The 54,390-nt window shown below is 64.0% G+C and carries 57 protein-coding genes, 1 tRNA gene and 1 pseudogene; 29 read left to right on the forward strand and 30 right to left on the reverse strand.

The genetic code is table 11. The annotated features are described in order from the left end of the window. Both AKN83_RS36930 and AKN83_RS36935 read right to left on the reverse strand, forming a co-directional pair. The coding region (locus tag AKN83_RS36930) for an acetyl-CoA carboxylase biotin carboxylase subunit (protein ID WP_157113759.1) at nucleotides 1–1,011 on the reverse strand (1,011 nt) is incomplete at its 3' end. Nucleotides 1,012–1,013: 2 nt separating this feature from the next. Then, the gene (locus tag AKN83_RS36935) at nucleotides 1,014–2,543 is read right to left on the reverse strand and encodes an acyl-CoA carboxylase subunit beta (protein ID WP_430641600.1); all 1,530 of its coding nucleotides are present in this window, start codon (nucleotides 2,541–2,543) and stop codon (nucleotides 1,014–1,016) included. A gap of 133 nt (nucleotides 2,544–2,676) precedes the next feature. Between AKN83_RS36935 and AKN83_RS36940 the strand changes: the two genes are divergently transcribed. Beyond that, nucleotides 2,677–4,083: a helix-turn-helix domain-containing protein gene (locus AKN83_RS36940; protein ID WP_050406842.1), complete on the forward strand. Its 1,407-nt coding sequence runs from the start codon at nucleotides 2,677–2,679 to the stop codon at nucleotides 4,081–4,083. Nucleotides 4,084–4,396: 313 nt separating this feature from the next. Continuing rightward, the gene (locus tag AKN83_RS36945; RefSeq protein WP_050406841.1) at nucleotides 4,397–5,035 is read left to right on the forward strand and encodes an Lrp/AsnC family transcriptional regulator; all 639 of its coding nucleotides are present in this window, start codon (nucleotides 4,397–4,399) and stop codon (nucleotides 5,033–5,035) included. A 175-nt stretch (nucleotides 5,036–5,210) separates the two neighbouring features. On the opposite strand, the gene AKN83_RS36950 is transcribed toward AKN83_RS36945, so the two are convergent. Both AKN83_RS36950 and AKN83_RS41950 read right to left on the reverse strand, forming a co-directional pair. Continuing rightward, nucleotides 5,211–5,531, reverse strand: coding sequence for a DUF736 domain-containing protein (locus tag AKN83_RS36950; protein WP_050406840.1), 321 nt, complete (start codon nucleotides 5,529–5,531; stop codon nucleotides 5,211–5,213). Between the two features lie 1,282 nt (nucleotides 5,532–6,813). Continuing rightward, nucleotides 6,814–7,236 (reverse strand): hypothetical protein, encoded by a 423-nt coding sequence (locus AKN83_RS41950; RefSeq protein WP_050406839.1) that lies wholly within the window; start codon nucleotides 7,234–7,236, stop codon nucleotides 6,814–6,816. Nucleotides 7,237–7,290: 54 nt separating this feature from the next. Here AKN83_RS41950 and AKN83_RS41955 point away from each other — a divergent pair. Beyond that, nucleotides 7,291–7,722, forward strand: a pseudogene (locus AKN83_RS41955) (tyrosine-type recombinase/integrase); the annotation flags it as partial. Nucleotides 7,723–7,857: 135 nt separating this feature from the next. On the opposite strand, the gene AKN83_RS36960 reads toward AKN83_RS41955, so the two are convergent. Next, nucleotides 7,858–7,934 (reverse strand) — tRNA-Pro (locus AKN83_RS36960). 78 nt (nucleotides 7,935–8,012) lie between these two features. On the opposite strand from AKN83_RS36960, the gene AKN83_RS36965 reads away from it, so the two are divergent. The 5 genes from AKN83_RS36965 to AKN83_RS40805 all read left to right on the forward strand — a co-directional run bounded on the left by AKN83_RS36965 (nucleotide 8,013) and on the right by AKN83_RS40805 (nucleotide 12,392). Further along, nucleotides 8,013–8,999, forward strand: coding sequence for an L-threonylcarbamoyladenylate synthase (locus AKN83_RS36965; protein ID WP_050406838.1), 987 nt, complete (start codon nucleotides 8,013–8,015; stop codon nucleotides 8,997–8,999). Nucleotides 9,000–9,111: 112 nt separating this feature from the next. Continuing rightward, entirely contained in the window at nucleotides 9,112–10,539 is a 1,428-nt protein-coding gene (locus AKN83_RS36970; protein ID WP_050406837.1) for an FAD-binding oxidoreductase, read from the forward strand. A gap of 14 nt (nucleotides 10,540–10,553) precedes the next feature. Next, nucleotides 10,554–10,994 (forward strand): GNAT family acetyltransferase, encoded by a 441-nt coding sequence (locus AKN83_RS36975; RefSeq protein ID WP_050406849.1) that lies wholly within the window; start codon nucleotides 10,554–10,556, stop codon nucleotides 10,992–10,994. 19 nt (nucleotides 10,995–11,013) lie between these two features. Beyond that, nucleotides 11,014–11,595: an NUDIX hydrolase gene (locus tag AKN83_RS36980; RefSeq protein ID WP_050406836.1), complete on the forward strand. Its 582-nt coding sequence runs from the start codon at nucleotides 11,014–11,016 to the stop codon at nucleotides 11,593–11,595. A 458-nt stretch (nucleotides 11,596–12,053) separates the two neighbouring features. Beyond that, nucleotides 12,054–12,392: a hypothetical protein gene (locus AKN83_RS40805; RefSeq protein WP_244522235.1), complete on the forward strand. Its 339-nt coding sequence runs from the start codon at nucleotides 12,054–12,056 to the stop codon at nucleotides 12,390–12,392. Nucleotides 12,393–12,398: 6 nt separating this feature from the next. Here the strand turns inward: AKN83_RS40805 and AKN83_RS36990 are convergent, their stop codons facing one another. After that, on the reverse strand, nucleotides 12,399–12,815 hold the full coding sequence (locus AKN83_RS36990; RefSeq protein WP_347336854.1) for a TspO/MBR family protein: 417 nt from the start codon (nucleotides 12,813–12,815) through the stop codon (nucleotides 12,399–12,401). A gap of 305 nt (nucleotides 12,816–13,120) precedes the next feature. Between AKN83_RS36990 and AKN83_RS36995 the strand changes: the two genes are divergently transcribed. Next, nucleotides 13,121–13,669: a fasciclin domain-containing protein gene (locus AKN83_RS36995; protein ID WP_050406834.1), complete on the forward strand. Its 549-nt coding sequence runs from the start codon at nucleotides 13,121–13,123 to the stop codon at nucleotides 13,667–13,669. Nucleotides 13,670–14,684: 1,015 nt separating this feature from the next. Here AKN83_RS36995 and AKN83_RS37000 read toward each other — a convergent pair. Continuing rightward, nucleotides 14,685–15,125: a lipid-binding SYLF domain-containing protein gene (locus AKN83_RS37000; RefSeq protein WP_050406833.1), complete on the reverse strand. Its 441-nt coding sequence runs from the start codon at nucleotides 15,123–15,125 to the stop codon at nucleotides 14,685–14,687. 265 nt (nucleotides 15,126–15,390) lie between these two features. Between AKN83_RS37000 and AKN83_RS37005 the strand changes: the two genes are divergently transcribed. Further along, nucleotides 15,391–15,645, forward strand: a complete 255-nt coding sequence (locus tag AKN83_RS37005) for a hypothetical protein (protein WP_050406832.1) — start codon at nucleotides 15,391–15,393, stop codon at nucleotides 15,643–15,645. A gap of 84 nt (nucleotides 15,646–15,729) precedes the next feature. Here AKN83_RS37005 and AKN83_RS37010 read toward each other — a convergent pair whose 3' ends face one another. After that, nucleotides 15,730–16,203, reverse strand: a complete 474-nt coding sequence (locus tag AKN83_RS37010) for a hypothetical protein (protein ID WP_050406831.1) — start codon at nucleotides 16,201–16,203, stop codon at nucleotides 15,730–15,732. A 124-nt stretch (nucleotides 16,204–16,327) separates the two neighbouring features. On the opposite strand from AKN83_RS37010, the gene AKN83_RS37015 reads away from it, so the two are divergent. Together AKN83_RS37015 and AKN83_RS37020 are read left to right on the forward strand one after the other, a co-directional pair. Continuing rightward, entirely contained in the window at nucleotides 16,328–17,095 is a 768-nt protein-coding gene (locus AKN83_RS37015) for an SDR family NAD(P)-dependent oxidoreductase (RefSeq protein WP_050406830.1), read from the forward strand. Nucleotides 17,096–17,265: 170 nt separating this feature from the next. Next, nucleotides 17,266–17,526, forward strand: a complete 261-nt coding sequence (locus AKN83_RS37020) for a helix-turn-helix domain-containing protein (RefSeq protein WP_021076090.1) — start codon at nucleotides 17,266–17,268, stop codon at nucleotides 17,524–17,526. A gap of 280 nt (nucleotides 17,527–17,806) precedes the next feature. Here AKN83_RS37020 and AKN83_RS37025 read toward each other — a convergent pair whose 3' ends face one another. Further along, entirely contained in the window at nucleotides 17,807–18,781 is a 975-nt protein-coding gene (locus AKN83_RS37025) for a hypothetical protein (RefSeq protein ID WP_050406847.1), read from the reverse strand. A 129-nt stretch (nucleotides 18,782–18,910) separates the two neighbouring features. Between AKN83_RS37025 and AKN83_RS37030 the strand changes: the two genes are divergently transcribed. Next, entirely contained in the window at nucleotides 18,911–19,435 is a 525-nt protein-coding gene (locus AKN83_RS37030; RefSeq protein ID WP_050406829.1) for a collagen-like protein, read from the forward strand. Nucleotides 19,436–19,491: 56 nt separating this feature from the next. On the opposite strand, the gene AKN83_RS37035 is transcribed toward AKN83_RS37030, so the two are convergent. Next, nucleotides 19,492–19,719: a hypothetical protein gene (locus AKN83_RS37035; protein ID WP_050406828.1), complete on the reverse strand. Its 228-nt coding sequence runs from the start codon at nucleotides 19,717–19,719 to the stop codon at nucleotides 19,492–19,494. 186 nt (nucleotides 19,720–19,905) lie between these two features. Continuing rightward, a complete protein-coding gene (locus AKN83_RS37040; protein WP_050406827.1) occupies nucleotides 19,906–20,172 on the reverse strand; it encodes a DUF2277 domain-containing protein in 267 nt (88 codons plus the stop codon). A 119-nt stretch (nucleotides 20,173–20,291) separates the two neighbouring features. On the opposite strand from AKN83_RS37040, the gene AKN83_RS37045 reads away from it, so the two are divergent. The 6 genes from AKN83_RS37045 to AKN83_RS37070 all read left to right on the forward strand — a co-directional run bounded on the left by AKN83_RS37045 (nucleotide 20,292) and on the right by AKN83_RS37070 (nucleotide 23,517). Then, nucleotides 20,292–20,537 carry a DUF2188 domain-containing protein gene (locus tag AKN83_RS37045; protein ID WP_016840968.1) on the forward strand — a complete coding sequence of 82 codons (246 nt, stop codon included), beginning with the start codon at nucleotides 20,292–20,294 and terminating at the stop codon, nucleotides 20,535–20,537. Nucleotides 20,538–20,621: 84 nt separating this feature from the next. After that, nucleotides 20,622–21,032: an alpha/beta hydrolase family protein gene (locus tag AKN83_RS37050; protein ID WP_050406826.1), complete on the forward strand. Its 411-nt coding sequence runs from the start codon at nucleotides 20,622–20,624 to the stop codon at nucleotides 21,030–21,032. A 126-nt stretch (nucleotides 21,033–21,158) separates the two neighbouring features. Then, a complete protein-coding gene (locus AKN83_RS37055; RefSeq protein ID WP_050406825.1) occupies nucleotides 21,159–21,755 on the forward strand; it encodes a hypothetical protein in 597 nt (198 codons plus the stop codon). Between the two features lie 9 nt (nucleotides 21,756–21,764). Then, nucleotides 21,765–22,313 carry a hypothetical protein gene (locus AKN83_RS37060; RefSeq protein WP_157113757.1) on the forward strand — a complete coding sequence of 183 codons (549 nt, stop codon included), beginning with the start codon at nucleotides 21,765–21,767 and terminating at the stop codon, nucleotides 22,311–22,313. Nucleotides 22,314–22,580: 267 nt separating this feature from the next. Beyond that, the gene (locus tag AKN83_RS37065; protein ID WP_050406823.1) at nucleotides 22,581–22,934 is read left to right on the forward strand and encodes a hypothetical protein; all 354 of its coding nucleotides are present in this window, start codon (nucleotides 22,581–22,583) and stop codon (nucleotides 22,932–22,934) included. A 178-nt stretch (nucleotides 22,935–23,112) separates the two neighbouring features. Then, nucleotides 23,113–23,517 carry a hypothetical protein gene (locus AKN83_RS37070; RefSeq protein WP_083992409.1) on the forward strand — a complete coding sequence of 135 codons (405 nt, stop codon included), beginning with the start codon at nucleotides 23,113–23,115 and terminating at the stop codon, nucleotides 23,515–23,517. A 95-nt stretch (nucleotides 23,518–23,612) separates the two neighbouring features. On the opposite strand, the gene bfr is transcribed toward AKN83_RS37070, so the two are convergent. After that, a complete protein-coding gene (gene bfr, locus AKN83_RS37075; RefSeq protein WP_050406821.1) occupies nucleotides 23,613–24,101 on the reverse strand; it encodes a bacterioferritin in 489 nt (162 codons plus the stop codon). A 201-nt stretch (nucleotides 24,102–24,302) separates the two neighbouring features. Beyond that, the gene (locus AKN83_RS37080; RefSeq protein ID WP_050406846.1) at nucleotides 24,303–24,575 is read right to left on the reverse strand and encodes a (2Fe-2S)-binding protein; all 273 of its coding nucleotides are present in this window, start codon (nucleotides 24,573–24,575) and stop codon (nucleotides 24,303–24,305) included. A 379-nt stretch (nucleotides 24,576–24,954) separates the two neighbouring features. Between AKN83_RS37080 and AKN83_RS37085 the strand changes: the two genes are divergently transcribed. Both AKN83_RS37085 and AKN83_RS37090 read left to right on the forward strand, forming a co-directional pair. After that, the gene (locus AKN83_RS37085; protein ID WP_063695720.1) at nucleotides 24,955–25,260 is read left to right on the forward strand and encodes a hypothetical protein; all 306 of its coding nucleotides are present in this window, start codon (nucleotides 24,955–24,957) and stop codon (nucleotides 25,258–25,260) included. Nucleotides 25,261–25,496: 236 nt separating this feature from the next. Beyond that, entirely contained in the window at nucleotides 25,497–25,781 is a 285-nt protein-coding gene (locus AKN83_RS37090; protein ID WP_050406820.1) for a hypothetical protein, read from the forward strand. A gap of 155 nt (nucleotides 25,782–25,936) precedes the next feature. Here the strand turns inward: AKN83_RS37090 and AKN83_RS37095 are convergent, their stop codons facing one another. Continuing rightward, nucleotides 25,937–27,184, reverse strand: a complete 1,248-nt coding sequence (locus AKN83_RS37095; RefSeq protein ID WP_050406819.1) for a lytic murein transglycosylase — start codon at nucleotides 27,182–27,184, stop codon at nucleotides 25,937–25,939. Nucleotides 27,185–27,266: 82 nt separating this feature from the next. Between AKN83_RS37095 and AKN83_RS37100 the strand changes: the two genes are divergently transcribed. Continuing rightward, entirely contained in the window at nucleotides 27,267–28,358 is a 1,092-nt protein-coding gene (locus AKN83_RS37100) for a toll/interleukin-1 receptor domain-containing protein (protein ID WP_172803674.1), read from the forward strand. A gap of 18 nt (nucleotides 28,359–28,376) precedes the next feature. On the opposite strand, the gene AKN83_RS37105 is transcribed toward AKN83_RS37100, so the two are convergent. Together AKN83_RS37105 and ettA are read right to left on the reverse strand one after the other, a co-directional pair. Further along, nucleotides 28,377–28,961, reverse strand: a complete 585-nt coding sequence (locus AKN83_RS37105; RefSeq protein ID WP_050406817.1) for a TIGR00645 family protein — start codon at nucleotides 28,959–28,961, stop codon at nucleotides 28,377–28,379. A gap of 165 nt (nucleotides 28,962–29,126) precedes the next feature. Next, a complete protein-coding gene (gene ettA / locus AKN83_RS37110) occupies nucleotides 29,127–30,776 on the reverse strand; it encodes an energy-dependent translational throttle protein EttA (protein WP_050406816.1) in 1,650 nt (549 codons plus the stop codon). Nucleotides 30,777–31,048: 272 nt separating this feature from the next. Here ettA and AKN83_RS37115 point away from each other — a divergent pair, with 272 nt between their 5' ends. Further along, the gene (locus AKN83_RS37115) at nucleotides 31,049–31,291 is read left to right on the forward strand and encodes a hypothetical protein (protein WP_050406815.1); all 243 of its coding nucleotides are present in this window, start codon (nucleotides 31,049–31,051) and stop codon (nucleotides 31,289–31,291) included. Between the two features lie 142 nt (nucleotides 31,292–31,433). Next, entirely contained in the window at nucleotides 31,434–32,396 is a 963-nt protein-coding gene (locus AKN83_RS37120) for a D-2-hydroxyacid dehydrogenase family protein (protein ID WP_050406844.1), read from the forward strand. A 9-nt stretch (nucleotides 32,397–32,405) separates the two neighbouring features. Here the strand turns inward: AKN83_RS37120 and AKN83_RS37125 are convergent, their stop codons facing one another. Both AKN83_RS37125 and AKN83_RS37130 read right to left on the reverse strand, forming a co-directional pair. Beyond that, a complete protein-coding gene (locus tag AKN83_RS37125; protein ID WP_347336853.1) occupies nucleotides 32,406–33,089 on the reverse strand; it encodes a DUF4336 domain-containing protein in 684 nt (227 codons plus the stop codon). A 161-nt stretch (nucleotides 33,090–33,250) separates the two neighbouring features. Next, nucleotides 33,251–34,486 (reverse strand): L,D-transpeptidase, encoded by a 1,236-nt coding sequence (locus tag AKN83_RS37130; RefSeq protein WP_157113758.1) that lies wholly within the window; start codon nucleotides 34,484–34,486, stop codon nucleotides 33,251–33,253. A 329-nt stretch (nucleotides 34,487–34,815) separates the two neighbouring features. Here AKN83_RS37130 and AKN83_RS37135 point away from each other — a divergent pair, with 329 nt between their 5' ends. Next, nucleotides 34,816–35,661 (forward strand): hypothetical protein, encoded by an 846-nt coding sequence (locus AKN83_RS37135; RefSeq protein WP_050406812.1) that lies wholly within the window; start codon nucleotides 34,816–34,818, stop codon nucleotides 35,659–35,661. A gap of 10 nt (nucleotides 35,662–35,671) precedes the next feature. On the opposite strand, the gene sseA is transcribed toward AKN83_RS37135, so the two are convergent. The 3 genes from sseA to AKN83_RS37150 are packed head-to-tail and all read right to left on the reverse strand — an operon-like array spanning nucleotide 35,672 to nucleotide 38,204. Beyond that, entirely contained in the window at nucleotides 35,672–36,529 is an 858-nt protein-coding gene (gene sseA / locus AKN83_RS37140) for a 3-mercaptopyruvate sulfurtransferase (protein ID WP_050406811.1), read from the reverse strand. Nucleotides 36,530–36,559: 30 nt separating this feature from the next. Beyond that, the gene (locus AKN83_RS37145) at nucleotides 36,560–36,973 is read right to left on the reverse strand and encodes a rhodanese-like domain-containing protein (RefSeq protein WP_050406810.1); all 414 of its coding nucleotides are present in this window, start codon (nucleotides 36,971–36,973) and stop codon (nucleotides 36,560–36,562) included. 55 nt (nucleotides 36,974–37,028) lie between these two features. Further along, nucleotides 37,029–38,204, reverse strand: a complete 1,176-nt coding sequence (locus tag AKN83_RS37150) for a vWA domain-containing protein (RefSeq protein WP_050406809.1) — start codon at nucleotides 38,202–38,204, stop codon at nucleotides 37,029–37,031. A gap of 284 nt (nucleotides 38,205–38,488) precedes the next feature. Here AKN83_RS37150 and AKN83_RS37155 point away from each other — a divergent pair, with 284 nt between their 5' ends. The 3 genes from AKN83_RS37155 (at nucleotide 38,489) to AKN83_RS37165 (ending at nucleotide 41,256) form a co-directional block, all read left to right on the forward strand. Next, nucleotides 38,489–38,734: a GlsB/YeaQ/YmgE family stress response membrane protein gene (locus tag AKN83_RS37155; RefSeq protein ID WP_050406808.1), complete on the forward strand. Its 246-nt coding sequence runs from the start codon at nucleotides 38,489–38,491 to the stop codon at nucleotides 38,732–38,734. Nucleotides 38,735–38,839: 105 nt separating this feature from the next. Continuing rightward, nucleotides 38,840–39,682, forward strand: coding sequence for an AAA family ATPase (locus AKN83_RS37160; protein WP_050406807.1), 843 nt, complete (start codon nucleotides 38,840–38,842; stop codon nucleotides 39,680–39,682). Between the two features lie 71 nt (nucleotides 39,683–39,753). After that, a complete protein-coding gene (locus AKN83_RS37165; RefSeq protein WP_050406806.1) occupies nucleotides 39,754–41,256 on the forward strand; it encodes a flavin-containing monooxygenase in 1,503 nt (500 codons plus the stop codon). A gap of 156 nt (nucleotides 41,257–41,412) precedes the next feature. Here the strand turns inward: AKN83_RS37165 and AKN83_RS37170 are convergent, their stop codons facing one another. The 6 genes from AKN83_RS37170 to AKN83_RS37195 form a co-directional block, all read right to left on the reverse strand. Next, nucleotides 41,413–43,056 carry a GMC family oxidoreductase gene (locus AKN83_RS37170; RefSeq protein WP_050406805.1) on the reverse strand — a complete coding sequence of 548 codons (1,644 nt, stop codon included), beginning with the start codon at nucleotides 43,054–43,056 and terminating at the stop codon, nucleotides 41,413–41,415. Between the two features lie 28 nt (nucleotides 43,057–43,084). Continuing rightward, on the reverse strand, nucleotides 43,085–43,678 hold the full coding sequence (locus tag AKN83_RS37175) for a GNAT family N-acetyltransferase (RefSeq protein ID WP_050406804.1): 594 nt from the start codon (nucleotides 43,676–43,678) through the stop codon (nucleotides 43,085–43,087). 138 nt (nucleotides 43,679–43,816) lie between these two features. Next, the gene (locus AKN83_RS37180; protein ID WP_050406803.1) at nucleotides 43,817–44,743 is read right to left on the reverse strand and encodes an SMP-30/gluconolactonase/LRE family protein; all 927 of its coding nucleotides are present in this window, start codon (nucleotides 44,741–44,743) and stop codon (nucleotides 43,817–43,819) included. A 438-nt stretch (nucleotides 44,744–45,181) separates the two neighbouring features. Then, complete coding sequence (locus AKN83_RS37185) at nucleotides 45,182–46,069, reverse strand: 4-(cytidine 5'-diphospho)-2-C-methyl-D-erythritol kinase (protein ID WP_050406802.1); 888 nt, start codon at nucleotides 46,067–46,069, stop codon at nucleotides 45,182–45,184. A gap of 305 nt (nucleotides 46,070–46,374) precedes the next feature. Continuing rightward, nucleotides 46,375–48,162 carry a tetratricopeptide repeat protein gene (locus AKN83_RS37190; RefSeq protein WP_050406801.1) on the reverse strand — a complete coding sequence of 596 codons (1,788 nt, stop codon included), beginning with the start codon at nucleotides 48,160–48,162 and terminating at the stop codon, nucleotides 46,375–46,377. A 464-nt stretch (nucleotides 48,163–48,626) separates the two neighbouring features. Beyond that, the gene (locus tag AKN83_RS37195; RefSeq protein WP_050406800.1) at nucleotides 48,627–50,285 is read right to left on the reverse strand and encodes an electron transfer flavoprotein-ubiquinone oxidoreductase; all 1,659 of its coding nucleotides are present in this window, start codon (nucleotides 50,283–50,285) and stop codon (nucleotides 48,627–48,629) included. 190 nt (nucleotides 50,286–50,475) lie between these two features. Between AKN83_RS37195 and AKN83_RS37200 the strand changes: the two genes are divergently transcribed. Then, complete coding sequence (locus tag AKN83_RS37200) at nucleotides 50,476–51,285, forward strand: uracil-DNA glycosylase (RefSeq protein ID WP_050406843.1); 810 nt, start codon at nucleotides 50,476–50,478, stop codon at nucleotides 51,283–51,285. A 112-nt stretch (nucleotides 51,286–51,397) separates the two neighbouring features. Here the strand turns inward: AKN83_RS37200 and AKN83_RS37205 are convergent, their stop codons facing one another. The 3 genes from AKN83_RS37205 to AKN83_RS37215 form a co-directional block, all read right to left on the reverse strand. Then, nucleotides 51,398–52,903 (reverse strand): glycosyltransferase family 39 protein, encoded by a 1,506-nt coding sequence (locus tag AKN83_RS37205; protein WP_050406799.1) that lies wholly within the window; start codon nucleotides 52,901–52,903, stop codon nucleotides 51,398–51,400. Between the two features lie 362 nt (nucleotides 52,904–53,265). Then, the gene (gene rnhB, locus AKN83_RS37210; protein WP_050406798.1) at nucleotides 53,266–54,042 is read right to left on the reverse strand and encodes a ribonuclease HII; all 777 of its coding nucleotides are present in this window, start codon (nucleotides 54,040–54,042) and stop codon (nucleotides 53,266–53,268) included. An 82-nt stretch (nucleotides 54,043–54,124) separates the two neighbouring features. Continuing rightward, nucleotides 54,125–54,390 (reverse strand): integrase core domain-containing protein (locus AKN83_RS37215; protein WP_157113238.1); only part of this gene is annotated, 266 nt, incomplete at its 5' end.

Below are 54,390 nucleotides of genomic sequence, written 5' to 3' on the forward strand. Positions count from 1 at the left end.
GGACTCGACCGCCCAGCCGGTCAGCGTGACGTCCTTCTGCGCGATCGCGAGCCTTTCGCCGGACGCGACGCGGATCATCTGCTCGACGAGGTCGATGCCGGTGATCAGCTCGGTGACGGGATGCTCGACCTGCAGGCGGGTGTTCATCTCCAGGAAGTAGAAGCTCTTGTCCTGGCCGGCGACGAATTCCACTGTGCCGGCCGAATCGTAGTTCACGGCCTTGGCCAGCGCGACCGCCTGCTCGCCCATTTTGCGGCGGGTCTGCTCATCGAGCAGCGGCGACGGCGCCTCCTCGATGACCTTCTGGTTGCGGCGCTGGATCGAGCACTCGCGCTCGCCGAGATAGATCACATTGCCATGCTTGTCGCCGAGCACCTGGATCTCGATGTGCCGGGGATCGACGATGAATTTCTCGATGAAGACGCGGTCGTCGCCGAACGACGACTTCGCCTCGGCCTTGGCGAGGTTGAAGCCTTCGGCCACCTCTCCCTTCGAATGCGCGATGCGCATGCCCTTGCCGCCGCCGCCGGCGGAGGCCTTGATCATCACGGGATAACCGATCTCGTCGGCGATCTGCACCGCGTGCTTGTCGTCCTCGATGACGCCGAGATGACCGGGCACGGTCGAGACTTTCGCCTTCGCAGCCGCCTTCTTGGATTCGATCTTGTCGCCCATCGCCGCGATCGCGCCGGGGTTGGGACCGATGAAGACGATGCCGGCCGCCTCCAGCGCGCGCGGAAACGCCTCGCGTTCGGACAGGAAGCCATAGCCGGGATGCACCGCCTGTGCGCCGGTCTTGCGGCAGGCCTCGACGATCTTGTCGATCAGAAGATAGCTCTCGGCCGCGGCGGGCGGGCCGATCAGCACGGCCTCGTCGGCCATCTCGACATGCAGCGCATCGCGGTCGGCCTCGGAATAGACGGCAACCGTCTCAATCCCCATACGGCGCGCAGTCTTGATGACCCGGCAGGCGATCTCGCCGCGGTTGGCGATCAGGATTTTCTTGAACATGGTCACAGAGGCAAATTGTCGTGTTTCTTCGCGGGAATCTCGACCTTCTTATCCCTGAGCATCGCCAGCGCCCGCGCGATCCGGCGCCTTGTCGAATGCGGCATGATGACGTCGTCGATGTAGCCGCGCTCCGCGGCGATGAAGGGTGACAGGAAGCGGTCTTCGTATTCCTTGGTTCGCGCGGCGATCTTGTCGGGGTCGCCGATGTCACTGCGGAAGATGATCTCCACCGCACCCTTGGCGCCCATCACGGCGATCTGCGCGGTCGGCCAGGCGTAGTTCATGTCGGCGCCGATTTCCTTCGACGCCATGACGTCGAACGCGCCGCCATAGGCCTTGCGGGTGATGATGGTGACGAGCGGCACCGTGCACTTCGAATAGGCGAACAGAAACTTGGCACCGTGCTTGATCAGGCCGCCATATTCTTGGCTCGTGCCCGGCAGGAAGCCCGGCACGTCGACGAAGGTCACGATCGGGATGTTGAAGGCATCACAAAAACGGACGAAGCGCGCGGCCTTGCGCGAGGCATCGCTGTCCAGCACGCCCGCCAGCACCATCGGCTGGTTGGCGACGAAGCCCACCGTGCGGCCCGCGATGCGACCGAAGCCGGTGACGATGTTCTTGGCGAACGTCTCCGAGATCTCGAAGAAGTCGCCCTCGTCGACGACCTTCAGGATCAGCTCCTTCATGTCGTAGGGCTTGTTCGGATTGTCGGGGATCAGCGTGTCCAGGGACATGTCGACCCGGCCGATATCGTCGAAGCTCGGCCATTCCGGCACGCCGTCGGTGTTGTTGCTGGGAAGGAAGTCGATCAGCCGGCGCATCTGCAACAGCGCATCGACGTCGTTCTCGAAGGCACCGTCGGCGATCGAGGAGCGCGTCGCGTGCACCGAGGCGCCGCCGAGCTCCTCGGCCGTCACCAACTCGTTGGTGACGGTCTTCACCACGTCGGGGCCGGTGACGAACATATAGCTGGTGTTCTTCACCATGAAGATGAAGTCGGTCATCGCAGGCGAATAGACGTCGCCGCCGGCGCAGGGGCCCATGATGACAGAGATCTGCGGGATCACGCCCGAGGCCTGCACGTTGCGGCGGAACACATAGGAATAGCCCGCGAGCGCAGCGACGCCCTCCTGGATGCGCGCGCCGCCGGCGTCATAAAGGCCGATGATCGGCGCCCTCGCCTTCATCGCCATGTCCTGAAGTTTCGTGATCTTCAGTGCATGGGTTTCCGACAGCGAGCCGCCGAACACGGTGAAGTCCTTGGCGAAGACAAAGGTCTTGCGGCCGTTGACCGTGCCCCAGCCAGTGACGACGCCGTCGCCGGGGATCCTGGTCTTCTCCATGCCGAACTCGATCGAGCGGTGCTCGACGAACATGTCGAATTCCTCGAACGAGCCCTTGTCCAGCAGGAGCTCGATCCGCTCGCGGGCGGTCAGCTTGCCGCGGGCGTGCTGCGCCTCGATACGCTTTTCGCCGCCGCCAAACCTTGCGCCGACACGACGTTCTTCAAGAGCTTCGATTGTGGAGATCACACAACACCCCCGTCGGGTCGGCGAGCAAGTTTTACCCCGCCATACACAAGCGATCCGAGGCTTGAGAAGGCTTGAAGACGCACATTTGCACATGTTACAAACCTGCAAACAGTAAATTGCGAAGTTGCAAATGGCAGGAAAGCTTTATATCGGCCGCAGGTTCCGTGAGATAAGGGAGGGCAAAATGCTCACCCAGGCGGCGTTCGCGGAGCGGCTGGGAATCTCGCTCAGTTACCTGAACCAGATCGAGAACAATCAGCGGCCGGTCTCGGCCTCCGTACTGGTGCTGCTTGCCGAAAAATTTCAGGTCGACCTCAGCTCTTTGTCGCTCAACGACAGCGACAAAGTCATTTCGATGCTGGCTGAGTCGTTGGCTGATCCGATCTTCGCCTCCTACACGCCCAGCATACAAGAGTTGAAGCTGGTGGTTCAGAACGCTCCCGGTTTTGCTCAAGCGCTCCTGAACGCGCATCAGGCATATCGGCGCAACAGCGAACAGCTCGCCAGCCTGGATGGCCAGATCGCCAACGTGGCGGGAGAACCGACGGCTTATGAGGAAGTTCGTGATTTCTTTCACCTGGTCGACAATTACGTCCATGAGTTGGATACCGCGGCCGAGGCTCTTGCGGGCCAGCTGAATATTCCCGACAGCAACGCGACGAGCGCGTTGATCAGCTACCTGGAATCGAAACATGGCGTGCAGACTCGCCAGAGCGCTCCGAACGAGACTTCATTGCGGCAATTCGATCGCGCATCGCGCACGCTGTTCCTAAGCCAATATCTGCCGACACCAACCCGAACCTTCCAAATAGCCTTGCAAATCGCGGCCCTTGAAGAAGAAGACCGGATTGGTCAGATTGCAGATAAAGCGACATTTCGATCAGTCGATGCGCGAAACGTGTGCGCCGCCGGATTGCGAAACTATTTTGCGGGCGCCCTCGTTCTACCGTACCAACGATTCCTGCAATCAGCTCGAGAGCTGCGGCACGATCTCGAATTGCTCGCGACCAGGTTCGGCGCAAGCCTGGAGCAGGTTGCTCATCGCTTGTCTACGCTTCAGCGGCAAGGCTCGAAGGGTGTGCCCGTTTTCTTCGCCCGACTGGACCGCGCCGGGAACATCACCAAACGCCACAGCGCGGCAAAACTGCAATTTGCACGCTACGGAGCCGCCTGCCCGCTCTGGAATGCGCACCAGGCATTCGAGGCCCCAAGCCAAATCATTCGGCAACTCGCCGAGACACCGGACGGCATTCGATTTCTTTGCATCGCAACCGAACTTTCGAAAGGCCGGGGCGGCTTCGGCTCTCCTCGTCCGCGCTATGCCATCGCGCTGGGATGCGAAGTCTCCTATGCAAAGGATTTCGTATATGCAGACGGGCTCGACCTCACAAGCAAAGGCACCTTCGATCCGATCGGAATTTCTTGTCGAATCTGCGAGCGGACCAATTGTCCTCAACGCGCGATCCCGCCGCTCAAGAGCAGATTGAGAATAGACCGCGATCGCAGGGACATACTGCCCTACCAATTACCCGGCTAGATTCGTCGACGACAAAGCCGGGATCTGCAGTGATCGCGGGCTTGGGCTGGGACCTGGTTCAGTTCCCGCGACCAGAGCATTGCACAGATTGCAATCGTGTTGCTCATCACGACGGCAGCAGTCAACTGCGCGCAGGCCACATGTTCGGGCGGCATAATCAGATTGACCGTTTTTCGATACAAGTCGTCATTTTATCGAAATTCTACATGCCCGGGCGAGGGATAGCATTTGTTCATCGAGATGTCACCACGCGGAATAACGCGAGGGGCCGGGCCTCGATGGGACGACGAATGCTTGCCCATGGGAGAACGAAATGACGACGACGGCTTTGGACAGGATCGACATAAAGATCTTGAATGAACTGCAGCAGAACGCAAGTTTGACCAATGTTGAACTCGCTTCCCGCGTCAATCTCTCACCGTCTCCGTGTCTCGCTCGAGTTCGAACGCTCGAAAAACTCGGGGTCATTGACCGGCGAATTGCGGTGCTGGATCCCGCAGTTCTCGGCATCGGCGTTACGGCATTCATACAAGTAAAGCTTGAAAGGCAGGCCCAGTCATCACTCGAGAGCTTTACGTGTTCAATCGACCGCATTGGCGAGGTGATGGAATGCTATCTGATGACGGGCGACAACGATTATCTTCTCCGCGTTATGGTGTCTGACATCGATGCTCTTGAAGACCTCATCGTAAACAAGCTCTCGCGTATAACCGGCGTTTCGAGTATTCGCTCGAATTTGGCCTTGAAGCGGATTTCCCACAAGACGGTCCTCCCTATCGACACGAACCGGCCAGTTCAGGTCAAGTCGTGCAGCTCAGCTTCAAGGCGACTCGACAGGCCCGCCAAACAGCAATACGACGCCTCGCCCCAGGCGCGGATCGATGGCGGCATGAATCTCGAGACTTCGCGGATTTCGCGGGGTGACGGGCAGTACCCCTCAAGCCTTCCTTAGGCAAAGCCGCGCAGGAGAACAGTCTCGACCTTGCGCTCGTTGTTCGGGCTTTTTTGCCCAACGCACAAAGATCGAATGCCGTTCGGCGTTCGATCGCGCACGCTTAACGCGACGGTCAAAAGCTGGCCGCTGGAGAAAGGCTCCCGCGCGAGGTGCGGGAGCCCAAGATCCCGAGCTAGTCTCCGGGATTCCAGATCAGGAAAAAGCCGTTGTCATCGCCCAGGCCGACGGCTCGGCCAAGGTTGGCGTAGAGCTTGCGAGACCCGAGTTCGGGTGCCGCAAGTGACAGGCTGACGTAGTCCTTGCCGCTGCTTTCGCCACGCCGGATCCAGCCGGCTCCGATCTCAACGCCCTGGGCGAGGATGCGGAAGTCCGGCTGAGCCTCGGTCGACTTGGCGCTGGGAACGATGTCGATGTGGGCTCGGATGGACAAAGTCTTGAGCTCGCCCCTAAAGCCGCCGTTGTCGTTACGGGTGACGAATCCGATCGCAGTCATGGTCTGTCTCCTTTGCTGCCGCAGGGCCGATCCCCTGCGATGGCGAGACCGTCATGGCGGCCGGAACGCCGCCGAACCCCTGGGCGAAGCGTCAGCGGCGCACCCGAGCTCGCGCCTTTTTTTGCAGCGAAGCGGCCGCGAGGAGCCGGCTTGCCGGCGGGGAAAGAAGAAGCATGCGAGGGTTTCGGGCGGCGGTACGGTTGCCATAGGTCGTAAAGCCATGAGCAGAGAGATCGTCTCTGAAGCAGCGGCAAGACAGACATCGAGCGCACCGGGATCCCGAACCGAAGCGCACCCATGGGTTCGTCAGGCCGTGCTCCACCTGTCAAATCTACCAAGCGGCAAAACATCCGACCCGATAGAATCTAGCAAGCCACGTCGAGCAAGCGCCGCATATTGTTGAACCGGATAGACCTATCGGCCGGCGTGTGACCGCTGCGCGTAGCCAGGTCAACGGGTCAACTTCGTCGAGCCTGTTTCGCCCGCACCGTTGACGGTAGCAAAGATTGGCAGTCAAGAATTTAGCCGAAACGAACAACGTGAAAATGAGGCCCTTCGCAAAAGTGATCGATATCCGCACCTAAGCTAACGCTGGCGCTTCCGTCCCACGCATTCTTCCTGCCCGCTCATGTCGGCCCAAACTGCGGCTCGTCGCAATTGAGTTGCCGTCCACGGGTTGATTGTATGTGCCGATGGGCTCTGACGATCCCGAGACGTCCAGCACCATGGCGCGGCTGATCAAAAGCGGCAACGCTGATCAGGGTCGCAGCTTTGATCAATGCAGGATAACATGTCCGGCTCCGGTCACCCCCGAGACAAACACACGCTCTAAACAATCAGAGAAACAAGAATGTCACTCGCCTAAGGCCCGATCATCGTCAGTGCGTTCGCGATTTTGCGATGCCGCTGACATGATCGGCACACAGCACCGCGAAGCTGTTGGTTTGCATGATCCGCTTCGGCTTTCTGTAGCAGCGGCCGTGGCATTTCCCGATGGTTCGATGACCGCCTCCGGGTTGCGCAGAGAGAGTTCTCGCGGAAGGCTCGTCATCGAGCGCATTGCAGGCAAAGATTACACGACACTCTTTCATATAGAGAGAATGAGGGAATTATGCCGCGTCCAAGCAAAGGAGCCCGGCTCTACAGACGTAAAGCACGGTATCGCGGAGGCGACCTCGTCGCCCAGTCCGTTTGGATTATCAAAGACGGCGACCGGCATATCGCCACAGGATGCATTGCGAGCGCGTCTGAAACAAAGCCTCCGCAGAAAGCAGAGCAAGCGCTAGCAAATTACATCGCGCAAAAATACCAACCGGAGCGCAGCCGACGAGATATCGACGACATCGATTGCGCCGACGTGCTGTCGATCTATCTGACCGATATCGGTGAGCCCGGTGATCAGTTTGAAATCGAAGCGAGGATCGACCGGCTTAATGACTTCTGGGGCGGCAAGAAGCTGGCGGCAGTCAACGCGCAAACCTGTGCCGGTTACGTTAAACATCGCGGCAGCCGGGGCGGCGCGCGTCGTGACCTCGAGACTTTTCGTGCCGCGATCAACCATCATGCAAAGGAGGGATTTCACCGCGGCACGGTTCGCGTTTCCCTCCCGGCAAAAGGTGAGGCGCGCGATCGGTGGCTGACACGCAGCGAGGCGGCGGCCCTGATTTGGCAATGTTGGCGCTATCGCGAAAAGCAGACCGTCCATGCCGGCAGCTCAAGGGGCAACCCGGTCCGGACAGATCGCCGGCCGCTGCGACACGTGGCCAGATTTATCCTGATCGGCCTCTACACCGGCACCAGGGCCGGGGCAATCGCGGCGGCATCGCCTTACCCCGAGCTTGGACACTCGTACGTCGATCTCGAGCGTGGTATCTTCTACCGAAGGCCGATCGGGAAGCGAGCCACCAAGAAGCGTCAGACGCCAGCCCCGCTCCCACCCCGGCTATTGGCTCATTTGCGTCGTTGGCAAGACCGGAAGCTGATCAACACCTGCTTCGTCGAGTTCAATGGCAAGCCGGTCGCTTCCGTCAAGAAAGGCTTCAAATCTGCCGTGGATCTGGCCAGGTTACCCGGGAAAGTCACTCCGCACACGTTGCGCCACACGGCAGCGACCTGGCTGATGCAGCGCGGCGTGCCGATTTGGGAGGCAACCGGGTTCCTCGGCATGTCGGCGGAGGTCCTGCAGGAAACCTATGGCCATCACCATCCCGATCATTTGCACGGGGCGGCGGCAGCCATCGGCCAGAAAGCGCGGTATGTTTCGGTGGTCAAATCGGTGGTTGACTTGGGAACAACCACCGATGAGAAGAAAAAACCTAAGGAAATCTGGTCGGAGTGGCAGGATTCGAACCTGCGACCCCTGCGTCCCGAACGCAGTGCTCTACCGGGCTGAGCCACACTCCGACTAGGAGGCCGGCTTATAGCGTCGGGTTTCGGGGACCGCAAGGGACCAAAGGCAACCAATTGAGGAATTGAGTCACAGTGGATACAGGCCTGAAAACGCACGTTTTGCCCGCCGGCGCCGCCGCCACGGCGACCGCGGCCGGGGTTCTGGCCGAGGGCGGCCTGGTGGCGTTTCCGACCGAGACGGTTTATGGCCTCGGCGCCGACGCCGGCAACGCCGCCGCGATCGCCCGGCTCTATCAGGCCAAGGGCCGGCCGGCCTTCAATCCGCTGATCGCCCATGTCGCCGATCTCGGCGCCGCGCGCCGGATCGCCCTGTTCGACGGGCAGGCGTTACGACTGGCGGAAGCATTCTGGCCCGGTCCCCTGACCCTGGTGCTGCCGAAGGCGCTCTCCTGCCCGGTCGCCGAACTCGCGACCGCCGGGCTCGATACGGTCGCGATCCGCATTCCGGCCCACAAGGTGGCGCGCGATATCATCAAGGCCTTCGGCGGTGCTGTGGTAGCACCGTCGGCCAATCTCTCCGGCCACGTCTCGCCCACCACGGCCGAGCATGTGAACGGCGATCTGGCGGGCCGGATCGACATGATCGTCGATGGCGGCCCCGTCGAGGTCGGCGTCGAATCCACCATCGTCGGCTGCTTCTCCGATCCGGTGCTGCTGCGGCCGGGCGGGCTGACGCGCGCCGAGATCGAGCGCGTGCTCGGCCATCCCTTGCAATCGCCGCCGCAGGATGCCGAAAGCGACGCTCAGCCGATCGCCCCGGGCATGCTCGCCTCGCATTATGCGCCGCGGACGCCGGTGCGGCTCAATGCCAGCGACGTCCATGTCGGCGAGGCCTTGCTGGCGTTCGGGCCGACCAAGGTCGCCCGGCGCGAATGTGCGTTGGTGGTGATGAACCTGTCCGAGCGCGGCGATCTCGCCGAGGCCGCCGCCAATCTGTTCGGCTACCTTCGCACGCTCGACAAGAGAAACGCGGATGCTATCGCAGTGATGCCCATACCCGAGGACGGGCTCGGCGAAGCCATCAACGACCGGCTGCGCCGCGCAGCGGTTGGACGTTAGCAAGCATGATCCGGAAATGTGCCAGCCGGTTGTCCGCGCGACAGACACCAGGCGTTTGCGCAGCGCGTCATGCCTCAATAAAGATCCCGACTGAGTGAAAGACCAAGAAGAAATGAACATCGTCCAATCAGCGGTGCCGCCGCTTCCGCCCGAATTGCTTGCAAGATTCCGCGCCATCGTCGGCGACAAATATGCCGTGACCGATACCGCCGACATCGCGCCTTACGTCACCGAGGAGCGCGACCTGTTTCACGGCCGTTCGCCGCTGGTGCTGCGGCCAGGCTCGACCGCCGAAGTCGCCGCGATCTGCAAGCTTGCGAGCGAGCACCGGATCGCGCTGGTGCCGCAGGGCGGCAACACGGGCCTCGTCGGCGGCCAGACGCCGCACAATGGCGAGGTCGTGGTGTCGCTGCGGCGCCTCGACAAGATCCGCGACATCGATGTCGAATCCAACACCATGACCTGCGAGGCCGGCGTCGTGCTGCAGATCGCGCAGCAGAAGGCAGCCGACGTCGACCGGCTGTTCCCGCTGTCGCTCGGTGCCGAGGGCAGCTGCACCATCGGCGGCAACCTCTCGACCAATGCCGGCGGCACCGGCGCGCTCGCCTATGGCGTGGCGCGCGAGATGGCGCTCGGCGTCGAGGTCGTGCTCGCGGATGGCCGCGTACTCAACGCCTTGTCGAAGCTGAAGAAGGACAACACCGGCTACGATCTGCGCAACCTCTTCATCGGCGCCGAAGGCACGCTCGGCATCATCACCGCGGCAACCTTGAAGCTGTTTCCGAAGCCGCGCGCGGTCGAGACCGCCTATGTCGGCCTGAAATCGCCCGCGGCGGCATTGAAGCTGCTGTCGATCTCGCGCAACGAGGCGGCCGGCAGCCTGACGAGTTTCGAATTGCTCGCCGACATCGCGGTCGACTTCTCGATCCGCCACGGCATCGACATCCGCGATCCGCTGGAGAGCAAGCATCCTTGGTACGTGCTGATGGAATTGTCGTCGTCGCGCGACGACGCCCGCGATGCGCTGGAGGCGATCCTCGCCCAGGGCATGGAAGACGGCATCGTCGACGACGCCGTCATCGCCGCCAATCTGAGCCAGCGCCAGGCGTTCTGGAAGCTGCGCGACGAGATGTCGGCAGCGCAGAAGCCGGAAGGCGGCTCGATCAAGCACGACATCTCGGTGCCGGTCGCGGCCGTGCCCGCCTTCATCGAAGAGGCCAACGCGGCGGTCGTGAAGCTGATCCCGGGGGCGCGGCCGGTGCCGTTCGGCCATCTCGGCGACGGCAACATCCACTACAATATCAGCCAGCCGGTCGGCGCCAACGCGGCCGACTTCCTGGCGCGCTGGCACGACGTCAACGCCGTGGTGTTCGAGATCGTGCTGCGGATGGGCGGCTCGATCTCGGCCGAGCATGGCATCGGCGTGCTCAAGCGCGACGAGCTGCCTGACGTCAAGGACAAGGTCGCGATCGAGCTGATGCGGCAGGTCAAGGCGATGCTCGATCCGCTCGGCATCATGAACCCGGGCAAGGTGCTGTGACCGTGCAGGCGACAATGCCCGCCTCCCTCGCCATTGCAGAGATCACCGACGCCGACGTCGCCGCTGTCGTCGCGCTGTGGCAGGCGTGCGGCCTGACCCGGCCTTGGAACGATCCGGCCGCCGACATCGCGCTGGCACGGCGCGGGCCAAGCTCCGCCATCCTGGTCGGCCACAGCTCGGGCACGATCGTCGCAACTGCGATGGTCGGCCATGACGGCCATCGCGGCTGGGTCTATTACGTCGCCGTCGATCCCAACTGCCAGGGCAAAGGGCTTGGCCGCGCCATCATGGCGGCCGCCGAGGACTGGCTGCGCAATGCCGGCGTGCCGAAGCTGCAATTGCTGGTGCGTCGCGAGAACGCCAAGGCGGGCGGCTTCTATCAATCGCTCGGCTATGAGGAATCGACCTCGGTGATGCTGGCCAAATGGCTCGACGGTCGCGAAGCTATTCCGTGATAGAACTGAGGATCGACGCATGAGCATCGCCGACCGCGTCCGCGTCAAGGACGTCGAGCTGCTGTCGAAACGCCGCTACGAGCTGAAGAGCGCGACCTTCGATTACCGCCGCAGCAATGGCGAATGGCAGACCCAGGTGCGCGAGGTCTATGACCGCGGAAACGGCGCGGCGCTGTTGCCCTACAATCTGAAGACCCGCACCGTGGTGCTGGTGCGCCAGTTCCGCTATCCCGCGTTCGCCAACGGCTATGACGATCTCCTGATCGAGGCCGCCGCCGGCATGCTCGACGACGCCGCGCCGGAGGCGCGCATCCGCGCCGAGGCGGAGGAAGAGACCGGCTACCGGCTCGCACATGTGCGCAAGGTGTTCGAAGCCTTCATGACGCCGGGTGCGGTGACCGAGAAGCTGCATTTCTTCGTCGCCGAATACGACGCCGCGATGCGCGTCAGCGATGGCGGCGGACTCGCCGACGAGGGCGAGGACATCGAGGTGCTGGAGCTTGCGATCGACGATGCGCTCGCCATGATCGGCGATGGTCGCATCGTCGACGGCAAGACCATCATGCTGCTGCAATACGCAGCGCTGCATTTGTTCAGGTGAACGCTGCGCCGTCCCTGCGTGGACCGAGGCGGCTCACGCCATCAGCTAGACAAAATATCGAAAACAACCCCATGCACAGTAGCCGGCGATGGGCCGGCGCTCGACTTGACACGTCGGGCAACTCACGGATACATTTCCAATATTCCGAAATCACCCGGTCGCGCGCTGGCCCCTGGAGCCATTTCCGTTCCGATGCAATCGGACGGGGCTCTAGAATCTTGTCTCGACGGGCTTTTCTTCACGGAAGCCGGTGGTCACTTCGCTCGACAAAGCTCTAGATCGCCAATGGGATGCCACCTTAATACGGCACCGGCCTGTATCGATGCCGTGAGATCCCGGCGGCTTTGCAGGACCTGGTGATCCAAACACCGATCCAAGGCGTATCTGCATCGGTTCCCATGCTGTATTCGCCGATGCCCGCATGTCGGCCGCATCGGGATCGTGCTCACGGATGATCGATGATCGGGGTTTTCGTCTCCGTTACGGGGTTCAAGCCGGCCAGTCGGATCAAGCTGGTGCCGTTCTGGTGGCATACGCTCAGATGCCTGGCGCAGGCACGCCGGGCGCCGGGCAACGTTTCCGTGTCGGCAAGGGTCGCGAACGGCTATTACCACACAGTCACGGTGTGGACAGACGAGAACAGCATGCGGGCTTACATCAGGGACGGCGCGCATCGAAGGGCGATGGTGAGCCACAGGTCGCTCGGCACCGGGCGTGTCCATCATTTCTATCATGGCCGCCCGCCCAGCTGGGGCGAGGCCTACACGGAGTGGCTTCGGTGCGCCAGGGAAGTGTGACATCCGCTAATTCAGGCGGACGATCTCGACATTCAGCAGCGAGGCGAACGCCACCCAGCATGCGTAAGGGGCGAAGAGGAGGGCACTGACCTTGTCTGCCTTCCACGTCGTGACCTGGAAGATGACGCTTGCGGACAACAAGGCAAGGATGACGGCAAGCGCCGTGAGGGGCCGGTGCAAGCTGAAGAATATCGGCGACCAGGCGAAGTTCAGAGCCAGTTGCGTCAGCCAGATTCGCCGGCTGATGCGCAAAGCCCGCTCCCAGACACGCCAGCCCGCGATGGCGATCAACAAGTAGATGATCGACCAGGCCGGAGCGAACACCCAGTTGGGCGGATTGAACGCAGCCTTGTTCAGGGCTGCGTACCAGACATCGGGCCTGTTCAGATACCCCATGGCAAAACCGGCCCCGAGCACTGCCACGACGAACAAGACCAGCCTTCCAAACCTCATGATCGATCAATCACGATGCCAGACATCATGACTGCCCTTCCCGACGATTCCGTGCTGGTGAAACGAAGGCTCGATGAGGCTGGATCACCCGTTGCGCAATTTATCTGCGAACGGTGATCCGGGAGCATTCAGGCAGCGTTCCACGTGAAGTCAAGGCGCGATCTGCGTCCTGATTTTCGCGCGATGGTTCACCGTCATTCGACTGTGGCTCGCCTCGTACACATCGCATCGATTGCAAACGGGCAATGCCCGACCTCACGAATGGAGACGCTCACATGAAACTTTCCGTGCTTGGCTCTGCCGCGACTGCCGTGCTGATCGCGTTTGCAGGTCCATTGCCTGAAGCCTCGGCCAAGGAAAAGACCGTGATGGTCGGAGGCGCTGCGATGTATCCGTCGAAGACGATCGTCGCCAACGCCGTAAATTCGAAGGATCACACGACGCTGGTCGCGGCGGTCAAGGCTGCAGGGCTTGTCGACACGCTGTCGGGACCGGGACCTTTTACCGTGTTCGCACCGACCAATGCAGCGTTCCGCAAGCTTCCCAAGGGGACGGTCGAGACACTCGTGAGGCCCGAGAACAAGGCGACGCTCACCAGGATTTTGACGTACCATGTCGTTCCCGGCAAGCTGAACGCCGATCAGCTGATGGACGGACAGACCCTGATGACCGTCGAGGGCGAGCCGCTGAGGGTCCGGAAGACCGGCGGCAAGGTGATGATCGTCGACGCCAAAGGCGGCGCAGCGACCGTGACAATCCCGGACGTCAACCAGTCGAACGGCGTCATTCACGTCGTCAATTCGGTGCTGATGCCGGCAAGCTGAGGTCTGTCGGAGTGATCGTTATTGCAGTGACGGCGCACTAGATCGCGAACGCGACGTTGAGTGCACCGTCACCGCAACTCAGCAACAGAGCGATCGACGGACAGGAACGATGCGGACACCATTGGCCGCCCTGCCCGGCAGCCTCCTCGTGCTGGAACGATGCGTCGGAAGGCTTTACCACCTGCTTTGAATTTTATCAGCGGGCGGTGATCCAGGCGCAGTGCACGCCGCGGCATGAAGGCAATGCGCCGTCCGCGTGGCTTAGCGGCGCCACGCTTTTGCGCGGTCGGCGAGCTGCTCGTCGGCGAAGCCGTTGCCAAACAGCAAATAATAAGTCCCGGCACTCCGGGGAGGAGCGCCGGGACTGAAAGTGAATGCGCCAACTTGGGGGCCGGGAACGCATCCACGCTCGGTTAATTTTCCCGACCCGCAACCGTTCCTAAGAATTGGCCGCTTTGTTTCGGCCTGTGGCTTTTCGGCCGGTACCCGGCGTCCGTCGGGCGGTCAGCCGATCTGTCGTTCGCCTCGTGGAGAGGCCGCCCAATCGAAGCCGCCCTAATCGTCCCACGTGCGTTCACCGCATCTGCATTCGAACATGCGGACTTGGCGGCCGGTCTGCACGCTGAGCATGGTCCGGACCAGCTCCGGCTGCCTGCCGCAGCGGCACAGCTTGGCCGGCAGCTTTTCCATCTCCTCGCTTTGCGACCTTATTGCACTCATCAGACCCGTCCCGTGACGCACGAGTCTTAAGTTACAAAGTGAACACTTGTTCCTGGGACGCGAGACAGATACCGGAAAATGCATGGAACGGCTTGGGAGATGATCGGCGACTGCCGGGCCCGGCCTGCCCGGGCATTCGCCGCTGTCACGGTGCCAGTTCCACAAGTCCCGTCACCCCGCGCAATGGCAATGCCATTGCGCGGGGGTGACGGAGATGGATCGCGTCCACCCAAGCTGCAGATGTGGGCTGGGCTCGACGATCAGCTGTCGCTGGCCCCGCTCCACACCGTCAACCCTACTGCATCGTGATCGCAAGCCCGCTCAGATCGGCGTTGGCCATCAGGCCGACCTGGTGGCCGGTCAGCTCGAGCACGGCGCCCTTCTGATTGGTCAGCACGATCGCACGGGCGCCGCGGCCGACGGCAAGCCCGGCGCCCGCCGCGCCGTAGACGCCGGCGACGTCGGACGGACGGTTGATGTTGCTGACGCGGCCGCGCAGCACGGTCTTGGAGCCGCCGAACACCAGGCCGTAGTCGAGACCACCGGTGGACAGCCGATAGGCGCGGCCGCGGAACGTCAGCACGCCGCTGCCGCCGGAGCCGCCGATGAACCATCCGGCCTTGTAGATCGTGAGCGTCACGAAGCCGCTGTCGGCACGCGCGGCAGTGGAGAACGCGAGGCCCGTGAAGGCCAGCAGTGCGACCAGCGCGGCGCGAAGGGTGGATGAAAATTTCATGTGCGGTTTCCCCAGGATCGTCGATTGGTTCACGTCGATTTGCGCGTGTCGCGAGGCGGCACGAATCGCGACGCGCCGACTGTAGCAAGCGCGTCGTCAGGCGCAATTTGGCACAACAGGCGCCCATCGGTGACGGAAATGTCCGCGCAAACGGTGTTGAACCTGGTCCCGGGGTTGCCACACTCACTGCATGTCCGGGGCGATCGACCCCTGAGCTCCGGGATTTCCCCGCCGAGCATTCACATATTCAAACCGGAGATTTCCCATGCGTCGTCTTGCGATTGCCTGTGCCGTCATTGCCGCCACCGTGTCCGTGCTTGCCGCGGCAAGCCCGGCCAGCGCCACGCCCTATCATCTGATCCGCTGGCAGGACACCGGCTTCTGCCAGATCTGGGACCAGAGCATCCCGACCACGCCATGGCCGGCGAATTTCGCCGTCGTCAGCGAGGAGCTGCCGACCTTCGACGCCGCGTTCAGCTACAAGACCGGTCTCCTCAACAACGGCACCTGCTCGTTCTGAGCGATTCCCGATCGCGCAGAGGGCGGGCACGCGGCAGCAGCGCGGCGTCCGCCCTTGTGCTGTCAGGTATCACGTGATCTGACGTCAGTGATGCTTGATCAGCGCGTCACGCGCGGCGGCGAGTTCGAGGAACGCCGCGCCGTTGCCGCCGCCGTCAGGATGCACCGTCTTGGCCGCGCGCTTGAACGCCTGATGGACCTCGTTCGCGGCGAGGCGGCGACCGAACGGCAGGCCAAGCAATTGCCGGTAGCGCTCTTCCTGCGTCAGCGCCTTCGGCGTCAAACCACGCCGGCCGAACTGCGGCGCAGACAGCATGTGCAACGCATCGCTGACGATGCCGAGACGGCGCAGCGCCATCGATCTGGTGCGGCGGTCGGCTGATTTCAGCGCCGCGTGGCGCAGGATCGGCAGCACCTGTGCGGCCGCATGCCGCAGCGTGTCGTCGATGTCGGTCGTGGCGATCTCGGCGATCAGCCTGACCATCTCGCGATAGTCGGGATCGCGCGACGCGCAGAAGCGCTCGATCGCAACTTTCCAGTGTCTGATATGCGGGTCCATGATCGGTCCGTACTGTCATCCGAATCCGGATGACAGCAACGCGCAAACGCGGCTTGGCGTTTCGGTTGGGGCAGTTTTGAATAGTGTTGTCGACAACGCTCACAAATCAGAACGAGGAAACGCCATGGCCCTTCTCGACAATCACATCGCCGTCATCACCGGCGCAGGCTCGGGCATCGGGCGCGCCATCGCTCTGGGCTATGGCCGAGAGGGCGCGCGCGTGGTGCTGCTCGACATGAACGGCGATGCGGCGGCAGAAGCGGCGGAGGAGATCAGGAACGCCGGCGGCAAGGCCGAGAGCTTTGCGCTCGACGTGACCGATCGCGACGCCTGCGCCGCGATGGCGAAGCAGGTCGCCGACAAGGTCGGCTCCGTCTCGATCCTGGTCAACAATGCCGGCATCGCGCGCCGCAACGGCATGCTCGGAACCGACGAGGCCGTGATCAAGGATTGGGAAGACATCATCTCGATCAATCTCACCGGCGTCTTCAACGTGACGCATTCCTTCCTCGCACCGCTGCGCAAGAACAAGGGACGCATCGTCAACATCGGCTCGATCCAGTCCTTCGTGCATCTGCGCACGCCGAGCTCGCCGGCCTACACCGCCTCCAAGCACGGCGTGCTCGGCTTCACCAAGGCGCTTGCCGCCGAGCTCGGCAAGGACGGCGTGCGCGTCAACGCGATCGGCCCCGGCTTCATCGAAACGCCGCTGAACGAGAAGGTGCGCGCCACCAATCCCGACCTCGTGAAGGTCTTCATGGATCACACCCCGCTCGGCCGCGCCGGCAAGCCGGAAGACATCGTCGGGCCTGCGATCTTCCTCGCCTCGGACCTGTCGGCCTATGTCTCGGGATCAATCGTGATGGTGGATGGCGGTTACCGGACATTGTGACCGATGGAACCGCAATCGTGGCGATTTCTGGGTATTTTGCTTACAAAGCAGGGAGTTAGCGGCGCGTTAAGGTCTTGTTAACCAAACCGGCACACCGTGGATCTACGGGGTAGTTGGTTTCTCGATGTCTCCGCCTCATCGACGAGGCGGGCGTTGATCGGGAGGAGTTCATGTCTTACGCGTCCACCGTACCGTCGCCGGAAGCGCTGCTGCCGTCGCTGGCTCCAAATGAAATCGTTCCATTGCTGATCGGTGCGACCGTCGATGAGGTCGAGCGGGAACTGGTGCTGCAAACGCTCGCGCGCTGCGACGGCAACCGCACCCGTGCCGCGCGCGTGCTCGGACTGTCGGTCCGGACCTTGCGGAACAAGATCCGGGAATATTCGGCCGACGGCATCGACGTGCCGCACAGCGAGCACGCCGCGGCCTAGTTCTGCTGTGTCAGGAATCCCTCACGGTGAGGAGCGCGAAGCGCGTGTCGAACCATGAGGCCCGGCCGGTGGCCTCGTACTTCGAGACGCCCCGCTTCGCGGGCTCCTCTTAGGATGAGGGGATGGACCGGTTGTGACGCAGTAGACCTAAAGCGCGATGCGATGGTGTTGAATCGTCATCGCGCTTCAGCTTGTCGTTTGAGCATGATCTCCGCGCAAACGCGTTCCGCGTTTGTCGCGAGGGAAAACCGCTTCGCACTTTTCCGGATCATGCTCTAGCTCAGATCGGCAGGTCGATGGCAAGACGCCGCCAGCGCGACAACAACGCGCCGTCCTCCTCACCGAGGCAGCGCGCGAAATGCACGTCGGTCGTCGCTGTCCGTTGCAGCGTCTCGGCCACCAGCGTGGTCGCATAGTCCCAATAGTCGCGGCGTCCGCTCGGATCGTCATCGACGAGGGACTTTGCGAGGATCTCGATGTAGATCGCGGTGACGGCAATTTGCCAGAACTCACTTGCGGGCCTCTTTGCGGAGGGCACGCCGGCCCGCGCCTGCCACATCAGCCAGTAACTTTCTTCGCCTCCTGCCCAATGCGATGACGGCAGGCAGGGATCGAGGCATGGTGAGCGGCACAGCAGTGGCTGCGTGGTCCGCGCGTCGCAGAACACGGCATGGTCGAGCTTGTCGTACCAGCTCACGCGCAGCAACCGGCGGATCTCGTCCTGCTCGTCCGCAGCAAGCTCTCGCCTGCCCGCCCGCTCGAGGTCGGCGACGATCGCAGCCACGCGATCGCGATCGAACGGCTCGACCTCGAGCACCACGCCGATGTTGCGCGGAAACAGCGCATCGAGCATGACGATCATCTGGCGATAGAACGCGCGCGCCAGGCCGCCGCCGCGCCACGCCTTCGCAACACCGACGTAATTGCAGAAGATCAGGTCGCTTGCGTGATCGTAGGTGAAGAAGCCGAGCCCGATCGCGTGCCCGCTGGCGCGCAGGATGAAGCAGCGCGAGTCGAGACGATATGAGATTGCCTGACTGCCGACGCTGAACTGTCGCCGCTCTCCGACATCGTCCGACAGCACCCAGCGCACGATGTCTTCGGAGCTGTCGCGCTCGGTTGGCGGGAACAGCTCCTCATAGAGCTCGAGCACACCCGTGCCGCGAAGGGCTGCGTCGTCGCGCACGTCTTGGCGTGCCACGACGATGTCGAGCGGTTGCGATGCTGCGCCGTACCTGCCGTTCAGAAACCGCAACGCGTCCTCCGTCACGATCTTCGCATCGAATTATGACTGTTGATCGCTTGCATCGGCGCCGCCGGGCAGAATTGAAGCCGTCGTCCAACCTCTGTTACAAGCGGCTTCACATCGCGACGGAGCATATCAGTGGCTGACGAGACAGTTTCCCGCCGGGGGGCACGAGGAGCGCAGGGGCCGCAGGGCCGTCAAGGCGAGCCGGGAAAGCCCGGTCCTCAGGGACATCCGGGACGCCCGGGGCCGGAAGGTGCGCGCGGCAAGCCGGGTCCTCAGGGCAAGCAAGGCCCGGTCGGTAAGGCAGGCCCCCAGGGCAAGCCGGGGGCGCAAGGCAAGGCTGGCGTGCAGGGTCCGCGCGGCGAAGCTGGTCCGCAGGGCCCGCAGGGCCCGGCCGGCCCGCGCGGTGAAGCCGGCCCGCCCGGCCAATTGCCGTCGATCGAGCAGGTGATGCCGTGGCTGCACCTGATCTTCGACGCCTGGGAAGACTACAAGCGCACCAAGGAGCGTGAAGCCGCAGAGCTCGCCGAACGCGATGCCGCCGAACGCGCGGCAGCGGAAGCGATCGCCCTCGACGACGCGATCGATTTCGCTGACGATGACGACGAGGACGACGATCGCAAGAAAAAGAAGAAGCACCGCAAGAAGGACAAGAAGTAACCCGTCTTGTCACCACGCGACGACCCGGCCGGCGCTGTCCGCGTCGCGCTTGACGTTCAGCGCTCCGCGCCCGGATTGGCCGGAGGGTCGGAAGGCCGGCCGAGCTGCATGAGCTGGAAGACCCAGCGCATCGCGTAATGCCAGGCAACACCCGCGAACGCCCCGCAGGCCGACAGGATAATGACGTTGGTGAGGTCGATCGTGCCGCTCGACCACAGCATGCCGCAGGTCCAGAGCACGGCGAACGCAATCGAACACAAAGTGAGCGGGGCGGCGGGCTTCATGGCGGTGCTCCCGGGTCGGGGTGAACGGCCATGATCCCCGGGAGCGCAGCGCCTCACCGTGACCTGCGTCACGGTATGGCTCATCCTAGAGCATGATCCGGAAAAGTGTGCAGCGGTTTTCCGAAAAGATCATGCGCAAACAAGAAGCTAAAGCGCGATGACGATTCAACCCCGTCTCATCGCGCTTTAGCCGAACCGCAGCCGCGAACGCTCCCTCGCCTTTTCCGCCTCCACCTCGCGATCACGCGCCGGCGCCGTGGTGTGCAGCGAGATCAGCAGCCTGCGGGCGGCGTCCGAGACCTCGGTCACGGCAAGATTGAAGGCGGCCTCGTTGGACTGCGACGGCTTGTTGAAGCCGGACAATTTGCGTACGAATTGCAACGCCGAGGCGTGGATCTCGTCCTCGGTGGCGGGCGGCTCGAAGTTGAACAGCGTCTTGATATTGCGGCACATATCGGTCTCCCTTGCCCGCATTTCGGGGCTCGTGTCTCATAGACGATCGGCTGCTGCAAAATACGACATCGTGGTCTATTCTGGCAGCCTCATCGTCCACGGCGCGAACGAGGTTCCGGATGAGCCACGTGATCTACAAGGTCGTCCAGCACGATGGCGGCTGGGCCTATACCGTCAACGGGGTGTTCTCGGAGCCGTTTCCAACCCATGCCGCGGCGCTTGCCGCCGCCCGGCGCGCCGCCAACGAGCAGCGCGTTCCGGGGCGCACCGAGGCGATCCAGTACGAGACGTCGGACGGCAAATGGCTGACCGAAACCGCCTCCGGCAACGATCGCCCGGAGACCGAGGTCGAGGACGGACGCTAGCAGGGCAGCAGCAGGCCGACCTGGCCCGCAAGGCGATGCGAGCAGGTGCGCGATTGCCTGAGCTGCTCGGCGGGCATCGCCCGCTTGCACCCGGCAGCGGCCTTCGCCGCAGCGACGCCGGTTCAAGCACGCTACCAGGCGCTGGCGCCGTCAGCGCCGCAAGCCGACAGGATGGTCGATGACCAGCTGGCATTGCCGGTCACCGCAGACGCCAACGACTACATCTATCAATGGGAGGCCTCGCACGATTACGATCCGCCGGCGGGACTGGAGAAGATCGAGGCCAGCGTGCTTGCGATCAACGCGGCCGACGGCGAGCGCAATCCGCCGAAGACCGGCGTCACCGAGGGGGCGGTGAAGCGGATCAAGAACGGCAAGGTCTATCTGATCCCGGCGAGCAGCGAGACGCGCGGCCACTTCACGACCCGCGATCCAAGATACTATGCCAGGCAATTGCTCGAGCTGCTGCAGAGCGCGCCGCAACGTACGATGTAAGAGAGCATACGGCCGGCAGCCGCAATTTGCAGCCCGGACCGTCGTTCTTCCTATCGTTGTCTTTACATAAAATGCCATCATAAGTATAATGACTGCATTGCCCAGTAGCCGCGTTTCGGAGCAACGATGCCCGGCATTTCCAGGGACCAGGCTGCCCAGACCAGCCCTTTTTCGATTGCCGATCTGGATGCGATGATTGCCGATGGACGCTTGTCCAGCGAGACGGCGCCTGATGGCACGGTGCTCGTCGATCCGGTCGCCGTGACACAGCAGGCCGTGCTGAAGGAAACACAGTTGCAGAACGGCGGCCTGACGCGCGAGATCGACGCGCTCAGGCTGGCATTGGCGCGCCCTCAGGACCGCGCCGTGCCTTGGCTGGCCCTCTTCGTTGCAGCCATCGGGGCCGGCATCGCGATCGTTCAGATCATGAATGCGATCGACTTCTATCGGACCAACAATGATTACAAGATGCAGTCGGACTATACGGATTTCTTCCGCGCCGTGATCGATGCGCCGTCCGACAAGATGCAATCCTATGCCGGACTGTACGACGCAAAATTCTCCAACATCTACGATCTCTACCGGCACGGTGGCATTTCCGCGGAATCCTGGCGCGCGATCGCAACCCAAGCCTGCCCGAAGTTTCGCAAGGAAGGCTTCGCACTCAGCGGAGTCAAGCTGCCGGCAGTCGAAAAGATCTGCGAACAGAACAAGATTCTGTAGGAGGCGACGATGCTGGTGCGAAGGATAGCTACTCTCGCAATCATGGTGGTTGTCTGCTGCACCGGCGCCAGCCGCATCGCGTTCGCCGACACCGTCGAAGATTTGATCAGCAAGGGACGACAAGCCGATCAGGACAGGCAGGTCGCCCAGCCGATCTCAAACCTGGCGCGAGCGAACTGTGCGGCCGGCAACGGCGTTCTCGGCGGGATCGCCGAGCAAAATCCAGAAGCGGTCCGGCGCGCGCTGAACTCGGCGAAGGAGGGATATGACGCCTCCTACAAGATTCTGGTCGATCAGGCTGGATCTCGTGCATTCAAGCAGCCTTTCGACCAGACCAGGTTGCGGACCCTGCAGAAATACACCGGCACCGACCTGAGCAAGATCGTTACGCGCGAGGACCTGTTGCGCAGGATCGCCGCGATCGTCAGGCAATCGAGCGAAGCCCTGGAGCGGATTCAGTCCGGCAAGGCCGAAAAGGATGATCTCGCGCTGGTGATCGCAAACTCCACCGAGATCACGCGTCTGATCGCTGCATTCTACGATCTGACCGGCGTGTGACCGCCGCTTGGACGTGATATGCCGAGCGAACGAGAGCAGCGCGCTCACAATGGCTCGGGACAACATCTCGGCAAAGCCAGCGAAGAGGGCCCGCGCGAACAAGCCGGCCTGAGCGGCGATTCCGCACTGCATCACGGACAACGGCGCTGCTCGCTCATTCTTTGAGCATGCATCTCGTGCGCGGATCGTGCCTAATCGCGCCAACATCGGATTCGCGCGCGAGACGATGCGCGCGCATCACGCACAAGGCTGTCGCGGAGGGATGCAATGCGAAGGCTCACGCATGGCGCGGTGCTTGCGTGGCTCGCCATGATGGCGGGCGCAGCGCTGGCGTTCGACAACGGCCAGTACGACAACGTGCCGCCGGATATCCGCGCCTGGTTCAAGAGCGTGATCGCGCCGAACGGCGTGCCGTGCTGCGATATCTCCGACGGCCATCGCACGAGCTATGACGTTCGCGGCGGCGCCTACTGGGTGCCGATCGAGGGCGAATGGATGATGGTGCCGGAGCGCGCGATCATCCGCGATCGCGGCAACCCGGTCGGCGAGGCGGTGGTGTGGTACGTGCACCACCGCGGCAACATCATCATCAGCTGCTTCGTTCCGGCGGATGCGGTCTGAGGCGCAGTCGCGCCAATTTGAAACAGATACCTTCTGTTAACCTTACTTTTTAACCAATAATTAAGGATGAGTTTGCGGGCGCCCTCGGGCGCGGCCTAGCGTCTGCAGAATGCTCCGCAATCGATTGGTGCGTGCCATGTGCTTTCGAAGGATGGCGTATCGAACATATGGGGCGCTAATGGCGTCCCTGATCGCTTCCCTTGGCGTTGCAGCGCTGCTGCTCGCTTCCTCGACCGAGACCTATGCGAGATCCGGAACGGCGCCGCGCGGCACGTTTTCCGCGCATCACCCGGCCTTCCGTCATCATGTGCGGGTGCCCGGCATCGTGTTGCCGGGGACGAGCGGATATTACGAGGACGCCGTTGCCGGCGTTCCGTTCGCCGCCGAGGTCCCGGCGCCGGCGCCGGCATCGAACGACGTTCGCTACACCTACACCCAGGACGTGCCCTGGGATTGGGCGCATCGCTATCCGCCGGCCGTGGTGCCGTCGGATCGGCCTTACGTGTCGAGCTGCCCCACCGAGAGCGTGACGGTGCCCGGCCGCGACGGCGATCGCACCATCAACATCATCCGCTGCTATTGACCGATCACTCCATCCTGATCGCGAAACGAAGAGGCCGCCCGCAAGGACGGCCTCTCGCATTTTGAAAGCCACTCTTCCGAGCGCGAAGGAGCCGATCAGGACTCCTCGCCCTTCAGATGACCGACGTGCTTCTGGGTGTAGAGCTCAAGACCGATGCGCTTGATCAGGTCGAGCTGGGTCTCGAGGAAATCGATGTGGTCTTCCTCGTCCTTCATCAGCTGCTCGAACAGGTCGCGGCTGACATAGTCCTTGACGCCGTGGCAGTAGGTCGCCGCCTCCTGGTAGAGCGTGCGGGCGCCGATCTCGGCGGCCAGGTCGCACTCGATGATCTCCTTGACGTCTTGGCCGATCTTCAGCGGATCGAGCACCTGCAGGTTCGGGAAGCCGTCGAGGAACAGGATGCGATCGACGAATTTGTCGGCGTGCTCCATCTCCTCGATGGACTCCTTGCGCCAGACCTTGGCCATCTCCAGGAGGCCCCAATTGTTGAGCATCCGGTAGTGCAGCCAGTACTGGTTGATGGCGGTCAGTTCGCTGCGCAACCCCTTGTTCAGATAATCGATGACCTTCGGGTCGCCTTGCATGATCCACTCCGCCTGTCGTGGCCGAAACCGGCCAGCGCTTGAATTTAGAATGCTTCTAAATCAGATCACCGGAGAGAGCAACCCTTCGCGGAAGCAGCGCGTGGATAACCGGATTTGGGGTATTTCCAGCGGCGTGGCAGCCGGATCGCGTGAAGAAAGCGGGAAAGCTTCGGTTCTCTTTTGATGAGAACCGAAAGTGGCCTAGCAGGCCGCGAGCGCGAATTCGGCCGGCTCGGCGTCTTCATTGGCGGCGTGCGGATGGGTGCTGTGCGGGCAACCGGAGCAGCAGGCCTTGGCGCAGGGGCCAAGCGCCTCGTCGATGATCGCCTTGATGGTGCGCGCGCAGCGGCCACATTCGGCGCTACAGCCGAGGCAGCCATACACCTGCTTTGCGTTTCGTGTCACAGACCCGCCGCCATTGACGGCATTGCGGACATCGTGGTCGCTGAGGACGTTACAGGAACAGACAATCATCAGAGGAGGCGGGTCCAACGGGTGATGCTCGCCAATATGGATATTGTCGGCCCCGGCCGGATGCAAAAGGAAAAAGCCGTTCTTGTAGCAATTCCAAACTGATGCGGGATTCATATTGGAATGAATCTAAATCGGTCGACCCCCTCCTTCCGGAAATGAGAAACCGGTCGGGCCGGTCCAATCCAGGCTGCCGTCGCCACACGTACCGGTTCACTGCGGCTACGAGCTTGTGCGTTGCAAGATATGCCAAAAGCTGCAAGCATTTGGACGCGAATACGGCGGCGTCGTTCATTGATCATTCAAGCGGAATATGGAACCCTCAAGGGCGAGACGGATCGCCCACGCACGCTGTCCCTGCTCCCGTGAGAAAGGTGAGGTCATGAAGAAGACATTGCTGGCGCTTTGCGCCGCCGCCACTCTGGCGGCATCGGCCGTGGCGGTGCCCGCCCCCGCCCAGGCACAACGCGGTGTCGCCGCCGGCGTCGCTGCGGGATTGATCGGTGGCGCCATCGTCGGCGGCGCGATCGCTTCGCAGAATGGCTATTACGGCCCGGGCTATGGCTACTACGCGCCCGGTCCGGCCTATGTCGCCGAGCCCGGCTACGGTCCCGATTGCTTCTGGCAGCGCCAGCGGTTCTGGGACGGCTACACCTGGCGTGTTCGCCGCGTCCGCGTTTGCGATTGATCGCCGTTCATCTCGATTAATTCGAACCAGATGTCCCGGAAAACCGACTGTTTCTCCGGGACGTCTGCTGTAATAGGCCAGAAAAAACCGCTTTTCTGCGCGATGAGCCTGCGGACGTTTACTTTCGGTTGACTGTTCTGCGCTGTTTAGCAAGACAGCAGTTCGAGATCAGCGTGTGAGTCACCTAAACCCGGCGCCGGACCACGACGCCACCATCTTCCAGGAGAGCCAAAGACATGAAGAAGACTTTAGCTGCCCTCGTCGCCGTTACCACGCTTGCCGGTTCGCTGGCGGTTGCTCCGGCTGCCAAGGCTGGTGACGGCGGCGCCGTCGCGGCCGGCGTTGCCGGCGGCCTGATCGGCGGCGCCCTGCTGGGCGGCGCGATCGCAGGCGCCCGTCCCGCCCCGGTCTATGTTGCACCGGCCCCGACCTACGTCGAAGAAGCTCCGTGCCGCTGGGTTCGTGAGCGCTTCTGGGACGGCTACGGCTGGCGCTTCCGTCGCATCCAGGTTTGCGACTGATCGATCGACGCTATCAGCATCACACTCGAAAACCCGGCCTTGCGGCCGGGTTTTTGTTTTCTGCCGCGAAGCAGTCCTGGCGGTCGTCCTTAGAGAGCCCTTTGTTTGCGCATGATCTTATCGGAAAACCGCTTCGCACTTTTCCGGATCATGCGCTAGCGCTGCCCGTTCATCGCGCGCAGCACCGCCTCGCTCGGCCAGCAATCGACCTTCAGCCCGGCCTGCTTCTGATAGGCGCCGAGCGCGGCACGGGTCTGCATCCCGGCCTTGCCGTCGAGCTTGTCCTTGTACAGCCCGATCTTCGTCAGCTGCTGCTGCATCGCCTCGACATCGGCCGAGCGCAGCTGCTTCGACGCCGCCCATGGCGTCGCGAATGGCTGCGGGCTCGTCATGCGGTCGGCGAGATGGCCGACGAACAGCACGTAGAGATCGGAGAAATTGTACTCCTTGATCACGAAGTAGTTCGGCGTGGTCAGGAAGGCCGGGCCGTAGATGCCTTCAGGCTGCAGCAGCGAGGCCGATTGCGCCTGCTCGGTGGCGCTGAGCCTCGCGCCGCGCACCGGCACGAAGCCCGCCCGCAGCCACTGGCTGATCGGCTTTGTCACCTCGGGCACGCCCATCGTGCAATCGGCATTGGCAGGTGCCGTGACCTCGTAGGCCCAGCGCACGCCGGGCTGCCAGCCCTTGTTGACGAGCTGTTGCGCGGCGGAAGCGAGCGCATCCGGCACCGAATGCCAGATGTCGACCTTGCCGTCGCCGTCGAGGTCGACGCCGTGCTTGTAATACTCCGACGGCAGGAACTGGGTGTAGCCGGTCGCGCCCGCCCAGGATGAGCGCAGCTCCTTGCGCGTCACGGCGCCCTCACTGAGGATCTTCAGCGCGAGGATGAACTCGGTGCGGTACTGATCCTTGCGGCGGCCAACATAGGCCTGCGTCGCCACCACGCGGAGCGTGTCGTAGGGCAGCGAATAGCGGCCGTAGTCGGTCTCGCGGCCCCAGATCGCCAGCACGATGGTCGCGGGAACGCCGAACCGCTTCTCGATCGCATCGAGCGACGGACGATACTTCTGCAACAGCCGCTGCCCCTCCGCGGCGAGCCGGGCGATCGAGGCTTCCTTAATGTAGTCGGCCGGCACCTGCACGAACTCGGCCTGCGCCGGCGCGCCGGTCTTGGGACGCCCGGGCAGGATCAGGTCCGGCAGCTTGTAGTCGGGCTCGAGCCCGCGGGTCTCGCGATCGAAGGTGTCGCGCGACACGCCCGCCGCCTTGGCCTCCGGCCACAGCGAGGCGATGAACTGGGTGAACGCAGCGTCGGCGGCGAATGCGGGCCGCTGCAGCGGCGCACACAGCAGCAGCACCGCGCATGCGACGATAGTGGCTGGCCATTTCGTGATCGATTTCATGATCGATCTCACCTCGCGGAAACAGGCATTGCAACGTGGATTCGGCAATGCCAGAATTCAATTCTGGGTGGTAAGTTTTGCCATGCGCATATTTTTGTCATTTCCCTCCGAACTGGAATCGCAGGCTGACAACATCGCTCAGTCCCTGCGCAATTGCGACCATGACGTTTTCTTTTCGCACGACGATCTCCCGCCGGGCGACAGCTTCGATGCGCGGGTCGAAAAAGCCATCGAAAGCAGCGATTTTATGGTGTTCCTGATCAGTCCGGAATCGGTGACCAAGGGACGCTACACCTTGAGCGAGCTCGCCTTTGCCAAGGGGAAATGGCCGAACCCGAGCAACCGCGTGCTGCCGGTGATGATGGCGCCGACCCCGCTCGACCAGGTCCCGAACTATCTCAAGGCGGTCACGATCCTCGAGCCGCAGGGCAGCGCCGCGGCCGAGGCGCGGGCCGCCGTGGACCGCATGCTGGCGGCCAAGGACGAGCAGTCGGGCGACCGGCCGAACTTGCCCTTTGTCGTGCTGGCGCTCGCGTCCGCCATCGTGTGCAGCCTAGTCACGACCTACGCGCTCAACGTCCTGCAATACTCCTTCGTCGTCTCCGACGCGGGCGGGATCACGATCCTGCCCGGGGTGATCTTCGGCGCGGCGATCGCGACGTGCAACGTCGTGTTCGGCGCCAGGGACCGGTTCCAGCTGGCGCTGGTGGTCGCAATCACGACCGCGGCATGGATCGCGGCATATGATGCCAGCGCCATCACGCTGCAGGCGCTCGGCCAGTACGCGAAGACCGTCCCGGCCGACGGCAACGCCGCGAGTCCGGCCCAGATCACGGAGACGCTCGGCAACAACCCCCTGATGGGTTATCTGATCGGCGGCATCGGCGGCGCGGTCGGCGGCGCGATCACCATTCTCGGCGTGCTGCTGACCAACCCGGCGTTCAGGCGGATCGACAGCGTCGTGGTGACGTGGATCGCCGCCATCGCGGCCGGCACCATTTACGGTGCAATCATCAGGCTGCCGACCCTGCTCGGCTGGCTGGTGCTGTTCGGCGTCTGGCAGACCGCGTTCATCCTTGCCCTGACCCGCGGATTTCCGCGCGGTGCGGCGCAGATCCCCGAATGGCTTGGCAGATCCGCGCCGGCCTTGTTCGGCTCACGCGCGGCGCGCTGACGCCGCGCGTGCTATCGCCTAATGCCCACCCTGCTGCTTGGCGCCCTCGATCGAGTCGTTCGACAGCTTGTCGACGATGGCGATGCCGATCGCAGACAGGATGAAGACGCAGTGGATGATGGTCTGCCACATCACGCCGGTCTCGGTGTAGGTGCCCTTGCCGGACGACAGCGCACCGGCCTCGATGAAGGTGCGCAGCAGATGGATCGAGGAGATGCCGATGATGGCCATCGCCAGCTTGATCTTCAGCACGCTGGCATTGACGTGGCTGAGCCATTCCGGCTCGTCCGGATGTCCCTGCAGATTGAGCCGCGACACGAAGGTCTCGTAGCCGCCGACGATCACCATCACCAGCAGGTTCGAGATCATCACGACGTCGATCAGGCCGAGCACGGCCAGCATGATCTGTTGCTCGCTGAAATCGAAGGCATGGGCGAACAGGTGCCACAACTCCTTCAGGAACAGCACGACATAGACGCCCTGGGCGATGATGAGGCCGACATAGAGCGGCAATTGCAGCCAGCGCGATCCGAAGATCAGCATGGGAACGGGACGCAGCGACCGGCCCTTCAGGGGGGCGCGCGCGTCTGATAGTGCGGACATGTTGGAGGGCTCGCGAAATTGAGAATTGCGGAGCGCTCTATCTACGCATTCCCGTGCGCTTGAAAAGCGACAACTGGCCGCAGATTGCGCCGCGATGCCGTCACGATCCTGCAACGAGGAGCGGTCGAACGCGCCGCGATGGCCGCGCTCGACCGCTTGAATCGATCACCGCGTCAGCTTCTTGTACTTCACGCGGTGCGGAATGATGCTGTCCTGGCCGAGCCGGCGCATCTTGTCCTTTTCGTAGTCCTGGAAGTTGCCCTCGAACCATTCGACATGGCTGTCGCCCTCGAAGGCCAGGATGTGGGTCGCGATGCGGTCGAGGAACCAGCGATCGTGGCTGATGATGACGGCGCAACCGGCAAAATCCTCCAGCGCCTCTTCCAGCGCGCGCAGCGTGTCGACGTCGAGGTCGTTGGTCGGTTCGTCGAGCAGCAGCACGTTGGCGCCCGACTTCAGCATCTTGGCGAGATGGACGCGGTTGCGTTCACCGCCCGACAGCGCGCCGACCTTCTTCTGCTGGTCGGCGCCCTTGAAGTTGAACGCCGAGCAGTAGCCGCGCGAGTTGACTTCCTTCTTGCCGAGCAGGATCAGCTCGTTGCCGCCGGAGATTTCTTCCCACACCGTCTTCTTGCCATCGAGCGCGTCGCGCGACTGGTCGACATAGCCGAGATGCACGGTCTCGCCGACCGTGATGGTACCCTTGTCGGGCATCTCCTGCTTGGTGATCATCTTGAACAGCGTGGTCTTGCCGGCGCCGTTGGCGCCGATCACGCCGACGATGCCGCCGGGCGGCAGCTTGAAGCTGAGATCGTCGATCAGCAGCCGATCGCCAAAACCCTTGCTGAGGCCCTCGAAGTCGACAACGTTGGCGCCGAGCCGCTCGGCCACCGGGATGATGATCTGCGCGGTCTGGGTCTGCTTCTCGCTCGCCTGCTTGAGCAGCTCCTCATAGCGCTGGTAGCGCGCCTTCGACTTGGCCTGGCGGGCCTTCGGCGAGGACGCCACCCATTCCTGCTCGCGCGCCAGCGTCTTCTGGTGCGCGGCGTCCTCGCGGCCTTCCTGCTCGAGCCGCTTCTGCTTCTGCACCAGCCAGGACGAATAATTGCCCTCGTATGGTATGCCGCGACCGCGGTCGAGCTCGAGGATCCAGCCGGTGACGTTGTCGAGGAAGTAGCGGTCGTGGGTCACGATCAGGATCGCGCCGGGATAGTTGCGCAGATGGCCTTCCAGCCATGACACAGATTCGGCGTCGAGATGGTTGGTCGGTTCGTCCAGCAGCAGCAATTCGGGCTGGTCGAGCAGCAGCCGGCACAGCGCGACGCGGCGGCGTTCACCGCCCGACAGTTTTGTGACATCGGCATCGTCGGGCGGGCAGCGCAGCGCATCCATCGCCTGGTCGACCTTGCTGTCGAGATCCCACAGGCCCTGTGCCTCGATCTCGTCCTGCAGTTTTGTCATCTCGTCGGCGGTCTCGTCCGAGTAATTGACGGCGAGCTCGTTGTAGCGGTCGAGGATCGCCTTCTGCTTGGCGACGCCCTGCATGACGTTTTCACGAACCGAGAGCTTGGGATCGAGCTGCGGCTCCTGCTCGAGATAGCCGACGCGGGCGCCCTCGGCGACCCAGGCCTCGCCGCTATATTCCTTGTCGAGGCCGGCCATGATCTTGAGCAGCGTCGACTTGCCCGAGCCGTTGACGCCGAGCACGCCGATCTTGGCGTCCGGGTAGAAGCTCAGATGGATGTTATCGAGCACCTTGCGGGTCGGGTACGCCTTGGTCAGACCCTGCATGAAATAGATGAACTGGCGAGCCATCCGCTGTCCCTGGAATTGATCCGATTTGTGGAAATTTTGCTGCCGCCGATGTAACGGCCGGCCCCCGAAAGCGCAACCGCGGGGGGTGCGTTTTCCATCCGTTCACCACGTTCCGTCCATTCGCCACGGGTGATACCGGTTCGACACCATGCGCGCGCCGAATCACGACAATTGAAACTATCTTTTAATAAATCAGGCCAAAACTCGTTCTCAACGCCGGAAAACGGCGATTTTCGCGGCAGAACCGCGACCAGAACAGTTGAGGCCACACCATGGCTACCATCATTTCAGCCCCTCTTTCGCGTCCGACGACCAAACGCGAGGCGACGCTGGTCGCCGAATTCAGCGCCTTCTGGCGGGCCTTCGTTGCCAAGGCTTTCAATCCCTACCGGCCGGAACTGCACTATATGCGCGGCCCGGGTCCGGCCTGCCGTGCCAAGCAGATGGCGCTGTCGCCGGCGGTCCGCTCGATGCTCGCCGACATCCGCACCGCGAAGGCACGCAAGCCATCCTGAGCCGCAAGCAATCCTGAGCGGCGCGGCAATCGCCGCTTTTTGAAACTGCGCCCGCTTGCGCACCTGCCGATTGCGCGCGACCATCCGGGGCTCTCCGACGGTTGATTTTCCGCCGTCGCCCTCACCCTGAATGGACTTTCCGATGACGCGGCTCCGCTGTGCAATCCTCGACGACTATTTCGACATCGCGCGCTCGCTGGCCGACTGGCCACAGGTCGAGGACCGCGTCGAGGTCACCGTGTTCGACCAGCCGTTCGCGAGCGAGGCGGAAGCCGCGGCCAAGCTCAGAGAATTCGAGATCATCTGCGCGATGCGCGAACGCACGCCGTTTCCGCGCAGCCTGTTCGACGCGTTGCCCAGGCTGAAGCTCCTGATCACGTCGGGCATGCGCAACGCCGCGATCGACATGGAGGCCGCCAAGGCGCGCAAGGTGGTGCTGTGCGGCACTCAATATAGCCGCGATCCCACCGCGCCCCTGACCATCGGCCTGATCCTGGAATTGACCCGCGGCATCGGCCGCGAGGATGCGCGGATGCATGCCGGCGAGGCGTGGCAGAGCTTTGCCGGCACCGAGATCGAGGGCAAGACGCTCGGCGTCATCGGCCTCGGCAAGCTCGGCAGCAAGGTCGCCGGCATGGCCAAGGCGTTCGGCATGAACGTGATCGCCTGGAGTCCCAATTTGACGCCGGAGAAGTGCAAGGAGGCCGGCGTCGGCTACGCCAGCAAGGACGAGTTGTTCGCGACATCAGACATCATCACCATCCACGTCGTGCTGAGCCCGCGCTCGCGCGGGCTGGTCGGCGCCGCCGATCTCGCCCGCATGAAGCCGTCGGCCTATCTCGTCAACACCGCGCGCGGGCCGATCGTCGACGAGGACGCCCTGCTCGCGGCGCTGCGCGAGAAGAAGATCGCAGGCGCCGGCATCGACGTGTTCTCGGTCGAGCCGCTGCCATCGGATCATTCGCTCCGCAAGCTCGACAATGTCGTGATCACGCCGCATCTCGGCTACGCGACGCGCGAGAGCCTGCAGGCGCATTATCAGCAGATGGTCGCGTGCATCGATGCCTTCACCAAAGGCAGCGAGCCGCCGCGGCGGCTGGCCTGAGCCGAAGCCCTACTTGGCCCAGCGGAACGCGCGCTCAAGCTCGGCGCGGCCGTTTCGTTCATACCAGCGACCATGGGCGAGGATGATCCGTTCCGGGTCCCATCCGAGCATGCAGGCGACGGCCGCCTTCAGCGCCGCCTTGTCACGCCGGAAGGTCAATCGCATGTCGCGCGGCGTGCTGCCGTCCGGATCGCGCACGCCGCCGATCCAGGTCAGCAGTCGCATCAACGGCGAACCAATCCGTTCGGCTTCAAAGTTCTCGATCAGGTCGGTCAGCAGCAGGGTCCGCGATTTCAGATGGAAGAACACGACCTCAGTCATATAGCTGCCGGCCACCGGGAGCGTCGCGATCCACTCGTCCCACGGATAGCCAGATCGCACCTCGAGCGGCTCACCATCAAGCGCGAGCCGGTCGCCGGCCTGCTCCGCGATTCCCCGCGCGAGAAAGACGCGCGCGTCGGGATAGGCCGCATGCCACTCGGGTACCCACCAATAGTGCAGGCGGTTCGGCCCGATGATCCAGCTCGGCGTACCCAGCCGCGCGATCTCGGCCTTGAGTTCATCCACGAGCGGCGTCGGCGAGTGAATGAAGAGCCGCGCGCCCGGCAGACGTAGGATCGTGGCGCGGGTCGGAAACGGCATCCTGAGCCCGCGCGGACCGAACCGGATCACCGGTCCGTCGACGATCCACACGTCATCGGCAACCGGCTTCGGCGTGTTCAGCGGAGGATAGACCAGGCGGGATTCCTGCATCGCATTGACTCACCGCGACAACGTCGGAACAGGCTGGCTTGTTGCAACAAAAAAGGCGCGCTGTTCGCGCGCCTTTTTCAATGACGGGTTTGCCGGTCGGCCTAGCGCACCGTGACCGGCGCGGGCAGCGGCTGCACCGAGGTCGGCTGCGTGCCGGGCAGCGGCGCGGCCTGAGCCTGTGTCGGCGCCGGGGCCATCGGATTGGGCGGCGGCGCTGCGGAAGCCGTTGTCGTTCCCGGCGGCGGGCCACCGGGCAGCACGACCACGCGGGTGCCGACCTTGGCGCGCTCGAACAGGTCCGAGACGTCGTCGTTCAGCATGCCGATGCAGCCCGACGAGACGAACTTGCCGATGGTCGACGGCTGGTTGGTGCCGTGAATGCGGTACACGGTCGAGCCGAGATACATCGCGCGGGCGCCGAGCGGGTTGCCGGGTCCGCCGGCCATGAAGCGCGGCAGATAGGGCTGACGCTCGATCATCTCGGTCGGCGGATGCCAATCCGGCCATTCGGCCTTGCGGGTGATCTTCTGCACGCCGGTCCAGGTGAAGCCGTCGCGCCCGACGCGGACGCCGTAGCGGATCGCCCGGCCATTGCCCAGGATGTAATAGAGGTAAGTGTTCGGCGTATCGACCACGATCGTGCCGGCCGGTTCCTTGGTGGCGAACGCCACTTCCTGGCGACGCAGATTGGGGGCCAGTTGCGCCGTGCCGTCTTCCGGCTGCTCGTCAGGCGGCAGCGCCGCGATCTGCACCGGCTTGCCATTGGCATCGACCGGCGCCTGCTGCTGCGGCACGGCTCCGGTCACGCCTTCGGGCGGACGCATCCCGCCGCGGTCGTCACCATAGGACACGCCGGCGGCCGGAACACCGTTGTCGCGATTGGCTTGCTGCGCGCCCGGACGGTCGCCGTAGATCACCGGCGGCGGCCCCATCGGACGGCCATAGCGCGGATCATCGGGAGACATCACCGGACCGGTCGGCGCGCCGCGGTCGGAATAGACCGGGGGAGCGTTCATCGGACGGCCGTAGCGCGGATCGTCCGGCGACATCACGGGACCAGTCGGCGCACCGCGATCGGAATAGGTCGATGGGCGGCCATAGCGCGGGTCGTTCGGCGACATCACTGGGCCGGGCGGCGGCAGCGCCGCCGAATCCTGCCCGTCGTCGTCATTGAGCGCATCGAAGTCCGGCATGGTACCCGGCGGATAGGGCTGGGGGGCGGTCGAATAGGCCGTGCCCTGCGGGGCCGGATAACCCTGCTGCGCATGCGCGAACGAGGTTCCTGCCACGCCGAGAGCCGCGGCAGCGCAAATCGTCAGAATGCGGTTGATCATCATTGCTCTATTATAGTCCCCAAGCCACACCGGACTGTTAACGGCCCAATGCAGGAAGATAGCGGCGCATTCAAGACAAATCCGCGAAATCCGGGCGATTTCGGGCTTTTGTGATTTGGCATCAACGCTGCGGCAAAGATGTCTCATGGGTCGGGAATGTCTGTCCACCTGCCCAAAGTCATCAATCACGCGCATTTTGTAACAAACAGTCTCGGAGGGTTGCGATATCTTCGAATCGGCCTGATTCGCTCTCGCGACGCCGGCTTTCTTAGTGTGGTCACCGCGTTCCCTCGACACCAGAGCCCCTCCCGCAGAAGGGGGAACCCGCGCCCATGCTCCCCGGCCTTCGTTTCTTGTTCGCCGCGATCGTGCTGGCCACGTCGCTTCTGGTGTTCGGGCTAGGGGCAGCCGCGCTGTTTCGCGCGGCGCATGAGGAATTCGCCAGCATTCCCGCCCGCCGGGCCCCGCCCGAGCCGCAATTCGTGCAACAACCGGAGACACCGCCGGTGCTCGCGATGGTTCGGGTCGAGTCGCCGGCTGACAAGACCGCGGCCGACACCCCGGCGCCCTCGATGCCGTCCGAGCCAGTTGCCGCATCCGAGCCGGTTGCTCCCGTCGAAGCCGCGCCACCTGCCGAGCCGGCGAAGATCGCCACGGTGCAGGTGGAAGACTCGTCCCCGACCGTGCCGCCCAAGCCGGAACCTCAGGCCGCGGAGCCGCCAGCGCCAGCGCAGTCCGCCGAAGCCGCTCCCCAGGCCCTCGCTGCGGATCCCTCGCCCGCATCGCAGCCGGCGCCGGCTTCCGCGGAAGCGACACCGGAGCCAACCGAGCCCAAGGTCGCCGCGGTGGCCGATCCGCCAGCCACACCCAATGAACCTGCGCTCGCAGCACCGGCACCTGCGATAGCTGTGCCGGAGCCGGCGCCGCCGCCGTCACCCGAGGCGATCGCAGCCGCGACCAGGATCGCAACGCTGGGCGGCCCCGAAGTCGTCGTCGAAGCGCCGGGGGCGCCGAAGGTCGGTGAGGCGAAGAAGCCGGAGCGCCGCGCGGCCAGCAAGCCGGCGCATCGCAAGCAGCGGCGGCGCGTCGTCCGCGCGGCGCCGGTCCGGCAGGCGGTTCAGCAGCAGCAGCTCGACCCGTTCGGCAACCCGATCCCGGTGCCGCTTACGCGGCGTTGATCCTGCAGCTTTAGGCCGGCCCCGTCGCGATCGGCGGGCCGCTCGCCTGTCCCCATTCCGACCACGAGCCGTCATAGAGCGCGGTGTCGGTGACACCGAGCCGGTAGAGCGCCAGCGTCAGCACGCCGGCCGAGACGCCCGAGCCGCAGCTCGTCACGATCGGTGCGTCGAGCTTGACGCCGGCACCGCTGAACGACTTGCGCAGATCGTCGAGCGGCTTCATCTCGCCGGTCGCGGCATCGAACAATTGGTTGTAGGGCACGTTGCGGGCGCCCGGGATGTGGCCGGCGCGAATGCCCGGCCGCGGCTCGGCCGCGCGGCCCTCGAAGCGCTCGGCGGCGCGCGCATCGATCACCTGCTCGGCACGGCTTTCGACATTGGCGATCATCTGCTCGATGCTGCGCACGCGCCTCGGATCGTAGCTCGCCTTGAAGGTCGCGGGCTTCGGCTTCACCTCGCCGCTCTCGACCGCCCTGCCCTCGGCGCGCCACTTCTTCAGGCCGCCGTTGAGGATGCGCACGTTGCGATGGCCATAGGACAGGAACATCCACCAGGCGCGCGGTGCCGCGACCCAGCCGCCGGCATCATAGATCACGACAGTGTCGGCATTGCTGACGCCGAGCGCGCCGACGTCGCGGCCGAACTGTTCGGCGCTCGGAAACATGTGCGGCAGCGGATTGGAGTGATCCGACACGGCATCGACGTCGAAGAACACCGCGCCGGGCAGATGCGCGGCGAGATAATCGTCCTTCGGCAGCGGCAGCACGCCGGGCAGCTTGAAGGTCGCGTCGAGCACCTTGACGTTGGCGTCGCCGAGATGCGCAGCCAGCCATTCGGTCGAAACGAGCGGATCGTCGGTTGCGGTCATGATCTGATGTCCTTGCGAGCGAAAGGCATTTCAGCCCTTCTTCTTCGGCTCCCACGCCTCGATCGGACCGCCGGCCTCGCGCCAGGCGGCGAAGCCGCCGCCCATATGGGCGACCGGCTTCAGGCCCATGTCCTTCGCGGTCTTGGCGGCGAGCGCCGAGCGCATGCCGCCGGCGCAGTGGAAGATGAACTTCTTGTCTTCCTGGAAGATCGGCTTGGCGTAGGGGCTGTTCGGATCGATCCAGAACTCGAGCATGCCGCGGGTGCAGGAGAATGCGCCGGGAATCTTGCCGTCGCGCTCGATCTCGCGGGGATCGCGGATGTCGACGATCACGACGTCGTTCTTGCCGATCAGCGTGATCGCATCGGCCGCGCTGATGGTCTCGATCTCGGCATTGGCCTCGTCGATCATCACCTTGATGCCGCGATGGATGTTCTGGGGCATGGGGCTCTCCCTGGATGTTGTTGGCACGCCCGCCGGCGCGCGACGCCTTGTGCGGTTAGCGCACCAGCTCCCGCATTGCGTTCTCCAGACCCTCGATCGTGATCGGATACATGCGCTCGGAGAACAGGCGGCGGATGATGGTGGTCGATTCCGAATAGTCCCAGTGCTTCTGTGCCACCGGATTGAGCCACACCGCATGCGGATAGGTGCGGGTGATGCGGTCGAGCCAGACCGAGCCGGCCTCCTCGTTGACATGCTCGACCGAGCCGCCGGGCACCATGATCTCGTAAGGCGACATCGAGGCGTCGCCGACGAACACCACCTTGTAGTCGTGCGGGTACTTGTGCAGCACGTCCCAGGTCGGCGTGCGATCGGTGAAGCGCCGCTTGTTCTGCTTCCAGACGCCTTCATAGAGGCAGTTGTGGAAGTAGAAATACTCCATGTGCTTGAATTCGCTCTTGGCGGCCGAGAACAGCTCCTCGACCTGCTCGATATGCGAATCCATCGAGCCGCCGATATCGAAGAACACCAGCACCTTGACCGCGTTGCGCCGCTCGGGCCGCATGTGCACGTCGAGATAGCCGTGGTTGGCGGTCTCCTTGATCGTGGTGTCGAGGTCGAGTTCGTCGGGCGCGCCGGTGCGCGCGAACTTGCGCAGCCGCCGCAGCGCGACCTTGATGTTGCGGATGCCGAGCTCGACATTGCCGTCGAGATCCTTGAACTCGCGCTTGTCCCACACCTTGACGGCGCGGTTGTTGCGGTTCTTCTCCTGGCCGATCCGCACGCCCTCGGGATTATAGCCGTGGGCGCCGAACGGCGAGGTGCCGGCGGTGCCGATCCATTTGCTGCCGCCCTGGTGACGGCCCTTCTGTTCCTCGAGGCGCTTCTTCAAGGTCTCCATGAGCTTGTCCCAGCCCATGGCCTCGATCTGCTTCTTCTCTTCCTCGGTGAGATATTTCTCGGCGAGCTTCTTCAGCCACTCCTCGGGGATCTCCGCCTTGCCCATGGCGTCGAGCAGGCTCTCGAGCCCCTTGAACACGGCGCCGAACACGCGGTCGAACTTGTCGAGATTGCGCTCGTCCTTCACCAGGGCGGCGCGCGACAAATAGTAGAAGTTCTCGACGGTCTGTTCGGCGAGATCGGCGTCAAGCGCTTCCATCAAGGTCAGATATTCCCGTAGCGTCACGGGGACCTGGGCGTCGCGCAGCGATGTGAAGAACTGCAGGAACATACTCACCTAGATCGCCCGCGGGGCCGGTGGCGTCAAGGGGCCGAGCCATGCCGGGACCGGCGATCCGCCCTGATTTGGTCCCCTGCGCCGCGTCCTGCGGGGTCCATTCAACGACGCCCGCCCCGTATCCGTGCAGCGGTCATTCCGCGCGACGGAAACATGACGGTCGACATTCCATGCGTGCCGCGCCGTTCAGGGTACCGCTGCGCTGCGGAATCCGCCCTAGACCGCCCGGCTTTTTCAATTACAATTGCGCCTGACAAGACATTGGGCAGGACGTTTGAATGGGCATCATTGCGGCACTGGTGATCGGTGCGATTGCCGGCTGGCTCGCTGGGCTGATCGTGCGCGGCGCGGGCTTCGGTCTGATCGGCAACATCGTCGTCGGCATCATCGGCGCGCTGGTCGCAAGCTGGCTGTTGCCCCGCCTTGGCGTCAGCCTCGGCAGCAGCGCAATCCGCGACATCGTCAACGCGACCATCGGTGCTGTTGTCGTGCTGGTGATCCTGTCGCTGATCAGGCGAGCCTGATCGAACAATTTGCATTCCCGACGGCCGCTGCGAAAGCGGTCGTTTCATGTTGAGGCCGAAGTGGAGAACCATGCGGCCGACGAACGAAGCAAGGCAACCAGATAGATGAAATTCACGGGTACCAAGGACTACGTCGCCACCGATGACCTCAAGGTCGCCGTCAATGCCGCCATCGTGCTCGAGCGCCCGCTGCTGGTGAAAGGCGAGCCCGGCACCGGCAAGACCGTGCTGGCCGAGGAAGTCGCCAAGGCGATCGATGCGCCGCTTCTGACCTGGCACATCAAGTCGACTACCAAGGCGCAGCAGGGCCTTTACGAATACGACGCGGTGTCGCGCCTGCGCGACAGCCAGCTCGGCGACGCGCGCGTGTCCGACATCAAGAACTACATCAAGCGCGGCAAGCTGTGGGAGGCCTTCACCAACGAGAAGCGCCCGGTGCTGCTGATCGACGAGATCGACAAGGCCGACATCGAATTCCCCAACGACCTCTTGCTAGAACTCGACCGCATGGAATTCCACGTCTACGAGACCGGCGAGACCATCAAGGCGAAGCTGCGCCCGATCGTGATGATCACGTCGAACAACGAGAAGGAACTGCCGGACGCGTTCCTGCGCCGCTGCTTCTTCCACTACATCAAGTTCCCCGACGCCGACACGATGGGCAAGATCGTCGACGTCCACTTCCCCGGCATCAAGAAGCGGCTGGTGGAAGAGGCGCTGCGCATCTTCTTCGAGGTCCGCGAGGTGCCGGGCCTGAAGAAGAAGCCCTCGACCTCCGAGCTGCTCGACTGGCTCAAGCTGCTCTTGAACGAGGACATCACGCCCGAGATGCTCAGGGAGCGCGATCCGCGCAAGCTGATCCCGCCGCTGCATGGCGCGCTGCTCAAGAACGAACAGGACGTGCACCTGTTCGAGCGGCTGGCGTTCCTCAGCCGCCGCGAAGTCTAGTTCATGCAAACGCCGGGGCATCCGCTCCGGCGTTTTGCTGACCGCTCCAACCAAGAAGAAGACCAGGGAAGATGAACGTCCAGACCCAAATCCGCGCCGCCGAGCCCGTCACCACAGAGCATTTCGACGTCCTGATCGCAGGCGCCGGCATCTCCGGCGTCGGCGCCGCCTACCACCTCACCACGCAATGCCCGGGCACCAGCTTCGTGGTGCTGGAGACGCAGAAGACCTTCGGCGGCACCTGGTCGACCCACCGCTATCCCGGCATCCGCTCCGACAGCGACCTGCACACCTTCGGCTATCGCTTCAAGCCGTGGACCAGCGCGCCGATCGCGAGCGCAGCCGAGATCCTGAAATACATGGGCGAGGTGATCGACGAGAACGATCTCGCCCGCCACATCCGCTATCGCCACACCATCACCGCCGCGAACTGGTCGAACGAGACCAATCTCTGGACCATCGACGCGACGCGGATCGATACCGGCGAGCGGCTGCGCTTCACCACCAACTTCTTCTGGATGTGCCAAGGCTATTACCGCCACGACGCGGGCTATACGCCCGAATGGACCGACATGGCGAAGTTCAAGGGCACGGTGGTGCATCCGCAGACCTGGCCCGACGACCTCGCCTACAAGGGCAAGCGCGTCATCGTGATCGGCTCCGGCGCGACCGCTGCGACATTGATTCCGGCGATGGCCAATGACGCCGGCCATGTCACCATGCTGCAGCGTTCGCCGACCTATTTCCGGACCGGCCGCAACGCGATCGAGATCGCCGAGGAGCTGCGCCGGCTGCAGGTCGACGAGGCCTGGATCCACGAGATCGTCAGGCGCAAGATCCTGTTCGAGCAGGACGCCTTCACCAAGCGCACCTTCGCCGACCCCGAGGGGGCCAAGAAGGACTTGCTGGCCGCGGTCGAGGCCGTTCTCGGCAAGGACTACGATATCGCCACGCATTTCACGCCGAGCTACCGGCCGTGGCGGCAGCGCATCGCCTTCGTCCCTGATGCCGATCTGTTCCAGGCCATCAAGAGCGGCAAGGCCTCCGTCGTTACCGACGAGATCGACCGCTTCACCGAGAAGGGCATCCTGCTCAAATCCGGCAAGGAGCTCGAAGCCGACATCATCATCACCGCGACCGGCTTCCACCTCTCCGCCAATGGCGGCATCGACTTCGCGATCGACGGCAAGCCGCTCGACTTCAAGGATACCGTGACCTATCGCGGCATGATGTTCACCGGTGTGCCGAACCTCGTCTGGGTGTTCGGCTATTTCCGCGCCAGCTGGACCTTGCGCGTCGACCTGGTCGGCGACTTCGTCTGCCGCCTGCTCAAGCACATGAAGGCGACCGGCGCGAAGAAGGTGACGCCGGCGCTGCGCCCCGAAGACCATAACATGCCGCTGCTGCCGTGGATCGATCCGGAGAACTTCAACCCCGGCTACATGATGCGCGGCATGCACCTGCTGCCGAAGCGCGGCGACAAGCCGGAGTGGCAGCACAACCAGGACTACTGGGCCGAGAAGGACGAATTCCCGGCGATCGACCTCAAGGACAAGGCGTTCGTCTACGGCTGAGTTCCTCTTCTTCCCCTTCTCCCCGCCTGCGGGGAGAAGGTCGGGATGAGGGGGACTCTCCGCGAGTTCAATGCGCGGAGAGTCCCCCTCACCCGAAATTCGCGTCCCGCGAATTTCGACCTCTCCCCGCAAGCGGGGCGAGGTAAGCAAGCCTCCTCACGCATACTCCGGCAGCTTCGCGGCGGCCTCGGGCTCCTTGCCGCGGATCATGTCTGAGGCCTTGTCGGCGATCATCAACGTCGAGGCGTTGAGGTTGGCCGAGATCATCCGCGGCATGATCGAGGCGTCGATCACGCGCAGGCCCTCCATGCCGTGGACCCGAAGCTGGTCGTCGACCACGGCCCAGGGCGCGTCGGCCGGGCCCATCCGGCAAGTGCAACCGGGATGGAAGGTGGTGGTGCCGCGCTGGGTCGCGGCCGCGAGCAACTCGTCGTCGCTTTGCACCTTCGGACCCGGAAAGTCCTCATAGGCGTAGTACGGACTGAGCGGCTCGGAGGCGAGCAGCCGACGCGCCAGCTTCATGCCGGCGACGACGACGCGACGGTCGATCTCCTCGGCGAGATAATTGGTCTGGATGATCGGCGGCGCGAACGGATCGGCGGAGCGGATGCGGACATAGCCGCGGCTCTCCGGCCGCTGTTGCCATGAGGCCACGGTCATGCCGGGCTCGTCCTCGAGCTGGCCCTGCACGCCTTCCTTGTAGCTCGCGGGCGTGAAGGTGAGCTGCAAATCGGAGCTCTCGGTGGTCTCGCCGGAGTGCCAGAAGCAGTAGACCATGGTCGGCGACAACGACAGCAGGCCGCGCCGCGTCGTCGCCCATTTGATCGCCTCGCCCCACAGGCTGAAGCCGCGGCGAAGCTCGTTGATGGTCCGGATGTTCTTGACCCGCGCCACCGAACGCGGCGCGTAGTGATCCTGCAGGCCTTCACCGACACCCGGCAGCGCATGGCGCACTTCGATGCCGTGCGACCGCAACAGCTCGGGCGAGCCGACGCCGGAGAGCTGCAGCAGCTGCGGCGAGTTGTAGGCGCCGCCGGAGAGGATGACCTCTTTGGTGGCGCGGATCTCCAAGGGATCACCGTGCTTGCCGCCGCGGTTGTAGCGCACGCCGACCGCGCGCTTGCCCTCGAAGATGATGCCGGTGACATGCGCATGCGTGCGCACGTCCACATTCGGCCGCTTCCTCGCCGGATGCAGGAATGCAGTCGCGGCACTGACCCGGCGGCCGTTCAGGATGGTGCGCTGGCAGTACGACACGCCCTCCTGGATCTGGCCGTTGTAATCAGGATTGCGTGGGATGCCGAGGCTGACCGCGCCGGCCATGAAGGCCTCGCAGAGCGGGTCCTGCCAGTCCATCGTGGTGACCGTGAGATTGCCGTCACGGCCGCGATAGGTGTCGTCGCCCTCGCCGATACGCCGCTCCATGCGCCGGAAATAGGGCAGCACGTCGGGATAGCCCCAGCCGCGATTGCCGAGCTGCGCCCAGGTATCGAAATCCTGGCGCTGCCCGCGGTTGTAGATGTGGCCGTTGATCGAGGACGAGCCGCCGAGCGTCTTGCCGCGCGGCGCGTAGATGCTGCGTCCGCCGGTATAGGGACCCACCTCCTGTTGGTAGGCCCAGTTCACGCTCTTCATGTGGAAGGTCTTGATGAAGCCGGCCGGCAGATGGATGTAGGGATGCCAGTCGCTCGGCCCCGCCTCGAGCACGCACACCCTGACGCCTGCGTCTTCGCTCAACCGGTTGGTCAGCACGCTCCCGGCGGAACCCGCGCCGATGATCACATAATCGAACGTTTCCATCGTCTCGTTTCTGGCGCCGACCGAAATGTCAGCGCGGCTTTTCGTTGAGTTGATAGTTCAGATGCGCCTTCACCGTCGGCCACTCGCTGGCGATGATGCTGTAAACCACGGTGTCGCGCAACGTGCCGTTGGGCGCGATCTGATGGCTGCGCAGGATGCCGTCCTGCTTCGCACCCAGGCGCTCGATGGCGCGCCGGCTCTGGTGATTGAAGAAATGCGTGCGGAACTCGACCGCGATGCAATCAAGTGTCTCGAAGGCGTGCGTCAACAGCAGGAGCTTGCACTGCGTATTGAGCGCGCTGCGCTGCACACGCTTGGCGTACCAGGTCGAGCCGATCTCGACGCGGCGATTCGGCGCGTCGACGTTCATGTAGGTTGTCATGCCCGCGATCCGGCCGTCAGCGTCGAATACCGTGAACGGCAACATCGTGCCTGCGGCCTGCAGGCCCAACCGGCGGTCGATCTCCTTGCCCATGGTCTCCGCCTTCGGGATCGCGGTGTACCAGATCTTCCAGAGATCACCGTCCTTCGCAGCCTCGATGAGGCCGGCGGCGTGATCATGCGACAGCGGTTCGAGCCGCGCATGCGCGCCGCGAAGGGTGACAGGTTCGAGCCAGGGCATTTTCGATCCTTTCCGTCATTGCGAGCGAAGCGAAGGAATCCATCTGTCCTCAGATGCGGCGCGATGGATTGCTTCGTCGCTTCAGTGCAAAATTGCGTTGCAATTTTGTCACGAGCTCCTCGCAATGACGTTCTTACGTTACTTGTTCAGGAAATTCAGCGGCAATCCCGGCCGCGGCCAGTCCATCGCGATCAGTTCGCCCTTGCCCGACAGCGTGATGTAGGCGGTCTTCAGGTCGGGGCCGCCGAATGCGATATTGGTGGTGACGCGGTCACCGGTCGGCACCTGCTCGACCAATGTGCCGTCGGGTGCGATCACCGAGATGCAGCCCGAGATCAGCGTCGCGACGCAGACATTGCCCGACGCTTCGACCGCGAGCGAGTCGAACATCTGGTAGCCGCCGAGGCCGGCGATCGGCTTGCCGCGCTCGCCACGATAGATCACGTCGCGCGGCTTGATGGTGCCGGGCTCGGACACTTCATAGGCCCACAGCCGCGCCGTCGGCGTCTCCGCGATGTAGACGGTCTTCTCGTCCGGCGACAGGCCGATGCCGTTGGCCGGCAGGATGCCGTGCACGGCCTCGACGATCTCGTTCATGCCGGGCTTCAGATAATAGAACGCGCCGACGTCCATCTCGCGGGCGCGGCGCTTGCCGAGATCGGAGAACCACAGGCCGCCGTGTCTGTCGAACACCAGATCGTTCGGCCCGCGCAGCTCGTGCTCGCCGCACTTCGTCACCACGGTCTCGACCTTGCCCGATTGCAGATCGACGCGCTGGATCGAACCGCCGAGATAATCCTCCGGCTGCGGTCCGGGCATGATCAAGTTCTTGGTCGGGATCCAGGAGAAGCCGCCATTGTTGCAGATGTACATTTTGCCGTCGGGGCCGAGCGCGGCGCCATTCGGGCCGCCCGGCACCTTGGCGACGATCTCCTTGCGCCCGTCGGGATAGACCCGGGTCAGCCGCTGGCCGCGGATTTCGACCAGCACGACCGAACCGTCGGGCATCACGACGGGACCTTCGGGAAATTCTAGATCGGTGGCGAGAACTCGGATATTGGCCATGGCATCCTCCCGGCTCGTTGTGCAGGCGGATTCCGAACGGTCCCGCACGCGCAATGCTGTTGTTTCGTGCTGTTATGGCAAAGGGGGTTTGGCTTGCCAAGCAATCCGGGGCGCAACGCTGCCCGGCGTTGCGGTGGGAAGCCTGCAATGCCGCTCGGCATCATGCAGAATGGCCACCGGTGTCATCAGCCGCGAGAGCGGGTGGTCCAGTATTCCAGAGACGGCAGTGCTTGAACCGAGAAGCCGCGGCGTACTGGATCGCCCGGTCGAGCCGGGCGATGACAGTTGAAGTTGGGGACGCGGCTTAGCGTTCTTGTCGCATCTCTCCAGATGTCATTCCGGGGCGCGCCACTTGGCGCGAGCCCGGAATCCATTGGGCCACAGAATTGAGCACCGGGGAATGACGATGGAGAGGAAGGTCGCGGCACCGCGATCGCGCTAGCTCAGCGAGCCGGCATGCACCCACCAGCCGGGATGCCCGGCGCGGAGCTGTTCGCCGGCGGCCTCCGCGTCGGCATCGGTGGCAAAGACCGCAAAGCAGGTCGCGCCGGAGCCCGACATGCGCACCAGACGAGCGCCCGTGGTCGCGCGCAGCGCGGACAGGACGTCGCTGATGACCGGCTCGATGCGCGCGGCCGGGGCTTCGAGATCATTGGTGCCGCGCGACAGCGCCGCGATCCAGTCGTCGACCGCCCGGCCGGCCTCTGGCCAATCCTGCGCCTGCATCATCACATCGGTAGCGCCGATCAGGAGCTCGCCATGGCGCAGGCCGAGCGCATTGAAGACATCCTTGGTTGCAACCGGCACGCGCGGATTGACCAGCACCGCGGGCATCTTCGGCAGATCGAGCGGCAGCAGGCCCTCGCCGACGCCGGTCATGTCGCAGGCGCGCGAGGCGACGCACACCGGCACGTCGGCGCCGGTCTGCAGCGCGACTTCCATGATCCTGCTGTCGTCGAGCGAGAGCTCGTTGAGCCGCGCCAAAAGCCGCAGCGCCGCCGCGGCATCTGCCGAGCCGCCGCCGATGCCGGCCGCAACGGGCAGCACCTTCTCCAGCGTGAAGTGGCCGACCTCGAGATCCGCGACGCGTTCGCCGAGCAGGCGTGCGGCCTTGAGCACCAGATTGTCAGATGTATCGCCGCAGGCATGGGCCAGCGGTCCCAGCATCGCGAGGGACAGCTCGGGGCCCGGCTCCAGCGTGAGACGATCGGCGCAATCGGCAAACGCGACCACACTCTCCAGGTCGTGAAACCCATCGACGCGCCGTCCGACAACCCTGAGCGTCAGGTTGACCTTGGCACGCCCTTCTTCAATCAGCGCCGGCACGGCGATAAACCCCTAAAAACAAACATCGTGTGCGATTAGCGTAAATCGCCACACGATCCTATCCCTTTGTTTGGATAGAAATTCCGCGGTTTTGGCATGCGCCTGAAGCACACCCACCGTCATGCCCGGGCTTGACCCGGGCATCCATCAACCGAAACTTCATCTCGCGAACGGGATGGATGGTCACGAAGGGGATGGATGGCCGGGTCAAGCCCGGCCATGACGATTTGGAAACGCCGATGCCCGGGACAAGGCCCAGGCATCACGTCTCAATTGGCAATGCACCCTGGCGGCTATACCGGACCCTAGCCGCCCTTGCCGTCGTCGTCCTTCTTCTTGTCGGCGGAGGCGGCGTTCGAGGTGTCGTCCGGCAGGCCGTTGTCGATCTTGGCCTGGATCTTCGGCAGCTCTTCCGGCTCGGGCTTGAGGTCGCGGGCATGCGCCCACTGGAATTTGGCTTCCAGGGTGCGGCCGACACGCCAATACGCGTCGCCGAGATGGTCGTTGATGGTCGGATCTTCCGGCTTCAGGTCGATCGCGCGTTCGAGATTCTTCACCGCCTCGTCGTAATTGCCGATGCGATAATAGGCCCAGCCGAGGGAATCGACGATGTAGCCGTCGTCAGGACGCTGATCGACGGCGCGCTTGATCATCTTCATGCCTTCGTCGAGGTTGATGCCCTGGTCGATCCAGGAATAGCCGAGATAGTTCAGCACATGCGGCTGCTCGGGCTGCAGCTCGAGCGCCTTGCGCATGTCGGCCTCGGCCTTGTTCCACTGCTTGGAGCGCTCCTCGCAGATGCCGCGGTAGTAGTAGGTGACCCAGGCGTTCTTGTCGCCGCTGGCGGCCGGCAGCGCGTCGATCGCCTGCGAATAGGTGGTGGCGCAGTCGGCGAACTTCTTGCGGCCGCGCTCGATATTGCCGAGCGCCAGGATTGCCTCGATGTCCTTCGGCTGATCGGCGGTGACTTCCTTGAGGATCTTGATCGCCTCGTCGCTGCGGTCGGCGGCGTCGAGATTGGTCGCGAGCTGGATCTGGGCGTTGCGCTTCAGCGGCGAGGACGCCGGCATCCGCTCATAGACCTTGATCGCCATCTGCGGCTTCTTCACCGATTCATAGAGATCGGCGAGCGACAGCAGCGCCAGCGGATGGTTCGGCTGCAGATAGAGCGCGAGCTGCAGATAGACCAGCGCGAGGTCCTCGCCGCCGCGGCGGGTCAGCGTCGCACCGATGCCGTACAGCGCCTCGGCGGCGCCGGCCTGCGGTGAATCGACCAGCGGCGGCAGCTTCTTGCCGGCCTTGGACTCCTTGATGCCTTCAAGCACCAGCGGATGCCGCGGCAGCTTCTTGTCGAACGCCTCGTATATCGCGGTCGCGGCGGCGGCATCCTTGTTGCGCGAGGTCCAGCGCGCGTATTCGTCGACCGAGCGCAGCATCGAATCGTCGAGCTTGTAGACCTTCTCGAAGCGGGTCCCGGCATCCTTCTCCTTGCCGGACAGCTCGTAGATCATGCCGGCGTGCAGATCCTTGAAGATCGGATACCACTCGGGGCCGGTCAGCTTGTCGATCGAGGCGACCGCGCCCTTGCTGTCGCCGGCGCCATAGGCGGCCCAGGCCGACAGCAGCGTCGCCACGAGATCGGTGATCGGGCCGCGCACCGACTGGTTGATGTTGGACTGCGCGGCGGCGTATTTCTTCAGCTTGAGGTCGCGCACGCCGACGACGAGGCGGGCGACGCGGTTGGCCTTGTCCTGGGTCAGGATGCGGTCGGCGAGCTTCACTGCCTCATCGATGTCGCCGTCGGCGAGCGAGGAGATGAAGGCGCGGTCGAGCAGCTCGGAATTCTTCGGGTCGGTGCGCAGCGCCGAGCGGTAGAACGCCGCAGCCGAGGCCGCATCGCGCTCGACACTGGCGTGGCGGGCGGCGAGATAGCTGCCGGCCGTGGTCAGCGACTTCAGGTCCGTCTTGGACGGGAATTGCGCGGCATTGTCGGTCGGATGGTCGGGCGTCTGCGCCGCCAGCTGCGCAGGCACGACAAGCGCCGCGGCAGCTAGAACGGCAATCGTCAGGCGGTTGAAACGGGTGGACAGCATCACGGTCGCCTTGCTCCAGGGGTTTAAGGCCACGAAGGATTTACGGCCAAGATCTTCGCGACGAGATCTTCGCGACAAGATCCTGCGATCAGTCTCAAAATGCGAACCCAAGCGGCGGCATCATGGCGAGCGACAATGCCGCTTCTGGCTTTTATCCGCAAGGATCGCCCGGAGGTAACCCATGCCGAATCAATCGGCAGATTAGGCCCTTACGCCCGCCGATCCAGCCAGCCGCACCGCAAGACGCCTCCACTATGGCGGTATCGTGACCGGGCCCGGCATATTCGCGGGCGGAAGCAAAAAGCGTCTCGGGAGGCCCGCCACACGGCCAGTTCCACCTCTCCCACAAAGGGAGGGAAGAGGAGTGCAGGGACCGGCTGTCCCCGCCTCACGCAAATGTGGTCGGCCGTCTCGCCCTACCCTTGGCCCTACCCTTGGCCCTACCCTTGGCCCTACCCTTGACCTTACATCGCCTCGTAGTTCGGACCGCCGCCGCCCTCCGGAGGAACCCAGGTGATGTTGCCGTTGGGGTCCTTCACGTCGCAGGTTTTGCAGTGGACGCAGTTCTGGGCGTTGATCTGGAAACGCGGGCCTGCGGATTCCTCGACCCACTCATAGACGCCGGCCGGGCAATAGCGGTTGGAGGGACCGGCGAACACGTCGTGCTCGGAGGTCTTCTGCAGGTTCATGTCGGCGACCTTGAGATGGACCGGCTGGTCCTCCTCATGGTTGGTGTTGGACAGGAACACCGACGACAGCTTGTCGAACGTGATCTTGCCGTCCGGCTTCGGATAGGCAATCGGCTGGTGCTGCTTGGCAGGATCGAGCGTCTTGCGGTCCGGCTTGGCGTGCGACTGGGTGCCGAACAGTGAGAAGCCGAGCGTGTTGCACCACATGTCGAAGCCGGAGAGCGCCATGCCGAGCAGGTTGCCGAACTTCGACAACAACGGCTTGGCATTGCGGACCTTGAACAGGTCCTTGCCGATCGCGGACGAGCGCCAGGCATTCTCGTATTCGACGAGCTCGTCATTGGCGCGTCCGGCACCGAGCGCGGCCGCGACATGTTCGGCGGCGAGCATGCCCGAGCCCATCGCATTGTGGACGCCCTTGATGCGCGGCACGTTGACGAAGCCGGCCGCGCAGCCGATCAGCGCACCGCCCGGGAAGGAGAGCCGCGGCACCGACTGGTAGCCGCCCTCGGTGATGGCGCGCGCACCATAAGCGAGCCGCTTGCCGCCTTCGAACAGCTCGCGGATATCGGGATGCGTCTTCATCCGCTGGAATTCGTCGAACGGCGACAGATACGGGTCGTTGTAGTTCAGATGCACGACGAAGCCGACCGCGACGCGGTTGTCGTCGTAGTGATAGAGGAACGAGCCGCCGCCGGTCTTGTCGTTCAGCGGCCAGCCCAGCGTATGCTGCACCCGGCCCTTCTTGTGCTTCGCCGGATCGATCTGCCAGACCTCCTTGAGCCCGATGCCGAATTTTGGCGGCTCGGAGTTGGCATCGAGCTTGAACTTCGCGATCAGCTGCTTCGACAGCGAGCCGCGCGCGCCTTCGGCGAACAGCGTGTATTTGCCGAGCAGCTCCATGCCGCGGGTGTAGGAATCCTTGTGGCTGCCGTCCTTGGCGATGCCCATATCGCCGGTCGCGATGCCGCGCACCGCGCCCTTGTCGTCATAGAGCACTTCAGCGGCGGCAAAGCCCGGATAGATCTCGACGCCGAGCGCTTCCGCCTTCGGCGCCAGCCAGCGACAGACATTGCCGAGCGAGCCGATGTAGTTGTGATGGTTGTGCATCAACGGCGGCATGATGAAGTTCGGAATCCGGAACCAGCCCTGCGACGTCGCCCAGTAGAAGCGGTCGCTCGTGACCTGTGTCTTGAGCGGACAATCGGCATCCTCGCGCCAGTCGGGGATGAGCTTGTCGAGGCCGGCCGGATCGATCACTGCACCCGACAGGATGTGCGCACCGACCTCGGAGCCTTTCTCCACCACGACGATCGAGAGCTCGGGATTGAGCTGCTTGAGCCGGATCGCGGCCGACAGGCCCGACGGGCCGGCGCCGACGATGACGACATCGAATTCCATAGACTCGCGCGGGGGAAGGTCTTCAGCACTCATGATCTTGGTCTCAGCCCATTGAGAACGCTTCTAAGCTTTTCAAAAGTCGTTGTTTCCGATTTTTGGCGGAAGGACAACCATGGAATTGCGCCTCGCCGCCTTTGCACGGTCCGGATACCTCAGGAGAATAATCTTTTCCGAAATCGAGCCTCCACTTTTCTCCACCATGCTCTAGATTGCGCCGATGGCCCTGATGCCCGAGCCCACCCCTACACTGCAGCAATTGCTGGCCTTTTACCTCGAGGCCGGGGTCGATTGCGCGCTCGGCGACGAGCCGATCAACCGGCTGGAAGAGCCCGAGCCAGTTCCCGCCCCGGCCGCGCCGCGTCCAGCCGCGCTCAATCCGCTGCGCCCGCCACCGATGCCGGCCGTTCCGCGCAGCGAAATCACCATCGCGCCGGACGCGGCGATCGCCTCCGCACGCGAGGCCGCACGCACCGCTCCGACACTTGAAGCCTTGCGCACGCTGATGGAGACGTTCGACGGCTGCGCGCTGAAGCACACCGCGACCCGGCTGGTGTTCGCCGACGGCAATCCACAGGCGCGCGTGATGTTCGTCGGCGAGGCGCCGGGCCGCGACGAGGACATCGAGGGGCTGCCGTTCGTCGGCCGCTCCGGCAAGCTGCTCGACCGCATGATCGCTGCGATCGGGCTCGATCGCAGCAAGGCCTATATCGCTAATGTCATCCCGTGGCGGCCTCCGGGCAACCGCACGCCGACGCCGCAGGAGACGCAGGTGTGCCTGCCCTTCATCCAGCGCCATATCGAGCTGGTCGATCCCGACGTGCTGGTGACGCTCGGCAATCCCTCGACCCAGGCGCTGCTCGGCACCCGCGAGGGCATCATGCGCACGCGAGGCAAATGGATCGACTACGACACCGGCACGCGCACGATCCGCGCCGTCGCGACCTTCCATCCGGCCTATCTGCTGCGCTCACCGTCCTACAAGAGATTGTCGTGGCAGGACTTGCGCGCGATCGCGAAGGTGCTCGCTTCGTAGGAAGGTGCTGCTTCGCAGGATGGGTAGAGCGCTGTGAAACCCATCATTAGCGCAGCCGGCGTGAATGGATGGGTTTCGCTGCGCTCTACCCATCCTACAGACCGACTGATTCCTACCCCTTCGGCCGCACGATCGCCCAGCCGATCCGCAGCACCGGCTGCCTTCCATTGACCAGCCGGTCGAACGAGCGCGGCACTTCCGGCACGAGGCCGGGGAAGCGTTGCGCGAGTTCGGGCGGCGGCGTGCCGGCGGTGTCCTGCGCGCGCCACACCACGACGCCGCCGGTCTCGTTGAATTTCGCCACCGACATCCAGGGCGTCCGTTGCGGCGCGGCGTCGAGCAACAGATGCGGACGGCGCCCGTTCATCGCGATCAGGCTGGCGAGTTCGGGATCGCCGGCGACCGCGCGCAGGCGCTGGTTGGTGCGGCGTTCATAGCTGTCGTCGAAGAAGCGTCCCATCGCGGCTGCCGGCAGCGAGGTCGGGACCTCCGTGGTGCTGGTCCATGGCAGGAACAGCGCCGTCGCCAGCGCGGCCGCGGCGGGCGCAGCGACAGCGAACGCCCACACCGAGCGCAGCAGCCGCTGCCGCCTGAGATGGATCAGATCGCCGGTCGCGACCACGACCGCGAGCCCCGACATCAACAGCGCAACGCCGGCGCCGCCGAAGGCGCGATCCAGGTCGAACAGCCCGGCGACGAAGCTGCTGACGATCGCCGGCGCGAACGCGAAGAAATAGACGAAGTGCTGCGCCAGCGGACTGACCGGCGGACGGTAGATGATCGGGGCATCCTCACGGTCGCGGGCGAACCAGCGCGAATTGAGCAGCGCCAGCACGACGATCGCTGCGGTCGCCACGATCAGCCCGCCGAGCACGACGCCCCAGCGCAGCGCGCGCGCCTTGAGCTCGGCGAGCACAGGCAAGGGCGGCAGCGCCAGCGCGTCGGCGCGGATCAGCCAGATCAGATAGGGCAGCGCCAGCACGATGATGACGAGCAGCGCATAGAGCGGATCGACCGCGCGCAGCGTGCGGCGCCCGCGCTCGGTTGCGACCGCAAAGCCGACCACGAGCAGGATCATGCCGAGCGCCGCCGGTGTCGTCAGCAGCAAGAGGCCGCAATCGATCGACCAGGCGAACCAGGCGGCGCGCCGGTTCTGCCCGATCAATTGCCAGGAATGCAGCAGCAACAGCGCCCACAGCGGACGCGCCAGGATCAGCGGGCCGAACTCGACGCTCGGCGAGGAGAACACCACGACTGTCATCGACAACAGCACCGCCAGCACGCCCTGCGGGCCGCCGACGATGGCGCGGGCCAGCTGGTAGAAGGCGATGAAGGTGACGATCTCGCAGACCTGCGCCAAGAGATAGACGCCGAAGACGTGATTGCCGGCGGCGCGGAAGGCGATGTCGGCGAGCCAGAACGAAAGCGGCGGCCCCATGTCGGTGCCGACCTGATATTCGCGGCCGAACGCGAGCACGGTGGCGAGATTGCCGGGCGGGCTGCCGTAGAAGATCAGCGGCAAGAGCAGCCATATCGCGGCCTGCACCAGCACCACGACCCACACCACGAGGCGCGGCCGGGCGCGGATCAGTTCGACAACCAGGGAGGTAAACCGCATGAAACGCCTGAAATGCCCCAGCCACGCCGATCCGGCGGCGCCATCTGATCCCGAAGGTTTTGATAAACGGCGGCGGCGGTGGAGGCAACGGTGAACGGCGTGGGGGATTCTCTCCGTGCGAACGACCAGCGCAACTCGCGGCCCCCTCTGCCCACCCTCCCCCGCAAGGGGGGAGGGAGCCAAACCGGCGTGCTCACCTCACCGCGGGTCACGGCATCGAGGTGTTGCGTCCCTTTTCTTCTGACTCCTTAGCGAATGTGAGTGAGGCACTGGCGGAAGGGCTCCCTCCCCCCTTGCGGGGGAGGGTTGGGGAGAGGGGTGCTACAAGCGATGGCGCACGTCGTAGCCCGCGCTGCGGCAAGCTACGCCGCTTCGGATGCCGCGGCCTCGCTTGTCGCATCCACCGTGAACAGGTCGGGCTCGGCTGACACCGGGAAATGTTTCAGCCGCGCGGCGACGACCGGTGCGAAGAAGCTGCGGTGATGGGTGCTGGGGCCGAGCCGGTCCAGCGCCTCGAGGTGCTCGGGGACGCCATAGCCCTTGTGCTGCTCGAACCCGTAGCCGGGGCAATCCAGCGCCAGCGCGCACATCAGGCGGTCGCGCGTCACCTTGGCGATGATCGAGGCCGCAGCGATCGAGGCCACGATGCCGTCGCCGCCGATCACCGCGTCGCAGTCGCAGGGCGTGGCGAGCTTGTCGCGGCCGTCGACGAAGACGTGCTTCGGCATTTCCGGCAGCGCATGCACCGCGCGCGCCAACGCCCACAGCGAGGCACGCAATATATTGTCGCGATCGATTCGCGCCGGCGAGGCCACCGCGACCGAGAACGCCGCGGTCGCGCAAATCTCCTCGAACAGTTCCTCGCGGCGCTCGGCGGTCAGCCGCTTGGAATCGTCGAGCCCCTTAGGAACGCGATTGGGGTCGAGCACCACCGCGGCGGCGACCACCGGACCTGCCAGCGGGCCCCGCCCGGCTTCGTCGCAGCCCGCGACCGGCCAGACGCCGCGCTTGATCAGCGCGCGCTCGCGCCGAAAGCTCGGCCGCGTCACGGCGATCACGCGCTTGCCCGGCGCGGCCGGTTCAGCCGACTTCTTCTTCGACGCGGTCTTTGGCGCGCTTTTGGACTTATCCCGAATCATGCGGCGATCGTGATCAAGCAAGGCCCCCGGCGCAACCGGGAACCCGCTTCTGAACTGCACCCCTGATGTGAGACACGGTAAATCAGGGACAGGTGCCGGCCGCTTGAAGCGGCACGGCGGGTTGACGGGTTAGGGCCGCATGGCGGGGCTGCTGCGCAGCAGCCCCGCCATGCGGTAAATTTGCCTCGAACTCGGCTGGCGGCCGGTAGGCCAAAGCCGAGTGCAACCGTTGACGATTGTATACCTCTTCGATGAAGGCGCCGATCGCATTTCTGGCCTGTTGCGCATCGCGGTAGGTCTGGCCGTCGACCTCCTCTTGCTTGAGGGTCTTCATGAAGCTTTCCGCCC

This window comes from Bradyrhizobium embrapense (assembly GCF_001189235.2).
Taxonomy (GTDB): domain Bacteria; phylum Pseudomonadota; class Alphaproteobacteria; order Rhizobiales; family Xanthobacteraceae; genus Bradyrhizobium; species Bradyrhizobium embrapense.

Bases quoted from the DNA above. Each gene is read 5' to 3' on its own strand.
- AKN83_RS37135 (WP_050406812.1), top strand. From the start codon at position 34,816: ATGCTCCCCGGCCTTCGTTTCTTGTTCGCCGCGATCGTGCTGGCCACG.
- AKN83_RS37055 (WP_050406825.1), top strand. From the start codon at position 21,159: ATGCCCGGCATTTCCAGGGACCAGGCTGCCCAGACCAGCCCTTTTTCG.
- bfr (WP_050406821.1), bottom strand. From the start codon at position 24,101: ATGCAAGGCGACCCGAAGGTCATCGATTATCTGAACAAGGGGTTGCGC.
- AKN83_RS37020 (WP_021076090.1), top strand. From the start codon at position 17,266: ATGTCTTACGCGTCCACCGTACCGTCGCCGGAAGCGCTGCTGCCGTCG.
- AKN83_RS37105 (WP_050406817.1), bottom strand. From the start codon at position 28,961: ATGTCCGCACTATCAGACGCGCGCGCCCCCCTGAAGGGCCGGTCGCTG.
- AKN83_RS36950 (WP_050406840.1), bottom strand. From the start codon at position 5,531: ATGACTGCGATCGGATTCGTCACCCGTAACGACAACGGCGGCTTTAGG.
- AKN83_RS36945 (WP_050406841.1), top strand. From the start codon at position 4,397: ATGACGACGACGGCTTTGGACAGGATCGACATAAAGATCTTGAATGAA.
- sseA (WP_050406811.1), bottom strand. From the start codon at position 36,529: ATGACCGCAACCGACGATCCGCTCGTTTCGACCGAATGGCTGGCTGCG.
- AKN83_RS37175 (WP_050406804.1), bottom strand. From the start codon at position 43,678: ATGCCCTGGCTCGAACCTGTCACCCTTCGCGGCGCGCATGCGCGGCTC.
- AKN83_RS37000 (WP_050406833.1), bottom strand. From the start codon at position 15,125: ATGAAATTTTCATCCACCCTTCGCGCCGCGCTGGTCGCACTGCTGGCC.
- AKN83_RS36940 (WP_050406842.1), top strand. From the start codon at position 2,677: ATGGCAGGAAAGCTTTATATCGGCCGCAGGTTCCGTGAGATAAGGGAG.
- AKN83_RS37205 (WP_050406799.1), bottom strand. From the start codon at position 52,903: ATGCGGTTTACCTCCCTGGTTGTCGAACTGATCCGCGCCCGGCCGCGC.
- AKN83_RS36995 (WP_050406834.1), top strand. From the start codon at position 13,121: ATGAAACTTTCCGTGCTTGGCTCTGCCGCGACTGCCGTGCTGATCGCG.
- AKN83_RS36970 (WP_050406837.1), top strand. From the start codon at position 9,112: ATGAACATCGTCCAATCAGCGGTGCCGCCGCTTCCGCCCGAATTGCTT.
- AKN83_RS37170 (WP_050406805.1), bottom strand. From the start codon at position 43,056: ATGGAAACGTTCGATTATGTGATCATCGGCGCGGGTTCCGCCGGGAGC.
- AKN83_RS37065 (WP_050406823.1), top strand. From the start codon at position 22,581: ATGCGAAGGCTCACGCATGGCGCGGTGCTTGCGTGGCTCGCCATGATG.
- AKN83_RS37095 (WP_050406819.1), bottom strand. From the start codon at position 27,184: ATGAAATCGATCACGAAATGGCCAGCCACTATCGTCGCATGCGCGGTG.
- AKN83_RS37070 (WP_083992409.1), top strand. From the start codon at position 23,113: ATGGCGTCCCTGATCGCTTCCCTTGGCGTTGCAGCGCTGCTGCTCGCT.
- AKN83_RS37100 (WP_172803674.1), top strand. From the start codon at position 27,267: ATGCGCATATTTTTGTCATTTCCCTCCGAACTGGAATCGCAGGCTGAC.
- AKN83_RS37130 (WP_157113758.1), bottom strand. From the start codon at position 34,486: ATGATGATCAACCGCATTCTGACGATTTGCGCTGCCGCGGCTCTCGGC.
- AKN83_RS37180 (WP_050406803.1), bottom strand. From the start codon at position 44,743: ATGGCCAATATCCGAGTTCTCGCCACCGATCTAGAATTTCCCGAAGGT.
- AKN83_RS37190 (WP_050406801.1), bottom strand. From the start codon at position 48,162: ATGCTGTCCACCCGTTTCAACCGCCTGACGATTGCCGTTCTAGCTGCC.
- AKN83_RS37080 (WP_050406846.1), bottom strand. From the start codon at position 24,575: ATGATTGTCTGTTCCTGTAACGTCCTCAGCGACCACGATGTCCGCAAT.
- AKN83_RS37045 (WP_016840968.1), top strand. From the start codon at position 20,292: ATGAGCCACGTGATCTACAAGGTCGTCCAGCACGATGGCGGCTGGGCC.
- AKN83_RS37060 (WP_157113757.1), top strand. From the start codon at position 21,765: ATGCTGGTGCGAAGGATAGCTACTCTCGCAATCATGGTGGTTGTCTGC.
- AKN83_RS37145 (WP_050406810.1), bottom strand. From the start codon at position 36,973: ATGCCCCAGAACATCCATCGCGGCATCAAGGTGATGATCGACGAGGCC.
- AKN83_RS40805 (WP_244522235.1), top strand. From the start codon at position 12,054: ATGATCGGGGTTTTCGTCTCCGTTACGGGGTTCAAGCCGGCCAGTCGG.
- AKN83_RS37165 (WP_050406806.1), top strand. From the start codon at position 39,754: ATGAACGTCCAGACCCAAATCCGCGCCGCCGAGCCCGTCACCACAGAG.
- AKN83_RS37090 (WP_050406820.1), top strand. From the start codon at position 25,497: ATGAAGAAGACTTTAGCTGCCCTCGTCGCCGTTACCACGCTTGCCGGT.
- AKN83_RS37160 (WP_050406807.1), top strand. From the start codon at position 38,840: ATGAAATTCACGGGTACCAAGGACTACGTCGCCACCGATGACCTCAAG.
- AKN83_RS37015 (WP_050406830.1), top strand. From the start codon at position 16,328: ATGGCCCTTCTCGACAATCACATCGCCGTCATCACCGGCGCAGGCTCG.
- AKN83_RS36975 (WP_050406849.1), top strand. From the start codon at position 10,554: ATGCCCGCCTCCCTCGCCATTGCAGAGATCACCGACGCCGACGTCGCC.
- AKN83_RS37035 (WP_050406828.1), bottom strand. From the start codon at position 19,719: ATGAAGCCCGCCGCCCCGCTCACTTTGTGTTCGATTGCGTTCGCCGTG.
- AKN83_RS37115 (WP_050406815.1), top strand. From the start codon at position 31,049: ATGGCTACCATCATTTCAGCCCCTCTTTCGCGTCCGACGACCAAACGC.
- AKN83_RS41950 (WP_050406839.1), bottom strand. From the start codon at position 7,236: ATGGACGGTCTGCTTTTCGCGATAGCGCCAACATTGCCAAATCAGGGC.
- AKN83_RS37085 (WP_063695720.1), top strand. From the start codon at position 24,955: ATGAAGAAGACATTGCTGGCGCTTTGCGCCGCCGCCACTCTGGCGGCA.
- AKN83_RS37040 (WP_050406827.1), bottom strand. From the start codon at position 20,172: ATGTGCCGCAATATCAAGACGCTGTTCAACTTCGAGCCGCCCGCCACC.
- AKN83_RS37120 (WP_050406844.1), top strand. From the start codon at position 31,434: ATGACGCGGCTCCGCTGTGCAATCCTCGACGACTATTTCGACATCGCG.
- ettA (WP_050406816.1), bottom strand. From the start codon at position 30,776: ATGGCTCGCCAGTTCATCTATTTCATGCAGGGTCTGACCAAGGCGTAC.
- AKN83_RS37005 (WP_050406832.1), top strand. From the start codon at position 15,391: ATGCGTCGTCTTGCGATTGCCTGTGCCGTCATTGCCGCCACCGTGTCC.
- rnhB (WP_050406798.1), bottom strand. From the start codon at position 54,042: ATGATTCGGGATAAGTCCAAAAGCGCGCCAAAGACCGCGTCGAAGAAG.
- AKN83_RS36980 (WP_050406836.1), top strand. From the start codon at position 11,014: ATGAGCATCGCCGACCGCGTCCGCGTCAAGGACGTCGAGCTGCTGTCG.
- AKN83_RS37195 (WP_050406800.1), bottom strand. From the start codon at position 50,285: ATGAGTGCTGAAGACCTTCCCCCGCGCGAGTCTATGGAATTCGATGTC.
- AKN83_RS37150 (WP_050406809.1), bottom strand. From the start codon at position 38,204: ATGTTCCTGCAGTTCTTCACATCGCTGCGCGACGCCCAGGTCCCCGTG.
- AKN83_RS37155 (WP_050406808.1), top strand. From the start codon at position 38,489: ATGGGCATCATTGCGGCACTGGTGATCGGTGCGATTGCCGGCTGGCTC.
- AKN83_RS37010 (WP_050406831.1), bottom strand. From the start codon at position 16,203: ATGGACCCGCATATCAGACACTGGAAAGTTGCGATCGAGCGCTTCTGC.